Origin of the sequence: Halosimplex halophilum (assembly GCF_004698125.1) — an archaeon.
Lineage (GTDB): Archaea > Halobacteriota > Halobacteria > Halobacteriales > Haloarculaceae > Halosimplex > Halosimplex halophilum.
On sequence record NZ_SRHV01000005.1, the window covers coordinates 110,669 to 165,651 of the forward strand.

Genomic DNA, 54,983 nt, shown 5'->3' on the forward strand with positions numbered 1-54,983 from the left:
ATGCGTCCGTCGCGCTCGTTTCGAATCGACTTGACCGCACGTGACAGCAAGGGATGAAAGCCCTCGGCGCGCTCGCGGTCGCTGAGCGACATATCCGCGCTCTCGGCACCACCCGCGCGGATAGGGGTCGCTCAGGCGACTGAACTGCACGCGAGCGCGCCTCGCCCGTTCAGTCCACCAGGGACCGCGACCGCACGGTACGGCACCGCGACCGCCCGCACAGCACCGCAAAGGGCCATGACCCTCCCCAGCCGATTCGCGACCCGCGAGTCGCGAATCCACCGTCGGAGCAAGCTCCGACGAGCCTTCGTTCACACAGTTCACGAAGACCTCGCGCGGCTACGGTCGCGCGCATGAACGCGCGCTCCAGCGCGCGCCGACCGCACTTGCCCGGTCGCTGTCCGACGCCGACGGTTCCCCCGGATCAGACCCGCGGTGCGACTTCCTCGCCCAGGCGCTCGATACAGTCGACCATCGCGTCGGTACCGATGCCGGGGTAGTAGGTCCGCAGGATCACGTGTACGTCGTCGCCGAGCGCCTCGCGGTAGCGTTCCAGTTCCGCGACCACGTCGTCGGGCGTCCCGAAGACCGCATCGTCTCTCAGCTCCGCGCGGCGCTCGGCGGGGAGTTCGTCGATCGCTTCGCCCTCGTACCACTCGGCGTACCGGCGCTGGAGGTAGTAGTAGCCGTCGCGCATCGCCTCCCAGGCGGCCTCGCGGGAGTCGCCGACGAAGCCGTGGGCGAGGACGTACACCTGGAAGTCGCCGTCGAGGCCCTCCTCGTCGCGGACGCGGCGGATGTCCTCGACGCGCTTCTCGACGCCCTCCAGCGACAGCGAGGAGGGGGCACACCAGCCGTCGCCGATGCGGGCGGCGCGGCGGACCGCGGGTTTGGCGGCGCCGCCGAGGAATATCGGCGGGTCGCCGGCGGGGTCGGGGGTCACGGTCGTCTCCGGGTCGATGTCGTGGAACTCCGGGTCGACGCCGACCGGGCCCTCGGACCACGCGCCGCGCAGGAGGGCGACGGCCTCCTCGGTGCGGGGGACCCGTTCGTCCGTCGGGACGCCGAAGTTCTCGAACTCGGTGTCGCGGTAGCCGATGGAGAGCCCGAGGGCGAGCCGGCCGTTCGAGAGCAGGTCGACGGTGGCTGCGTCCTCGGCGAGCCGGACCGCGTCGTAGAGGGGAGCGAGGGCGATGCAGGTGCCGACGGTCGCGTCGTCGGTCGCGGCGGCGAGCGCGCCCAGCGCGGGCATCGTGCCCGACAGGTAGCCGTCGTCGGCGAAGTGGTGTTCGGAGACCCACGCCGAGGCGAGGCCGGCGTCGTCGATGGCGGCGCCGAGTTCGAGCAACTCGTCGTAGATCGCCTCGTACGACCGGTCGTCGTCCGGGCGGCGCTGGCAGGTGAACAGACCGGTGCCCAGATCCATACCCCCGAGTAGGGGCCGGCATGGGAAATAGTCACACGACGGGTGATGCTGCCGTCGGACGACTCGGCGACCGGACGGCGGTGGGGGGTCGACCGCGCGGTCGCCACGCGATCGTCGGTCCGGTCAGCAGTCGACGCGGGAGATCTCGGCGACGGGCCACTGACTCAGCACCTCGACGCCGTCGTCGCGGACGACGACCATCTCCTCGACGCGGACGCCCTGGCGGTCGGCCGGCGCCTGCGTCTCGACGGCCATCGTCATCCCGGCCTCGATCTCGATGGGGTGGTCCGGCGAGACGCCGCGCCAGACCAGCGGGACCTCGTAGAGCTGCAGCCCCAGCCCGTGGGCCCAGTGGTTGGTCGTCAGCTCCCAGTGTTCGTCGGCGCCGTACCAGTCGGCGTGTTCGCCTTCCATGTCGGGAAACGCCGCGGCGATCTCGTCGGTCGTGACGCCCGGCTCGATCCGGTCGAGGACGCGATAGAGGGTGTCGACCGCCGTCTCGTAGGCGTCCCGCTGGGCCTCGGTCGGCTCGCCGAGCGAGAACGTCCGGTAGTAACAGGAGCGATAGCCCAGATAGCCGACGTTGTAGAAGTCGGCGTAGACGAGGTCGCCGGGGCGCAGCGCCCGGTCGGTCGTGTTGGCCTGGTGTTTCGGCCAGGTGTTCGGCCCAGAGGTGAGGTAGCCGCCCCCCACCGTGGCGCCGTGGCGGTGCAGTTCCCGCACCGCCTCGCCCCACACCTCCGACTCGCGGGCGCCCGGGCGAGCGGCCTCTGTGATCCGCTGGAAGCCCGCCTCGCAGATCGCGGCGACCTGCCGGAGACACTCGATTTCGTCGCGGGTCTTGGTCTTCCGGGCGTCGTGCATGATATCGACCGCCCGGTCGACGCGAGTTTCGACCCCTCGATCGTCGAGCGCGTCGTGCAGCCGCCGGGCGCCCACATCGACTCCCAGCGGCAGGTCGTCCACGCCGTACTCGGCCATCGCCGCGGCGACGAGGTCGGCCATCTTTCCCGCCAGAAATGCGCGGGCGGAGTCGCTGCCCGAGGCGCGCGGGACGTTCCCCAGCCCCGGCGCGGCGTGGCGGACGTCGTCGAGCCACGGGCAGTTGTACCGCTGGTTGGCGGCGTGGTCGGCGGTGTCCCAGTGGACCACGTCGCCGTCCTCGGTCAGCAGCGTGTAGTGGTCGGCGCCGCTCCCGCCGGTCATCGCCAGCCCGGTCACGTACCTGATGTTCGGGTCCGAGACGAGCAACAGGGCACCCAGCGGCGAGTCCCCCAGGCGCTCCAGCGCCCGCTCGTAGCGTTCCCGGCGCATGCGCTGCACGTCGATGCGCTCCTCCCAGTCGACCGCCATCGTCCCCCGCGTTCCCGCCATGTACTCGCGGTCGTGCATACGCGAGCTTCGGCCGCCGAACCCATCAAGTTACGGCAAAAATTGCGAGCGTCCCCGGGCGTCACTCCGGCGATGGCGTCGGCGTGATCGGGCGCGTCTCGGTCGCGGTCGGCGTCTCCGAGGGCGTCGATCGGTCGGTTTCCCCGGCGGCGGTCGGCGGGTCGCCTCGCTCGGTCGTCGCGGGATCCCCTTCGGTCGTAGCGGTCGCTCCGACGCGGACGGTGCGGTCCATCGACCCGTCGCGCCAGTAGAGCCCGAACCGGAGGGTGTGGGGTTGTGACGGGCCTCGTTCGCTCACGGTGTGTTCGTGTTCCCACGTCGCGGTCTCGCCGGCGGGGACCGGCAGGCGAGCCGTGGCCTCGGGCGCGTACAGCGGCGCCGAGCGGTTGAGCGCCGCCACGAACGTCCCGTCGACGCTCGCGGTGTTCTCGACGGTCACCGACAGCTCGATCGGCTCGCCGGGGTCGGCCGTCTCGGGCGCCGCGAACGACCGCACCGCGAACGACGCGGGCGGCCGGGCGAGCGCGGCGACGGCTTCCCCGGTCAGCGCGCGCTCGCCGCCCGGCCAGGTTATCGTCGCGGCGTCGGCGTCGAGCGGGTTCGGGACCCGGAAGACGACCCACCCCTCGGGCTCGTCGACCGGCGAGTACGGCTCGCCGTAGTCGAACAGCGCCCACCACTGCCGCCCCACGTCGACCCGCGCGGCGTAGGAGTCGCCGCCGGCGACCAGTTCGATCTCCTCGACGGGTGGGTCCGTCCCGCCACGCGCGTCGAGCAGCGCGACCACGTACTGCTCGTCGCGCTCGCCGTAGACGCCGAACGAGTCCGGCGAATCCGGCGCGGCGAGTTCGGGGACGACGAACGCCTCGTCGACGAAGCCGCCTGCGGTGGTCGTTTCCGTTCCGGATCCGCTATCCGCGGGGGACGGCCTCGCGCCGCCGGTCGCAGTCGGTTCGGTCACGGTCGGCGTCTCGGTGGGCGTCGCCGACAGGGAGCCCTCGCCCGCCCCGTCCGAGTCGCCCAGACAGCCCGGGACGGCGACGGCGCCGGCCGCGAGCGCGGCGAGGAGGTCGCGTCGGTCCATACCCGGACGGTCGGGCGTCCCGGATAAGGGCCTTCAGGAGGGTACAGCGTGCGTTTGAACGACCGCGCCGGTTCGGGGCGATTCCGACCGAGCGGGTCGAGTACGGGCGCCGCGGTCAGGCGACTTCGAGCCCGTCGAGCGCGTCGGCCAGCGCCGCGCTCTCGACGACCCGGTCGGTCACGCGCAGCGGCGAGACGCTCACGTCGCCGTCGGCGAGCGCGCGCCGGTCGGTGTCGGTCTCGCCGGGCGGGAAATCCACGTCCCGATCCTTCCGCAGCGGGTCGTAACTCCGGTCCTCGATCCGCGCGGTCGTGCCGTCCTCGGAGACGGTCACGTCGAAGGCCTCGTTCGGCCGGGTGAGCCGGACCTGCGGGTCCGCGGCCCGTTCGGTGGGGACGTGGACGGTGAGGTAGTCGACGGCGTCGAACGCGCCCGACCCGGGGAGCCGCTCGGCCAGCCCGGCCGTGAACTCGACGGTGCGGGCGAACGACTCCGCGGTGGGGTCGTCGATCTCGCCGCCGACGGGGTCGTAGGCGGAGACGGCAATTGCGGGCGTCCCGAGGTGAGCGGCCTCGATGGCGGCGCCGACCGTCCCCGAGCGGCCGAGCCGGTGGAGCGCGATGTTCGGCCCCGGGTTCGGTCCCGACACCACCAGGTCCGGCTCGACCGCCAGCCCGCGCAGGCCGTAGGCGACGCAGTCGGCGGGCGTCCCCTCGACGACGCGCCCCCACTCGTGGTCGCGGACCTCGACCGCGTAGGAGTTCTTCCGGCCGAGCCCGCTGTGGTCCTCGGCGGGCGCGACGACCGTCACCGCGACCGATTCGGCCAGCCGCTCGTAGAGACACGCCAGCCCGAGACTGTCGATGCCGTCGTCGTTCGTCAGGAGGACGTGCGGCTCGTCCATCGGCGGGGGTTCGCCCGGTGGGGGCACGGAACTATCGGTCCACACGAAGGTTGCGACGGGCGGCAAGTATCGCCGGAAGGTACATCCGCCGGCCGACTCGTATGTGTGGTATGCACAAACACATCGCGCTGCTGAACCGGCGCGAGGGGGAGCGCCACGACGAGTTCCGCGAGCGGTGGCTGGAGGAACGGGCCCCCCTCGTTCGCGATATCGAGGGCGTCGTCCGCCACCACACGGTCGTCCCGACCGACCCCGACGCCGCCGAGTTCGACGGGATCGCCGAGCTGTACTTCGAGTCGCTGGCCGACCTGCAGGCCGCGGTGGGCACGGGCGAGGACGAGCAGCGGGGGGAGGGCGGCTTGCCCGCCGTCGGCGAGCGGTCGGCGTTCGTCGGCGAGGAGGTCCTCCAGCGGGACGAGACCGGGGGCGACACCGACGGGCTCTACAAGCACTCGGCGTTTCTGGTGCGGAAGGCGGGGATGAGCCACGGGGCCTTCCGCAACTACTGGGAGACCGAGCACACGCCGCTGGCCCGCGACATCGAGGGGGTCGTCCGCTACCACACGGTGTACCCCGTCGACCCCGACGGCGCCGCGTTCGACGGCGTCGCCGAGCTGTACTTCGAGTCGCTGGCGGATCTGTACGACGCGCTCGGCTCGCCCGGCTCGCGGGACTACGACCCGGGCAAGGAGGTGGCCGCGGCCGCCCGCGAGGACGTGGACAACTTCCTCGCCGTCGAGGAGCGGCCGCGACTCATCGGCCGCGAGACCGTCCGGTTCGACGCGACCGACCGCGAGGGGTACTGATGGGCGGCGACGACCGACGAACCGACGAGGGGGGCGACGATCCCGGTTCGACCCGAAACGATGGGGGCGAGTACGAGCGACAGGTCCGTGACGCCTTTCCCGAACTCGACGCCATCACCGACGAGGACCTGCGCGAGCGGGTGGTCGAGGCCTGGACGCTGGGGCTCCGACGCGGCGGCTGGCGCGACATCCACGAGATCCCCTACGCCTGGAACATCCACGAGGTCAGCAACGTCGAACACACCCGGGGGGTGACGGAGATCGCGGTCGAGGCCGCCGCGGTCCAGCGGAACCGCCACGGTGCGGCGGTCGACACCGACACCGTCGTCGCCGCCTGTCTGCTGCACGACGTGGGCAAGTGCTACGAGTACGTCGCGCACGTCGACGACGACCTGGTGGACCCCGACCCGCGCTACGCCGGCGAGGCGATCCCCCACTCGCTGTCGGGCTACGCGCTCGCCCACGAGGTCGGCTGCCCGCTCGCCGTCCAGCGGGCGATCCCGCACTTCCTCGGCGAGGTCCCCGAGCGCACGCTGGCGGCCGAACTCGTCAAGAGCGCCAACGCGGCCTCCTCGAACGCGATCACGCAGGCGACGATGGGGCTCTCCCTCGACGAGTGGGTCGAGCGGTACTCGCGGACGAGCGACTGACCGGACGCCTCGACACGAGCGGCGACGCACTCGACCGCGAACCGGGCGGCGACGTACCCGACTGCGAACCGGGGACCTACCGCCGGGTTGGCCGAGCGTACCCGGGATAGCGCGCGGATTACTATCCGGGGTCGGCCCGCCGACTCCCGCATGAACCGGAACCTGGCGGCGGTCGCGCTGACCGGAATCGTCCTGCTGAGCACGGTCGGGCTCGGGAGCGCCGCGCTCCTGGGGGGCGCCCAGGCGGGCAACCAGAGTTCGACCGTCTCCGTCTCGGCGACGGGGACCGTGACGGCCGAACCCGACAGGGCCGTCGTCGACCTGGCCGCGACGGCGGAGGCCGACAACGCCACGGCGGCGACGGAGCGCCTGGCTGAGGACACCTCGACGCTCCGCGACGCGCTCGACGACGGAAATCTCTCCGTCGAGTCGGTCGCCACGACGAGCTACTCGGTCTTCCAGCGGGTCGACAACGGGACGACGACCTACGTCGCCCGCCAGTCGTTCGCGGTGACGACGACGAACACCAGCGAGGCCGGTGCCGTCGTCGACACCGCCGTCGCCAACGGCGCCGCCGAGATCGACGGCGTCGCGTTCACGGTCTCCGACGAGCGCCGGCAGGAGGTCCGCGCCGACGCCATCGACGAGGCGGTCGACGACGCCCGCGTCCAGGCCGAAGCCGTCGCCGACAGCACCGACCTCGCGCTCGGGGAGGTCCGCTCCGTGTCGACGGGCGACGGGAGCGGCTTCCTCGTCGAACGGGCCGCCGACGCGGGGACGACCGTCGAACCCAGCCCCGTCAGCGTCTCCGCGACCGTCGAGATCACCTACAACGCGACCGCCGACTGAAGCCCGCTCGCCGCGTATTCGCCGTCAAACAGCGAATACGAACAGTCAGACAGGGTCGAGCCCCCGCTCCTCGCGGAGGACGGAGACGTACTCGGAGATACCCGCTTCGAGGCCGTACTCGGGTTCGTAGCCCAGGTCCTCGCGGGCCGGCGTGATGTCGAGCGTCTGCGTCCACGGGAGGTCGCCCTCGTCGGAGACGGAGATGTCGGCGCCGGGCACCACGGACCGGACCGCGTCGGCGGCCTCGCGGATCGTGGCGCACTCGCCGCGGACGTTGTAGATCCGCTGGGAGAGGGCGGACTCGTCGGCGAACGCGGCCTTGCGGAACGCCTGCGCGATGTCGCGGACGTACTGCCAGTCGATGACCTGGTCGCCGTACTCGACGGCGAACGACTCCCCGACGGCGGGTTTCTCGACCAGGTCCACGAGGAACGCCGAACCGCCGGTCTCGCGGTAGGGGCCGTACGCGACGGTCGGGCGGAGGCCGACGTGGGAGACGCCGAACTCCTCGGCGTAGACCCGCGCCTGGTGTTCGTTGTACTCCTTGGTCGCGCCGTAGAGGGTATCGGGGTAGACCAGGTCGTCCTCCGTGACCCAGGCCGTCCCGTCGCCGACCGGTTCGTCGACAACCGGCTGGCCGTCCGCCTCGCCGTCGCCGCCCCCGGCCGAGTAGTGCTCGGGCGGCGCGTACACCGCCGCCGACGACGCCCACGCGACGCGCTCGATCTGGTCCGGGAGCGCCCGGGCCGCCTCGAAGACGTTGTTCGTCCCCCCGCAGTTCACGTCGAGCGCCGCCCGCGGGTTCGCCTCGGCCGCGTCCGTCAGCAGCGCGGCGAGGTGGACCACGCGGGTCGCCCCCGTCTCCCGGACCGTCCGGACGACGGCCGTCGGGTCGGTCACGTCGCCGCGGACCACGTCTACGTCGTCGGCGACGCCCAGTTTCGCCAGCCGGGTCTCGTCGGTCGACAGGTCGAACGCGACCACGTCGTGGCCGTGGTCGACGAGGTCCGCGGCGACGTACGCCCCGATGAAGCCGGTCCCGCCGGTCACCAGTACCGTTGCCATACCGTCCGTTCGCCCACGAACTGGAAAAAGTTGCCGCAAGATTCGAGGCTGACATTTATCCCGGAGAGCGCGACCATCCCGGCTCGTGCTGTGAGAGCCACCGCGGAGCGGGTCGCGGTCGCGCGGCGCGCCGCTCCGCGGGTCGACTGCGCCGCCTGTTCGCCCTCACGTCGGGTCACCAGCAGCCGGTGTTCACTCGTGTAGCCCGCCGACCTCCTCGTAGAACGGCGACGCCAGCCGGTCGGCCATCGGTTCGTCGCGGTCGATGCGCACGTCGACGACGGTCGGGCGGTCGTCGGCGTTCGCGTCCACCAGCGTCGGTTCCAGGTCTTCGGGTTCCGTCACGCGGGCGCCGCGGGCCCCCATCGCCCGCGCCACCGCGACGAAGTCGGTGTCCGGGAACTCCGTCCCCGGCAGCTCGTCGTCCATCTGGCGGACCATCCCGAGCGAGGTGTCGTTGAGGACGACGAACGTCGGTGCGACGCCTCGCTGGACGGCCGTCTCGACGGCGGTCATCGTCATCGCGAAGCCGCCGTCACCGGCGACGGCGATCGCGTCGCGGTCGGTCACCAGCGCCGCGGCGACCGCCGCCGGCGCGGCCCACCCCATCGCCCCGACGCCGCCGCTCCCGAAGTACGTCCGACGGGCCGGCGTCTGGAGGTAGTTGAGCAGCCAGAAGCGGTTGTTGCCCGAGTCCGCAGTCACGACCGTCTCCGCGTCCACGACCGACTCGACCGCGGCGACGGCGCGCTGGGGCTTGATCGGCACCGCGTCCGAATCGCAGGCCGGCGCCGTGAAGTCCTTCCGCGCCGCGGCCGCGCGGTCCAGTGCCCAGCTGTCCCCGTCCGATTCGTCCGGTAGCCGGTCGGCCAGCGCCGCCAGCGTCGCTCGCGCGTCGCCGATCAGCCCCACGTCCGCGGGGTAGACCCACCCGGCGTTGCGCGAGTCCACGTCGGCGTGGAGGATCGTCTGCTCGTCCGGGCGGACGAACGACGCCGCGCCCCAGTTGGTGTCCATCGGGTTGAGCCGGCAGCCGACGACCAGCAGGGTGTCGGCCTCGCTGACGGCCCGATTGGCGCCCTCGTGGCCGAACGACCCGACGACCCCGACCGCCCGGTCGTGCGTCTCGGCGACGGTCGACTTCCCGAGGTAGGAGGTCGCGAGGGCGGCGTCGGCCGCCGCGGCGGCCGCCTCGAGTTCGTCGTAGGCGTTCGCCGCATGGACGCCGTTGCCCGCGAGTATCACGGGCCGCTCGGCCTCGTCGAGCGCTGCTGTCGCCTGTTCGAGGTCGCCGTCGACCGGCCGGGCGTCCCACGTCCGGGCCTGTGCCTCGTCGTCCCACAGCGGCGGCATCGGATCGTCGGGTACCTCCTCGGTCACGGCGTCGCCGTCGAGGACGACCGCGCACGGTCCCGGTCGGCCGGCGGTCGCGTGCTTGAACGCCAGCTGGAGGCTGCGGATCGTCTCGGTCGGCGTCCGGGGCTCCCAGTGCTCGGCGGTCACGCCGTCGAGGATCGACGGGAGGTCGAGGCCCCCGTAGTCGCCGCGGGCCCCCTGGTACGGCGCGAGCGTCGCGTACTCGCCGCGCTCGCTCGCCTCGGTGATCACGACCATCGGCGACGACCCCAGCCGCGCCTCCATCTGGCCGACGGCGCCGAGGCTCCCGATCCACGGGCCCTGTCCGGCGAGCACACCGGGCTCGCGTGTGATCCGACCGGCGGCCTCGGCCATGACGCTGGCCTCGCGTTCGTCGCGCGGCCGGACCACCTCGATGTCCGACTCCCCCAGCGCGTCGAACACCTCGATCACGCGCCCGCCGGGGTAGCCGAAGACGTACGCCACGTCGAGCGCTTCCAGCGTCGCGGCGATCCGCTCGGCCGTGTTCATGCCGTCGAGTACCACGGCGACGGCCTTGGTAGTTCCGCGCGGCGGGGCACTCCGGCTCTCCGGCGGTAGAGACTTCCCGGACGACGGCGTAGACGGCGCCGTGAGGGGCGACCCGAGCGTCGCGGGCGTGCTCCTGGCCGCGGGCGACAGCCACCGCTTCGGCGAGTGCGACAAACTGCTCGCGACGTTCGACGGCGAACCGCTGGTCCGTCACGCCGCACGGACGCTCGTCGAGGCCGACATCGGCTCGACCGCGGCCGTCGTCGACCCGGAGTCGCCGGCTGTCGCCGACGCGCTCGCCGGCGTCGACCTCGCGGTCGTCGAGAACCCCGACGCGGCCGCCGGCCAGGCCACGTCGGTCCGGTGCGGTGTCCGGTGGGCGCGCGACCGGGCCGACGCGGTCGTGTTCGCGCTCGGCGACATGCCGCGGGTCGACCCCGGGACCGTGGACCGGCTCGCCGAAGCCTACCGGGCGGGCCGCGGGTCCGCGCTCGCGGCGGGGTACGACGGCCAGCGGGGCAACCCGGTTCTGTTCGACGCCCGGCACTTCGACGCGCTCGCGGCTGTCGAGGGCGACCGTGGCGGCCGCGGCGTCTTCGAACGGGCCGACGACGCCGCGGTCGTCGAGACGGGCGACCCCGGCGTCCTCGCGGACGTGGACACCACCGCTGACCTCATCGCGCTCCGCCAGTGAGCGCTCAGAGCACGTCGGTATCGACCAGCGAGACGGTCTCGCCCACGTCGTGCTCGGCGGCGTACTCGTAGACGACGTGGCTGGCCGCCACGTCCTGGATGGCCAGACCCGTCGAGTCGAAGACGGTCACGCCGGTCTCTGGCGTGCGACCCGGTTTCTCGCCGACGACGACCTCGCCGAGTTCGCCGTGGATGTCGTCGTCGGAGAGGACGCCCTCGCTCCAGGGGACGTTGATCTCCCCCGAGTGGGTGCACTGCTCGTAGTCGTCGATGACCAGGAGGGAGTCGAGCAGGACCTCGTCGGCGATCTCGTGTTTCCCGGCGGCGTCGGCACCGATGGCGTTGACGTGGGTGTGGTCGCCGACACTGTGGACGATGGGCTCCTCGACCGGCGTCACCGTCGAGAGCACGTCACAGCGGGCGGCCTCCTCGATAGACCCGCCGCGCACGTCGAACCGGTCCTCGAAGGCCGCGACGAACTCCGCGACCTTCTCCTGGTCGCGGTCGGCGACGACGACCTCCTCGATGGGCCGGACGGTGGCGACCGCCTCCAGTTGCGTGTACGACTGGACGCCCGCGCCGACGATACCCATCGTCCGGGCGTGCTCGACGGCGAGGTGGTTCGTCGCTACGGCCGCGGCCGCGCCGGTGCGCTTGCGCGTGATCGTCGTCCCGTCGAGCAGCGCGAGCGGGAACGCGGTCTCGGGGTCGGAGTAGACGACGGTGCCCATCACCGTCGGGAGGTCGTGGTCGGCGGGGTTGTCGGGGTGGACGTTGACCCACTTGACCGCCGCGGCGTCCCACTCGCCGGCGTCCAGGTACGCCGGCATCGACCGGAAGTCGCCGTTGTACGCCGGCAGGTCGATGTAGGACTTGGCGGGCATCTGGGTGTCGCCGCGCGCGTCGGCGGCGAAGGCGTCCTCGACCGCGGAGACGACCGCCGACATCTCCGCGGCTTCCTCGACGGCATCGGGGTCCAGAAGCAGCGTCTGCATACCGGATATACCCCCGCCGCGCACTTAGAAGTTCGACCGGTTTCGAGACGATGTGCTCGTTGAGTGGGTGTTTCTGCTGGGTTTGTCGTGGAAGGAAGTCGTATCGGGGAGAGCGCAGTCAACCACAGGCGCTGAAAGCCCTCGGCGCGCTCGCGGTCGCTATCTCCGAAAATCTTCGATTTTCGGGATCTCGCAGGAGCGGAGCTCCTGCGGACCTCGCGAATCTCCGATTCGCTCAGTGACGAGAGAGCGGAGCTCTCTCGAACCAAGCGGGATATCCGCACTCTCGGCACCGCCCGCTCACGGCACAGCCGTTCGCTTCGAGGCGCCCAGCGCCTCGCACCGCGCGGATAGTGCCCGCTCAGACGACTACACGAGCGCGAGCGCGCCTCGCCCTTTCAGTCCGCCAGGCGCCGCACCGCAACCCCACCGCAGACAGCCACGACCCTCCCCAGCCGATTCGCGACACACGAGTCGCGAATCCCTCGCGCGGTTTCGTCGCGCGCATGAACGCGCGCTCCAGCACGCGCCGACCGCACCGCAACCGCTCACCGCAACCGCTACCGCCTGTAGTTAGCGTCCGGCGCCGAAGGCGCCGGTTCACCGGACGCGAGCGAACGCAGTGAGCGAGTCGTCCGGCCTTTTTCACCCATGTTTTTGGACCGGGGGTGCCCGCAGCGCCCTCTGGGCGCGAGGACACCCCCGGTCGAAAAAGATGGTGGCGGAACAGTTTTCCCGCTACTTGGTGTACGTTACCGTGGGTGACACACCCATGTACACAGTCCTGCTGCCGGTCGACATGGCGGAGTCGCGGGCGACGGCGCAGGTAGAGACGGCGATCGGGCTCCCGAACGCGGACGAGGACGTGGCGGTGAAGCTCCTGCACGTGTTCCGGGAGGCCGACCGGGCCGAGGAGGCGTCGCCGCTCCAGCTCAGGGCGGGCGAGCACGCCCACGAGCGGCTAGAGGAGGCGGGCCTCGACGTGGAGCCGATGACCCGGTACGGCGACCCTGCCGAAGGCATCCTGGCGGCCGCGGACGAGGTGGACGCGGACATGATCCTGCTCGGCGGGCGCAAGCGGTCGCCGCTCGGCTCGGTGCTGTTCGGCAGCGTCAGTCAGGAGGTCACGCTCGACGCCGAGCGGCCGGTGGTCGTCACCGGCGACCGCGAACAGCAGCACATCCCGAGCCACCGCTGCCAGAGCTGCGGCGAGGAGTACTACACCGACGACGACATGACGATCCCCTCGTGTCGCAACTGCGGCGGCACGAAGGTCGAGCGCGTCGGCGAGGAGTCCGAGGAACCGACGCCGACGGCGTAACGCGGCGCGAGAACGAAAGAAGGACAGTCAGCGAGCGGTGCGGCGGTCGGCGGGTAAGCATCCGCGCGCCGGAGGCGCGCGGTTCACCGGACGCGAGGGAGCGAAGCGACCGACGCGTCCGGCTTTTTTCCCCACGTTTTTCGAGCGGAGGGTTCCCGCAGCGCGTCCGGCGCGCGAGGAACTCCCCGCTCGAAAAAGTGGGCTCACATCATGCCGCCCATGCCGCCGCCCATACCGCCCATGCCGCCGGGGCCGCCGGGGCCGCCCTCGTCCTCGTCGCCCTCGGTGGAGAGATCGCCGGCGGCGATGATGTCGTCGATCTTCATGACGAGGTTGGCGGCCTCGGAGGCCGAGGAGACGGCCTGTTCCTTGGCGTGGGCCGGCTCGACGACGCCGGCCTCGAAGGTGTCGACCACGTCGCCGGAGTGGACGTTCAGGCCGGCGTGCTCGTCGCCGTCCTCGTGGGCGGCGCGCAGGTCGACCAGCGTGTCGATGGAGTCGAGCCCGGCGTTCTCGGCGAGCACGCGCGGGACGAGCTCCAGCGAGTCGGCGAACGCCTCGACGGCCAGCTGCTCGCGGCCGCTGACGGAGTCGGCGTAGTCGCGGACGCGGCCGGCGAGTTCGACCTCGGTGGCGCCGCCGCCCGCGAGGACGCGACCGTCGGCGACGGTGGAGGCGACCACGTCGAGCGCGTCGTTGATGCCGCGTTCGAGCTCGTCGACGACGTGGTCGGTGGAGCCGCGCAGGAGGAGGGTCGCGCCGTGACCCTCACCCTCGACGTAGAACAGTTCGTCGTCCTCGTCGCGGGTGACTTTGCCCTCGGTGATGTCGTCGGCGGTGACCGAATCGATGTCGGAGACGATGCGCGATTCGAGGACCTCGGAGACGAACTCGATGTCGGACTTCTTGACGCGGCGGACCGCCAGGATGCCCTCCTTGGCGAGGTAGTGCTGGGCCATGTCGTCGATGCCCTTCTGGCAGAAGACGACGTTGGCGCCCGCGTCCTTGATGGTCTGGACCATCTCCTTGAGCCGCTCCTCCTCCTGCTCGATGAAGTCCTGGAGCTGGTCGGGGCTGTCGAGGTTGAGCTGGGCGTCCGTCTCGGTCTCCTCGACCTCGATGGGCGTGTCCAGCAGGAGGACGTTGGCGTCCTCGACGGTCTCGGGCATGTCGCTGTGGACGGCGTCCTTGTCGATGATGCCGCCCTCCAGCAGGTCCGAGTCGGAGACCGCGCGGCCCGTCTGGGTCTGGATGTTGAGGAACTGCAGGTCCGGGACGTGGTCGCCGTTGTCGGCCTCGACGGTGACCGCCTGGATGGCCTCGACGACCAGGTCGACGAGCACGTCCTTGTTGAGCTCGGCGCCCTTGCCGGTCATGGAGGTCTCGGCGACCGACTTGAGGATCTCCTCGTCGCTGGGGTCGACCGAGGTGGCGATCTCGCCGATCTCCTCTTTGGCCTTCGTGGAGGCCATGTTGAACCCGCGGATGATCGAGGTGGGGTGGATGTCCTGCTCCAGCAGGTCCTCGGCGTTTTTCAGGAGCTCGCCCGCGATGGCGACCGCCGTCGTCGTGCCGTCGCCGGCCTCGTCCTCCTGGGCCTCGGCGACCTCGACGATCATCTCGGCGGTCGGGTTGTCGATGTCCATCTCGGTGAGGATGGTCACGCCGTCGTTGGTGACGGTCACGTCGCCGAGCGAGTCGACGAGCATCTTGTCCATCCCCTTCGGCCCGAGTGTCGACCGGACCGACTCGGCGACCGCACGCGCGGCGGAGATGTTGTGGCTCTGCGCGTCCTTGTCCTTCATCCGCTGGGAGTCCTCGCCCAGAATAATCATGGGCTGACCCTGCATTCGCTGCTGACTCATGTTCATCCCGGAGTATGAATGTGCTTCTATATAAATTTGGGTGTTCGAGGGCGTCGACTGTCCGCGCGATAGCCCCGCTGTATCTCCGGATAACCGGCATATCGCGTCCGCTACCCGCTTCCCGTGTGTGATACTGTACCAACGTCTGCGAGCAGGGAGTGGCGGGGTTTATATGTCGGCAGCGAAAGACGAGCGGCCGGCCGGGCGTGGCTGGGTCACAAACGGGGTCAGCCGACCGGGGGCGCCGGGCTGCGGGGTCAGTCGACCGGGGGCCGCCGCGGCGGATCAGTCGACCGGTTCCTTCCAGTGGACGACGACGACGCCGACGACGAACGCGTCGGTGGTGTCGGTGTCGCGCTCGACCCTGATGGTGTTCTCGCCCTCCGTGAGGTCGATGCCCGTGAGCGTGTCCATCCACTGCTGCCAGCCGTCGGCGGGCGGGATGTCGAACCCCGAGAGCGCGACGCCGTTGACCCGGATCTCGTGGCCGTACTCCTCGACGTCGTAGGCCTGGAGTTCGAGGTAGGCCTCGGTCGCGTCGTCGGTCGGTACCTCGAAGGTCAGCTCGTCGGTCTCGTCGCCGACGAACTCGGCCCACGGGACGGCGAGGCTCTCCTCGTTCTGCCCGAGGTGTTGCTGGAACGGGACGAGCGCGTAGTTGGGGCGGCGGTCTCCCATACCGGACAGTGGGCGTCAGCCGATTTATATGTCCGGTCCGGCGGTGCCGGGTGTCCGACTGCTGCCCGTAGGCGAATATGTTCGGCCGCAAGCCGACGAGTTCGGGGGCCGTACGGTCGGGCATGAGCGCGATCCCGGGCGAGGTCGACACCGACCGCCAGCCCCCGATGACGGTCCCGCTCCGGCACTTCCTCGTCGGGCTGGGGCTACTGGTCGCCGGCGGCGCCGTCGGCGTCCTCGACGCGGTGGGGACGCTGTCGGGTCTGTCGGGGCTGGCGCACGTCCACCTCCTGCTGGCGGGGTGGGTCTGCGTGACGATCATGGGCGCGATGGTGCAGTTCGTCCCCGTGTGGTCGAACGTCGCGCTGCACTCGCGGCGGCTCGCGACGGCCCAGCTGTGGCTCGTCGCCGCCGGCGTCGCCGGGATGGCCGCCTCCTTCGCGACCGGCGCCGTCGGCTGGGTCCACGCCTTCGGCGGCCTCGCCCTGCTGGGGTTCTGGACGTTCGTCTACAACGTCGGCCGGACCCTGCTCGGCGCCCGGCCCTGGGACGTGACCGAGCGCCACTTCGCGCTCGCGCTCGCCTTCTTCGCCGTCGTCCCCGCGATGGGGTTCGCCCTCGCGATGGATTACTCGGTCCTCTTTCTCGCCGACTCGCCGGTCAGCCGCGTCCGGTTGACCGCCGCCCACGCGACGCTTGCGGTCTTCGGTGCCGTCCTCACAACGGTACTGGGCGCGCTCTACCAGCTCGCCACGATGTTCACCCAGACCGAGCTACACGGTGTCGACACCCACCTCCAGCGGTTCGAGGAGGTCGGCTACCCGGCCGGCGTCCTCGCGCTCGCGACCGGGCGGCTGCTCGGGTCGGCGCCGCTGGCCCGCGTCGGCGGTCTCCTCGTCGCCGTCGCCCTCGGCGGGTTCGCCGTCGTCCTCGCGCGCAGGCTCGTCGAGACCTCCGTCGAGCGGACGCCGATGCTCTCGCGCTACGCCGTGGCCGCCGTCGCGATGGCCGCCTGGGCCGTCCTCACCGGCCGCGCCTGGCTCGCCGACCCGCTGGCCCCGTCGGCGCTGTTCGGCGGCGGGCCGGTCCACCTGCTCGTCTTCGGCGTCGTCGGCTTCGTCGTCCTCGGCACCCTCTATCACGTCGTCCCGTTCATCGTCTGGGTCCACCGCTACAGCGACCTGCTGGGGTACGAACAGGTCCCGATGATCGACGACCTCTACGACGACCGCCTCGCCGCCGCCGACTTCGCCTGCATCGCCCTCGGGACGGCCGGTCTCCTCGCGGCGAGCGCCCTCGATCTCCCCGCGACCGTCACGGCCGGCTCGGGCGCCCTCGCGACGGTCGGGTTCGCTCTGTTCGCCGCGAACCTGCTCGTGGTCGTCCGCGAGCACAGCCCTCGTCCCCTCCGCGGCGTGCTCGTCTCCCGACTCGGTGAGGGCGGCGCCGTGACGGACGACCCCGACGACGCGCCCGCGACCACCGAGGACACCGCGCCCTGAGAAGCGCGGGATTCTCGTCACCGGCGCGCGCTGGCGCGAGTCTCGCCTCGCGACCGTAGCCGCGCGAGGTCTGCGAGCGACCAGGGCGTCGTCTGCACACCCGAGGAACCGCCGGTCCCTCGCCGTCTTCGCGAGCGGTGCTCTCGCCCGATCCCGGAATTCTCCGATTTTCCGAGACACCGACCGCGAGCGGGCCGAGGGCGTCCAGCACCTGCTGTCGACTGCGGTCGCCGTCGCTCAACGCTTCACGGGACATCCAGCAGAAACACCCGCTCGACTCGCACGCCGAGCAGTCCCCGCTCGACGGACACACCGACCCACGGTCCTCAGTACGCGAACTCCGCCTCGACGGACTGGGCCGCCCGCACGAGTTCGGTGACGGCCTCGCGGTTCGAGAGCAGTTGCATCTCCGACCCCTCGAACTCCAGCGAGCCGCCCATCACGGCCTCCGTGACGTCGATGTCGTCCGCCAGGAGGTCGACCCAGACGGCGTAGGGGCCGGCCAGCCCGAAGTCGTAGTCGGCGTCGGGGTCGTTGCCGCGGGCGGCCACGCAGGCGCCGTCGGCGACGACGACGGTGAGCGTGACGGGGTCGCCGTCGTAGCGGTCGTCCGGCAGGATGACGAACCGGAAGGTCGCGTCGAAGCCCGCGGCCGCCTCCGCGAACGCCTCGCGGTCGTTGAGTCGCGCCTGGAGCCGGTCGGCCCACTCGTCGGCCTCGCCCGGCAGCGTCGGTGTCATTGGTCCGGTGTGGCTCGCTCGGCGGCTTTGGTGTTTCGGGTTCCGGCGGCGAGCGGCGCCGCCCCCTCGACAGTGCACACGGCCGGGGAACGAGCGGCGAGCGCCCCGCTACAGCTCCAGCCCGCGGATCGCGACGGACCCCTCGCCGTCTTCGACGCGGCCGACGATCCGGCCGTCCTCGGTGGCGTTGACGACTTCTTCGGCGTCGGCCTCGGGCATCGCGGCGACGAACCCGGTGCCCATGTTGAACGTGCGGTGCATCTCCTCGTCGGTCACGTCGCCCTCCTGCTGCACGAACGCGAAGACCGGCTGGGCGTCGAAGGGGTCGGTGATCTCGTAGTGGCGATCGCCCATCCGGGTGAGGTTCGTCCACCCGCCGCCGGTGACGTGGGCGGCGGCGTGGGTGTCGACCTCCCGGAGCGGGCCGAGCAGGTCGCTGTAGATGCGCGTGGGTTCGAGCAGTTCCTCGCCGATGGAGCGGTCGGGCTCGGGCGGGAACGGGTCGGTGTACCCGTGGTCGCGCGTGACGGCCTCGCGGGCGAGCGTCAGGCCGTTCGAGTGGATCCCCGAGGAGGGCCACCCCACGACCACGTCGCCGGCCTGGGCCTCGCCGGGGAAGACCCCGTCCTTGGGGGCGAGGCCGGCGCAGGTCCCGGCGATGTCCAGGCCCTTGATCACGTCGGGCATCACGGCCGTCTCGCCGCCGACCAGCGCGACGCCGGCCCGTTCGGCGCCCTCGTCGAGTCCCTCGCCGATCTGCTCGGCCGTCTCGTCGTCGGGCTCCTCGACGGCGAGGTAGTCGACGAAGGCGACTGGGTCGACGCCCGCCGCCACGAGGTCGTTGGCGTTCATCGCGATGCAGTCGATGCCGATGGTCGAGTAGTCGTCGAGCGCCTCGGCCACCAGGAGTTTCGTGCCGACGCCGTCGGCCGCCAGCGCGAGGTAGCGGTCGCCGATGTCCAGCAGGCCGGCGAAGTCGCCCTCGAAGTCGCCGGTGGCGCCGACCAGCGCCGCCGTCGCGGCCTCCTGGCCGGCGATGTCGACGCCCGCCTCGGCGTAGGTCAGTCCCTCGCCGTCCTCGTTCGTGTCGCTCCCGTTCGCCGCGTCGTCGGCGTCCCCGTCGGTCATGTGGGATACCCCGCGGAGCGCGAGCAAAAGGCCACCGTTTCGGGTGGAACGGGGCGGCCAGCGGTGGCCGCCGCGCGAGCGGGCTACCCCTCGAAGGGCGGCTCGTAGTCGTTGCGGATGTAGTAGCGCACCCAGTTGCCGTAGGTGCGGTCGGCGGGGGTGTCGGAGACCTGTTCGTAGCGGACGGTGCCGCTCTCGTCGATCACGTAGGTCGCGGCGAGGCCGGTCAGGCCGTGGCTCGTCTCCTCGGTGCCGCTGTAGCGGTCGCAGACCTCGCCGTCGGGGTCGGCGAGCAACTGGATCTGCAGGTCGTAACGGTCGCGCATCTCCGTGACCTCGGGGAGCGGGTCGGGGACGACGGGGACGACGCTCACGTCGTCGTGGAACCACATGTCGTAGGACACTTCGCTGAACGTCTGGAGCTGCTCGGCACAGAAGGAACACCAGACGCCGCGGTTGATCAGGACGACCGCCGGCCCCTCCTCGAGTTCGTCGCTCAGCGAGACGGTGTCCCCGGCCGTGCTCGGCAGTTCGAACTCGGGAGCGGATTCGCCTTCGAGACTCATACCTCCCGGGAGGGACGCGAGCGTGGTAAGTCGCCGGCCGGCAGTGTGCGGGTCGCGCCCAGGCGCGACGGCGCGTTCGGCGCGAGCGTCAACTGGCCGCGGAACCCTCGTCCTCGACGCTCTCGTCGATGGCCATCCCGGTCGTCATGACCGCCTGCATCCCCTCCTCGACGGACAGGTCCACGTCGAAGATCCGGTCCTCGGGGAGGTTGACGAGGTGGCCGCCCATCACGGGGTTGGGGGCCATCGGGACGAAGACGGTCTCCATCTCGCCGTGGTCGGCGGCCTCCTCGATCGTCGGCGGCGCGCTCGCGGTGAGGAAGGCCAGCGCGAAGCAGTCCTCGCGGGGGAACTCGACGATCTTCACCTCGCGGAAGCTCTCGGTGTCGCCCTCGACCATCACGTCGCTCATGCGCTCGACGCTGGTGTAGATCGAGCCGATCCCCGGCAGGTCCTCCATGAGCACGTCGAACCGGCGGGCGATGTGCGTCTCCGGGCCGTGCTGGGCGGCGAAGCCGACGGCGAACACGAACCCCACCACGAGGGTCCCGGCCAGCAGCTGGACGACCCAGGTGCTCATCTCCCCGCCGGGGCCGACGGCGACGATCACGTCGGCCAGCGGCGACAGCAGACCGGCGACGAACCCCAGCGCCCAGACGAGCACCAGCACCGTGATCAGGAACGGGACCGTCAGCGCCAGCCCCGACAGCAGCGTCTGTCTGAGGTCCCGGCGCACCTCCCTGCTCTCCTCGGCCGCGATCTCGGCGATGTCGTCGACGTTCGGTCCGGACATACGACCGGTTGGAGCCCGAGGCCGAAGTGCCTTGTTCGGACCGGGGGCTCACCGGTTTTCCACCGGCCCCGGCCTCTCAGAAGAACGTCCGCAGGTACACCCGCTCTGACGGGAACAGCGCCGCGAGCGCGTCGGCGACCGACTCCTCGGCCACGGAGAGCCCGCCGACGCGGCGGGCGGTCGCGGCGTCGTGGTAGCCGACCACGAGCTGCGAGAGCGTCCCCACGTCGAGTGTCGCGTCCGCCTCGCCCGCCGGCTCGTCGACCGCCGCGCACTCGGCGTCGCCGCCCTCGACGGTCAGCCGGAAGTGCCCGTCGTTCCAGTCGGCCGTCCCGTCGGCCACGGCGAGCGCGAGGTCGGCGCTCGCGTCGTCGGGGTAGGGACAGGCCGCCAGCGCGTCCGTCACGTCGACGACGCGGACCATCGGCCCAGTCCGCACCTCGCAGTCGACCGCGTCGGGGTCGGGAACGAGATCGAGGAGATCCGCTCGACCCTCGCGCTCGAAGTGTACCTCGGTCGCCTGGGAGTCGTGGTCGGCGAGGAATCCGAGGAGGTCGAGCCACGCCTCGTGGTCGACGGCGGCCGCGTCGTCGACGGTGAGCCGGCGCTCGTCGAACCCCTCGCCGGCGTCCGCGAAACTGTAGACGAGATAGCCCACGGGCTCGCCGGCCCGCTCCCAGACGTACGCCCACGGGCGGTCGTCGCTCCCTTCCGCCAGCACGCGCTCGCGCCACCACGTCTCAGAGCGCCGCCGGAGCGCGAGCGTCGTCGCCTCGGCGGCCGCCTCGTGGACCGACTGGAGCGTGCGCCACTCGTCGAGGTCGACCGGGCGCGCGCGGCCGTCGGCTTCCCCGCGGGCGAACGCCAGCTGGGCCGGCGGGCAGGTGTACTCGCTGTACGTGTTGGCCGTCGCCCAGCCGAACTGCTCGTAGTACGACCGCGAGAACGGCCACAGCGCCGAGAGGGGGTACTCGCCGCGCCACCGCGCCAGGGCGTCGTCGACCAGCGCGCGGACGTGCCCCGCCCGCCGGTGTTCCGGCGGCGTGGCGACGGCGGCCAGGCCGGCGAGCGGGACCCACTCGCCGCGCAGGGTCGCCCGGAAGTCGTAGTGGCCGCAGACGGCGCGGAGTTCGTCGCCGGCGACGACCCCGTACCGGTCGGCGATCCGCTCGGGCTCGTCGTCGTAGGTCTGTGGCCCGTCCCCCGGCGAGAAGGCGTAGTCGACGATCCGCCGGAACTCGGCGAAGCGGTCGGCCGACAGCGGTCGCACCGCGACGCCCGCGTCGTCGGTGTCGTCGCCGTCGCCCGTCATACTCCCCCGTTCTCGAACTCCAGGACGACGGGGCGGTGGTCGGAGACCTGCACGTCGATCACGTCGCAGCGGGTGGGCTCGATGTCGGGGGAGGCGAGGAAGAAATCGAGGGTGCGCGTCTCGGAGACCAGGGTGTCGAGCGGGCGCTTGGGCACCGTCTCGCCGGGGTCGTGGAGGACCAGCCCCGTCTCCTCGAGGGCGGTCTCGACCTCCTCCAGGCCGTCGTAGGCGTTGAAGTCGCCGGCGACGACGACGCGCTCGCGTTCGGCGACGATGGCGGCGATCTCGTCGAGCTGCTTGCGGCGGCCGCGGCCGCTCATCGCGAGGTGGACCGCGAAGATAGAGAGGTCGCCGATGCGGACCTCGGTGACGAGCCGCTTGGGGCCGGTCTCGAGGTAGTGGGCCTCGATGGTGGCGTCGATGTCGTCGCGGACGAGCAGGCCGTTCGAGAGGTGCGAGAGCACGGGCAGGCGGCCGAGGACGTTGCCGTCGCCGTACTTGGCGTCGGCGCGGGCGTGGTAGGCCAGCCCGCGGTCGGTCAGCGCCTCCGCGAGGCGGGTGACCTGCCCCTCGGTCATGGTGCGGGCCGACCCCTGGTCGACCTCCAGCAGGCAGACCACGTCGGGCCGCTCGTCGGCGATCACGTCGACGAGGCGCTCGGTGGCGCGCTGTTCGGCGGCGTCGTCGCCGAGCATCGCCCGGTGGGGTTTCAGCGCGTACTCGCGCAGCGATCCATCGTAGTCGAGCAGGTAACCGGCGTTACACGAGAGTATCTTCACACGTTCTCCGTCGCCTGTGGGGCGACCGACCGTCCGTTGGAGGGACTGAGCCGGGACGAGGGTATAAAACCGACGGTGACCTGTCGGCGGAGGAGGGCGTCGGCGTCCGCCGGACGGCGGCTCGGCGGAGCGGCGGCGACCGTACAGCGGCGCGGAGACGCGACTGGCGAGAAGCGAAACGCGAGGGGCCGCGACCCGCGGGGAGCGCCCGCGGCGGGCCCGAACCGTGCGGCGTGGGCCGACGCGGTGTCGGAGTCAGAAGGTCTCGAGGTAGCGGTCGAGCTCCCAGTCGGAGACGTCGACGCGGTAGTCGTCGAACTCCTGGGTCTTCGCCTCGACGAAGTTCTCGTAGACGTGCTCGCCGAGGGCGTCGGCGACGACCTCGTCGTTCTCGAGGGCGTCGAGGGCCTCGCCGAGGTTCGTCGGTAGCGTGTCGATGCCGTACTCCTCGCGCTTCTGTTCGTCGAACTCGTAGATGTTCTCGCGGACCGGGTCGTCGCAGTCGAGGCCGCGCTCGATGCCGTCGAGGCCGGCGTGGATGAGCGCGGCGAAGGCGAGGTAGGGGTTACACGACGGGTCCGGGAAGCGCGCCTCGATGCGGGAGGCGGCCGGGACGCGCGCGGCGGGCTTGCGGATGAGCGCCGAGCGGTTCCGGTCGGACCAGGCGACGTAGACGGGCGCCTCGTAGCCCGGGACCAGGCGCTTGTAGGAGTTGACGGTCGGGTTCGTGACCGCCGCGATGGCGGGCGCGTGTTCGAGGATGCCGGCGGTGAACTGCTTGGCCGTCTCGCTCAGGTCGAACTCGTCGTCGCCGTCGTGGAAGGCGTTCTCGCCGTCCTCCGTGAACAGCGAGAGGTGGGTGTGCATGCCCGACCCGTTGATGCGCGGGATCGGCTTGGGCATGAAGGTGGCGTGGAGGTCGTGTTCGGCCGCGATGGCGCGGACCACGGCGCGGAAAGTGGCGACGTTGTCGGCCGTCGACAGCGCGTCGTCGTAGGTGAAGTTGATCTCGTGTTGGCCCTGGGCGACCTCGTGGTGGGAGGCCTCGATGTCGAAGCCCATGTCCTCCAGGCCGAAGATGATGTCCCGTCGCACGTCCTGGGCGAGGTCCTTCGGCGCGAGGTCGAAGTAGCCGCCGGCGTCGTTGGTCTTCGTCGTCGCGCGACCCTCCTCGTCCTCCTCGAAGAGGAAGAACTCGGGCTCGGGCGCGGCGTTGACGGTGTAGCCCATGTCCTCGGCGCGCTGGATGGCGCGCTTGAGCACCCCGCGCGGGTCGCCGGAGAACGGCTGGCCGCTGGAGGTGTCGATGACGTCACAGATGAGCCGGCCGGCGGCGCTGTCGTCGTCGTTGCGCCACGGCAGGACGGCGAACGTCGACGGGTCCGGGTCCAGGCGCATGTCCGACTCCTGGATGCGGACGAAGCCGTTGATCGACGACCCGTCGAAGTAGATACCCTCGGTGAACGCCTTCTCGGCCTGGTCGGCCGGGACCGAGACGTTCTTGACCGTCCCCAGAATGTCCGTGAACTGCAGCCGCAGGAAGTCGACGTTCTGCTCCTCGATCTCGTCGAGTACGTCCTGTGCCTCGGCGGAGAGACCCCCGTCCGGTTTCGCGTTTTCGCTTGTCATTGTTATCGACACCTGAAGGGTATACCCATAGTATTAAAATCCTACCCATCTGCGCAAATCTTCCCCTTCGGGAGACGGAATTGTATATTCGTAAAATTCTAATGCCCCGGTGTCGTCTGTGGACGTAATGACGTACGAAAATCTGGACCGCAAGTTGGTAAATGCGCTGCTGGGCGACGGGCGTGCGAGCCTGCGCAGCCTCGGCGAGGACCTCGACGTGTCGGTGACCACGGTGTCGAACCACCTCTCGGACCTGGAGGAGGACGGCATCATCGAGGGGTACACCCCCAAGGTCGACTACGACAAACTCGGCTACGACGTGACCGCCATCCTCCAGCTGAAGATCGAGGGCAGCTCCCTCCCGGAGGTCACCGAGTCGCTGCGCGAGCACGACCAGATGATCTCCGTCTACGAGGTGACCGGCGACTACGACATCATCGCCATCGGCAAGTTCACCGACACCGACGGCATGAACGAGCACATCAAGGAGCTGCTCGTCGACCCCGAGATCAAGGAGTCGAACACGAGCGTCGTGCTCAACGCCGCCTCCGAGCACGAGCAGTTCGAGCTCGACACCGAGTAGCCCGGCAAGTCGACGCCGCGCAGCGGACAGTCGCGCCCGCGCCGGACGGCGTGTACCCACCGGGTGTGGGTGGCGCGATTACCACCGGTTTTCCACTCTCGTAGCGACCGCCAGCGTCCCGTAGAGTGCTCTCCCGGGTTCTCGTGCAAACGAACGGATGGCCCGGTGCGACACGCGACCGTAGCGGTCGCTGGCCGGTCGAAAACGGAGAATCGCGGACTGCGGTCGGTTCGGGAGCCGCAGCGGTCGGCGGGCGGTTCGAGGGTCGGCGGGTAAGCGTCCGCGCGCCGAAGGCGCGCGGTTCACCGGACGCGAGGGAGCGGAGCGACCGACGCGTCCGGCTTTTTCCCCAAGTTTTTGCGACGGAGGATTCCCGCAGGCGCGCGAAGCGCGCCGAGGAACTCTCCGTCGCAAAAAGCGGGCCTACATCATGCCGCCCATGCCGCCGCCCATACCGCCCATGCCGCCGCCCATGCCGCCGGGCGCGCCGCCGGGGCCGCCGGGCGCACCGCCTTCGTCGTCGTCGTCGGTGCCGCCGCCCTTCAGGTCGCCCGCGGCGATCACGTCGTCGATGCGGAGGATCATGACCGCGGCCTCCGTGGCGCTCTCGACGGCCTGGGTCTTGACGCGGAGCGGCTCGACGACGCCGTCCTCGACCATGTCGACCACGTCGCCGGAGTAGGCGTCGAGGCCGACCGTGGTCTCGCCGCCGTCGTGCCGGGAGCGCAGGTCGACCAGCGAGTCGATGGGGTCGAGGCCGGCGTTCTCGGCGAGCGTGCGCGGGACGACGTCGATGGCGTCGGCGAACGCCTCGACGGCCAGCTGCTCGCGGCCGCCGACGGAGTCGGCGAAGTCACGGAGTTCCAGCGCGAGGTGGGCCTCCGGGGCGCCGCCGCCCGGGAGGACCTGCCCGTCTTCGAGAGTCACGGAGACGACGCCCAGCGAGTCCTCGATGGCGCGCTCGACCTCGTCGGCGACGTGCTCGGTGCCGCCGCGGAGGATCATCGTGACGGCCTTGGCGTCCTCGACGTCCTCGACGAAGATGCGCTCGTCGCCGGCGACGTCCTTCTGGGCGACCGAGCCCGCGAAGCCCAGATCGTCGGCGGTGATGTCGTCGATGTTGGAGACGATGCGGGCGCCCGTCGACCGGGAGAGCGCCTTCATGTCGGACTTCTTCGCGCGGCGCACTGCCAGAATACCCTCCTGGGCGAGGTAGTGCTGGGCCATGTCGTCGATGCCCTTCTGGCAGATGACGACGTCGGCGCCGGCGTCTTTGAGCTTGTCGACGTACTCGCGGAGCTGTTCTTCCTCCTGGTCGAGGAACTGCTGGAGCTGGTCGGGGTCGGTGACGTTGACCTCGGTGTCGAGCTCGGTCTCGGGCACCTCGATGGCGGTGTCGAGCAGCGCCACGTCGGCGTCCTCGACGGCGTAGGGCATGTTCTCGTGGACGCGCTCCTTGTCGATGATGACGCCCTCGACGAGCTCGGACTCGTCGATGGAGCCGCCGACGACGGTCTCGAGCTGGATGTTGTCCGTGTCGACGCCCTCCTCGTCGGCGACCGACTGGACGGCGTCGACGACGAGCGCGGAGAGGGTGTCCTTGGCGTTCTCGGCGCCCTTGCCGGTCATGGCGGTGGCGGCGATGGACTCGAGGATCTCGGTGTCGTCGGCGTCGACCTCGATGGCGATGTCCTCGAGGGCCTCCTTGGCCTTCTCGGCGGCCTGGCGGTAGCCCTGCGCGAGGATGGTGGCGTGGATGTCCTGGTCGAGGAGGTCCTCGGCCTTGCCCAGCAGTTCGCCGGAGATGACGACGGCCGTGGTCGTGCCGTCGCCGACCTCGTCCTCCTGGGTCTGGGCGACCTCGACGATCATGTTGGCCGCCGGGTGCTCGATGTCCATCTCCTCGAGGATGGTGACGCCGTCGTTGGTGACGACGACCCCGCCGGAGTCGTCGACGAGCATCTTGTCCATCCCCTTCGGACCCAGTGTGGTCCGTACGGACTCCGCGACGGCCTTCCCGGCCGTGATGTTCATGGACTGTGCGTCCTTGCCCGAGGTCCGCTGGGAGTCCTCGGACATGATGATGAGGGGCTGGTTACCCATCTGCTGAGACATAATCAAGAGAGAGGTTGATTGCGATTCTATATAAAAGTACCGGAGGATACCGGCGTTCGGTTCGCTGCGTGCCCGAGCGGAGTGTGCGAACTCGTATCAAGGGACTATTTATATAGAGTCGACCGCCGGAACCGGCGCCGGAGGGGGCGGCTCGGCGGATCCCCTTTGACCGGCGGGCCCGTACGGGGGGTATGGCAGAGACACCGACGGTCGGACCGGAGCGCAGCGGTCGCCGAACCATCGGAACGGTGGTCGCGGGCGTCCTCCTCGTCAACCTCGCCGGCGCGGCGCCGGCGGTGCTGTCGGGCCCCGGGTCGCCGTGGTTCCAGGGGCTCGCGAAACCCGCTATCTACCCGCCGCCGTGGCTGTTCGGCGTCGTCTGGACGCTCCTGTTCACCCTGATGGGCGTCGCCGTCGCGCTCGTGTGGCTGGCCGGTGAGAGCGACCCGGTCGGAGGGGGACGCGACGGCTGGACCGCCCGCCGGGTCGCGCTGGCGGCGTTCGTCGGCCAGATGGTCCTCAACGTCGCCTGGACACCAGCCTTCTTCGCCGCGGAGAACCTGCTCGCCGGGCTCGTCGTGATCGTCGCACTGTGGCCCGCCGTGGTCGCGACCATCTGGGCGTTCGACCGCGTCGACCGTCGTGCTGCGGCGCTGCTCGTGCCGTATCTCGCCTGGGTCACCTTCGCCGCGGTGTTGAACTACCGGTTCCTGGCGCTGAACTGAGAGTCCAGTGGCCGATGTCGAATCGAACGGCCGCTCAGAGCGGCTTCGGCCGGACGTACGCGTCGACGTTCGCACCGTCGAGGTCTTCGAGCGTGTCGACGAACCGGTCTTCCCCGCCGTCGGTCAGCGCTTCGAGGCCGCTGTCGTCGTCGCCGCCACCGCAGCCTCCGGACCGCTGGTGAGGCTACAGTTTGTCCAGTCGAAGAGAACGTCCCAGCAGGTCAAAATAGACCAGAGTCGGTTCTGGACCTTCAGTTCAGAGCAGATTCTGCCGGATGTACGTATCGACGTTCTCTCCGTCCAGTTCGTCGAGCGTGTCTAGGGCATCCTCGATCGAGTCGAGGTCATCGTCGGTGAAATCGTCCTGCTGGGCGACTCGCCCCAGCGAGATCAGCAGATCATGTTTACTCACGTCGGTGTCCAAGTTCATCACTTTCGTTACGACGTTCTCGTCGTCGGGACCGTCCAGACGGACGAACGACGGTGGGATCGCCTCGTGCAGCAACGCCGACGCGTGTTCGTCGGTGTGTGGCTCCCGGGGAATCTCCGCCAGCATCGCCTGGATCAGGTCGAGCTGGTCGTCGTGTTTTTTGTCGACGACGTTCCGGACGAACGCGTCGTCGTCGACTCGCCGGAGGTTCCGCTCGTCGTCGACGCGGACGCGGCGGAGCCGAAGCGCGTCGTTCGTGAACTCGCCAGAGATGTCGTCCGGTTCGACGCCCACGTCCGCGCCGTACTCGCCAGCGTCGAGGTTGGCGAACGGGTCGGAGAGACCGACCGCTTGGCCGGAGTCCTCACGGTCGACAAACTCCGCGTGGTCGAGGTACTCGGCTTCGGTCGGGGGCTGCCACGGCCCACCCAGCCAGTCCGACGGTGCATCGGCGACGACGAATTTGTCCCCCGCGAGCGTTGCCGTATACCACGGATCGGGGTCGAACATGGAATCGACTCCCCCGAATTCGTCTACGAGTTCTCCAGAGTAGACTCCAAGTCGAGGAAATTCCTCGATCCCGTCGATGAAAGGCCTGTCGTGTGCGATGGAGTTCCGACTCTCTGGATTGAACAGAGCTGCATAGTCGACATCGAGTGCCACCGCGCCCCGGCAAAGTAGTTCGAAGAGACCATCCATCAACTCTCGGTAGGCGGACGATGAATCTGCCTCTGACGGATAGATGGTATCCCCGCAGTCGACTCTGAGCAGTGGTTGGCCCGGTTCTCGGTCGTCCTCGGATGCAAAGACGAAACTGAAATTCCACTGGTCGTAATCGACGTTCAGGTAGGTCGCCTCGCCGGCCGCATGGGGATTCTCTTCGACGTTCTCGATGTCGAACCCGGCCAGCCCAGCCTGTTCGAGCGCGTCTTCCACGGCCCCATCCACCGGACGGGACGTGTACCACTCCATGACTGCGATACCACTAGGCATTCTCAGGCACCTACGCCGTCGTAAGTGGTTATCCTAACGGTCGGGTCGGCGCTCACACCGTTGTTGCTCAGCCTGCGTTCCACCTTGTCCGGTATCGCGTCGAGTTCATCGCCGAATCTAGTTTTGAACTCGTCGGGGACGACGAGAACAATCTCGTCTTCACCCGCTGCTGCTTGTGCGGCGAACTTCGCACTCACCCGCTCAGTCCAGACTTGCTCAATGAACGACTCGGAATACGGGCCGGGATTCAGGTTCTTCGATTCGATCGCAGGCGAATCGACGGTGTCACCGTCGATAGTAATCTCGGACTTCACGTCAACGTCAATCTCCGAACTGTCCTTCGTGAGACTGTCCGGCACCTCACTTCTCGGAATGTCGTTTGATAGTTCGACATCGCCACTGCTCACTGTGGCTTGCTCCAGTGCGTCGTCCGCGATACGGGTTTCACCGGCGATCCTCTTGTACCCGGTCTTACCCGCTGAGACGCCACGCATGGACCGAACGACACCGTCGACATTCTCGCCGTCAAGGTCGTCAATCCGCTGCTGGACGGTCGCCGAGCCACGACTGCCCGGTCCGATCGACACCTCATCTGCCTCTGCGTACGCGTTCAGCAGATCCTTGGCCTCGTCGTTATCCAACCCATCGGCATCTTTCGTATACTGGTAGACCGACCGGATCGTCGACTCACAGGGGCTGTTACAGACATCGCGGTCGAGCAGTTCACGCCACGTCCGGTCGGAACTCCCACGGCGGAACTGCGCCAGCGTCCGCCCGGAGATCGCCCGGTCGTTCAGTGCTTCCCGGAACTCCGCGCGCCCGCCGTCGGTCAGCACTTCCAGCCCCGTGTCACTGCCGCCACGAGTCCCGCGAATCCCGCGGTAGTACGCCCGCAGTTGCGACCGGCCCCGGTCGCTCAGGCCGCGCAACACGTCGCTCGGCGTAGTCCCGAGCCGTCGCGACAGCGACCACGACCGCCCGACCGTCTCGATGCCCGCCATGGTCTCGCGGACGGTCCCGGGCGCGTCTACGTCGACGCGGTCGACCACCCGACGGGTCACCTTCGACCCGAGCCGACTGACCGGTGCGCTGACGAACCGGGTCCGCGCCGATCGATAGTAGCGCACTGCCCGCGTCGCTCTGGCCCTGTCGGCCAGGTCCTGCACCTTGTCGACGTTCTTGACCTGCCCGCCGGCCGCCGACAGCGCGACCTCGAAGACGACCAGCCCCGAGTAATACCCTCGCCGGAAGTCGTCGTACAGCTGCTCGTTGGCGACCTCACCCTGTCGGTAGTAGGGGTTCGCGGTCCGCTGCTGGCGCTGGTACTGCTGGACCAGCAGCCCGGGGATGTCGTCGGCGTTCTCGATGAGCCGTTCGTACCGCGAGAGGTCGCTGAAGCGGTCGAGGGTCTCCCCCGGTTCGGTGACGACGCTCTGGACGGTCCCCGTCAACTGTCCGGCGCCACCGGATATCCCGGTCCCCGTGCCGAGCGTGAACGCTTCCGTCTCCGAGAGGCTGCCCAGCGCCCCGCTCTGCTTGACCGCCTCGACGAGGCCGTTCGAGCGGGCCGCGGCGAGGGTCGTCCGGCTGTTGCCGTACTCGTCGGTCGCGCGGACCTTCAGCTTCGTCGTCTCCAGCCCCTCCTCGATGGTGCCGATGAACCCGGCGTCGATTTCGCGGTCGATGAACTCCGGATCGTCGACCTCGTACTCTTCGCCGTCGATGATGATCGTCGGGTGGGTGATACCGAACGGCGACGGGTCGTGCCCTTCCCGGAGGGGTGAATCTCGTATCGTTCGACCGAACTACGTTGGTCAGCTGCTGTCTCCAGACGACACAGAAACGTCGAACGGTCGGAATCAGTCCCCGGCGCCGTCGTTCAGGTGGCCGACGAGGGCGTCGTTGACGCGTTCGGGTTCCTCGTCGTGGACCCAGTGGGAGGCCCAGGGGACCCGTTCGAGGCGGCCGTCGGTGCAGTGGCCGACGCTCTCGGCGGCCATCGAGGGGAGCAGCGCCACGTCCTCGTCGCCCCAGACAACCAGCGTCGGCGCCTCGACGGTCTCGCGGGGCGGGTCGTCCCGGCGGCGGAGTAGCGCGCGGTACCAGTTGACCGCTCCCCGGATCGCCCCCTGGCGGCGCCAGGCGTCGCGGTAGTGGGCGAGTTCCTCGTCGGTGAACGCGCCGGGGTTGGCGCTGCCCTCCAGCACGTCGAGGACGCCGCGGGCGTCGCCGCGTCCGAGGACGAGTTCCGGGACGACCGGCAGCTGGAAGAAGAACATGTACCAGCTCCGGGCGAGCTGGCGTGGATTCCGCTTGAGCGTCCGGCGCATCACCGACGGGTGCGGGACGTTGATGATCCCGAGGCGGTCGACCCGGTCGGGGCGGCGCAGCGCCAGGTCCCACGCGACCGCCGCGCCCCAGTCGTGGCCGATCACGTGGGCGTCGTCGCGGCCCTCGGCGTCGATCAGGTCGGCGACATCGCGGGAGAGTTCGCCCATCCGGTAGGCGTCCAGATCGCGGGGTTTCTCGCTGAGGTTGTAGCCGCGCTGGTCCGGCGCGACGACGTAGTAGCCGGCGTCGACCAGGGCGGGGATCTGGTGGCGCCAGCCGTACCAGAAGTCCGGGAACCCGTGCAGCAGGACGACCAGCGGGTCCGAGGGGTCGCCGGCCGTGACGACGTGTAGGTCGACGCCGTTGACGGTGTGGCGCGTCGACTCGGCGGAGGACAGGTCGAGCAGGCTCGCGTCGGTGGCGGTCATGTTCGAGCCTGGGGCCGGCAGACCCCTGTAGATTCTGGTGAGGTGACGGTTCGGCGCTGCACGGCAGCGGCCGGCGGGCGATTTATTCCCGGCCGTCGCGTGCGCTCGGATATGGCCTACACCTGCCAGTGCGGGGCGACCCTGGAGTACAAGCAGGACCTGCTGAAAGAACAGGGGGAGGTGTATCCGACCTGGAAGTGCCGGGAGTGTCTCAGCGAGGTGCCCGGCGTCCACGCCGAACGCATCAAGCATCGGCACCCGTCGTGAACCGGAAGCCGTCTCGGGCCGAGGAGTTCCTTCGGCGAGAAAGACCTATCGTCCCATCCCGAACCGACGGTGGCGGAGTTCGGGCGTGATCTGGATGCGGTCGATCTCCTGGCCGGTGCGGTACCAGACGAACGCGGCCCGGGTGAACAGTTCACGACACTCGATGCGGACCTCGCGGGGGATCCCCTCGGACCGCTCGTGTACGTCGCGGATCGCGGCCTCGGTGAACAGCTCGACGCCCTGGTCCTCGTAGGGTTCGTCGCGGAAGTAAGCGAACGAGCGGGCGATGTACTCGGCGATGTCCTCGGGGTCGAACGGCTCGATGCCCTCGTAGTAGCGCAGCCGCGAGTCCAGGGTCCCCCTGAGATCCGCGACGCGCTCCTTCCCTTCGGGGGTGCCCATCAGGAACAGGCGGACGCCCATGTCGCCGGCGACCTGCAGCGTCGAGAGGATCTCGGCGGGCAGCACCTCGATCTCGTCGACGACGAGCAGGAGGGTCTTGCCGTCGGCGCGCACGTCCTCGACGAGCTCGCGGGCGGCCTCCTTGGCGTCCTCGGTGGCCCACGGGACGCCGTCGCGGGTCTGCCAGTAGTCCCGGTCCTCGACCTCGTAGCCCGCCGCTTCCGCCGTGGTCTGGATCGTCGCGTAGAGTTTCCGAGGTGTCGTCTCGCGGGGGTTGTCGAGTACGGCGACGACGAAGTCGTCGTGTTCGCCCAGGTCGCGGCGGACGATCTCCCGGAAGGCGGTCTTGCCGGTGCCGTAGTGGCTGACGAGGCCGATGTGCTGTTCCTGGAGCAGCCAGCCGGTCACCTGGTTGAGCATCTCGGTGTCGTGGCGGACGTAGAGCGGTTCGGGCATGCGGTCGGTGCCCGCCTCCTCGGTAAAGGGCAGGTCCGCCACGGTGTCGGGGTCGCCGCCGAGCGCCCGGCCGAACGCAAGCAGGCGGTTCTCGACCTCCGCGAGCTGGTCTAAGAGCACCCCCTGGCTGCGCTCGCTGTCGTCGTCCAGCGCCCGGATCTTCTCGACGAGGTCGCCGACGGTCTCTGTCTCGCCCGCGCGGCCCTCGGCGGTCGGCCGGTCCGTGTCGTCTGTCATGCTGTTCGGTCGATCACCGGTGGATTTCGTGTCCAGCCGGATAGCTCTTCTGACGGCTCACCCCGAGACGGTGAAGATGCCCACCTGCTCGTCGCTCTCCGCGAAGCCGTACCGGACCGCCTTCGCGCGCACCGCCGTCTCGCCCTCGGGCAACTCGACCGGCCCGGTGTAGAGTTCCCACTGGGGGTCGGACCCGTCGTTTTTCACCGGGTCGTCGGCGAACGCGTAGGCCATCGACGCGCCCTGGGTGGCGCAGTACAGCGAGAGCGTGGCCGGCCGTTCGAGCTCCAGCCCGGCGGTCCTGGCCGTCCGCTCGTCGTGGTTCGGGCTGTTGACGACGAACCGGGGCGCGGCGGTCTCGGGCTGGTCCGTCCCGCCGTAGCGGTCGCGGACCGTCTCGGCCTCGGCGGTGTCGCCCGCGTCGTCCACGCGGTCGCGCCAGTCGTCTAACGCCGCCCGCATCCGCGCCAGCGTGTCGGCGTACTCGGGGTCCTCGGCGAGGTTGTCGATCTCGTAGGGGTCGCTTCGCAGGTCGTACAGCTCCTCGGCGGGCCGGTTCGCGTCGAACCACCGCTGGGCGCCCGCCAGCTCGCCCTCGCGGGCGCGCTCCAGAAGCTCCCGCATGACTGGGTGGCGGTTCCGGAAGGGGATCCACTGGCGGTACGGCGTTCCCGGCCGGTAGTGTCTGATGTACTTGAATCGGTGGTCGCGAACGGCCCGGACCATGTCGTACGACTCGTCGTAGCGGTCCCGCGCCGCGAAGACGTACTCGCGGTCGTCGGCGGCCGGCCCGAAGAACCGCCGGCCGCCCATGTACTGCGGCACGTCCAGTCCGCAGGCGTCGAGCATCGTCGGCCCGAGGTCCATCATGCTGACGAGGCGGTCGTCGACGCTCCCCGCCTCCAGCTGCCCGGGCCAGCGGACGATCAGGGGCACATGTATCCCGCCGTCGTAGGGCCAGCGCTTGCTGCGGGGCAGCCCCTCGCCGTGGTCGCTCCAGAGGACGACGATAGTGTCCTCGGCCAGTCCGTCCGCTTCCAGGCGGTCGAGCACGTCGCCCACCCACGCGTCCGAGCGCGCGACGTTGTCGTACTGGCGGGCGATGGCCGCCCGCGTCGTCTCGGTGTCGGGGAGGTACGGCGGCACCTCGACCGCGTCGGGGTCGGTGTCGGGGTCGGCGACCGCCCCGCCGAACTGGTCGTCGGTGCCGGGCTCTGTGGGGTCCCACTGGCCGCTCTCGTGGGTGACGCCGTTGGTGACCATCGCGAAGAACGGCTGGTCGGACTCGCGGGCGTCGTCGCGCCAGTCCGCACCGTCGCCGTGGTGGTCCCACATCGAGAAGGGCGTCCCGAACTGGTAGTCGGCCTTCGAGTCGAGCGTGCAGTAGTAGCCCGCCCGCCGGAACAGCTCGGGCACCGCCGTCACGTAGTGCGGCGGGACGGCCTCGTAGGGCGTCGGGAGTTCGGGCGCGTCGTCGTTCGTGTGGGTCGTTCGCATCTGGTGGGTGCCGATGGCGTTCCCGTGGCACCCGGTCATCACCGCCGAGCGGCTCGGGGCACAGACCGGCGCGGTCGAGAAGGCGCTGGAGTAGCGCCGTCCCTCGGCCGCGAGCCCGTCGATCGCGGGGGTCCGGGCGAGGTCGTCGCCGTAACACCCCAGGCGGGGCGTCGTGTCTTCCATCGCGATCCAGAGGACGTTCGGCCGGTCGGCCCCGGGCATACCCCACGGGCGGCCGCCGGCGCCCTAAGTGTTGTTGCGGGGTCGTCCGGGAGCGGCGCTGTCCGGGCGGACCCGCGGTGTCGCCCGCCGAACGACCGCGAACCCGTGACTACTGGCCGTACTCCTCGCGCGCGGCGGCGACGAGTTCGGTCACGTCGACGGTCTCGCCGGCCTCGCGGGCGCGGTAGGCCGCCTCGGTCAGCGCGGTGACCCGCAGCCCGAACTCCGGGGGGACGGGGTTGTCGCGGTTCCCTTCGACGGCGTCGAGGAAGGCGACGACCTTCTTCGTCGTCTGCTCGGCGTAGGTGCCGGCGTCGAAGGTCCGGTGGTCGGGCTCGCCGCCCGAGCCGTCGAAGACGGTGAGTCCACCGTGACCGAACTGGAGGTGGCCGTCGGTCCCCCAGAGGACGAGCGACTCCTCGAAGCCGGTGCCGTCGCCGCTGACGCCGATGCTCGCGGTGATCGGGCCGCCGGGGCCGTCCAGCGTCGCCGAGAGCGCGGCGTTGATGTCGACGGCGTGGTCGCGGTCGTCCATCACGGCGGCGACCTCGCGGGCGCGCGAGTCGGTCGTCCACAGCAGCGCGTCCAGCAGGTGCGACCCGGAGTCGCTGAGCTGGCCGCCGCCCGACAGCTCGGGGTCGACGCGCCAGGTGCCCTGCGTCCCGCTGATCCAGTCCTGGGCGAGGTAGCAGGCGGCCATGTGCACGTCGCCGATCTCGCCGCCGAGGACGGTTTCGCGGACGGCCCGGTAGCCGGGGTGGAGGTGTCGCTGGTAGCCGATCTGGAGGAGAGCGTCGCTCTCGCGGGCGCGGTTCACGAGGTCGACGGCGTGGCCGGTGTCGGCCACCATCGGCTTCTCCAGGAGCACGTCCAGCCCCCGCTCCAGGCAGGCGACGGTCTGCTCGTAGTGGAGCGTGTGGGGCGTGACGACGGTGACGGCGTCGATCGCCTCGGAGTCGAGCATCGCCTCGTAGTCGGCGTAGGCGGGCGCGTCGTACTCGGCGGCGAACGATTCGCGGGCGTCGGCGGCCACGTCGGCGCCGGCGACGACCGTCACGTCCGCGTCGGGGTGGTCGGTCACGCCGTCGAGTTGCATCCGCCCGAGGTCGCCGAGGCCGATCGCCGCGAGTCGTACGGTCATGGGGTGTGTCACCGCGTGTCGAGTCAAGAAGCTACCGAACGCGGAAGCGCGGGCGGCCACGCGGGGGAGCGGGCGCCCGGAACGAACGCGTTCGGTCCCGCGGCGGGCGCGAACGCGGGAACGTCGGCGCACCTCGGTACGCATTTGGGCGACGAGTGAGAAGCGGGGGATATGAACCACGACCGGTCACGGGACCTCTACGATCGCGCGCTGTCGGTCATGCCCGGCGGCGTCAACTCGTCGGTGCGGGCCGCCATCGAGCCGTACCCCTTCTTCGTCGAGCGCGGCGACGGCGGCCACGTCATCGACGCCGACGGCAACCGCTACATCGACTGGGTGATGGGCCTCGGGCCCCTGCTGTACGGCCACGACCTGCCCCAGCCCGTCGAGTCCGCGGTGCAGTCGAAGGTCAGCGAGGGACCGATGTTCGGCGCGCCCACGGAGATCGAGGTCGAACACGCCGAGTTCGTCGCCCGCCACGTCCCGAGCGTCGAGATGATCCGGTTCGTCAACTCCGGGACCGAGGCGACGGTCTCGGCCTGCCGGCTGGCCCGCGCGGCGACCGGCCGCGACAAGATCGTCGTCATGCAGGGCGGCTACCACGGCGCCCAGGAGACCACCCTCGTCGAGGGGGAGTACGACGACGTGGAGCCCTCCAGTCCGGGCATCCCCGACGAGTTCGCCGAGCACACGCTCGCGGTGCCGTTCAACGACGAGGCGGCCGCCCACCGGGTCTTCGAGGACCACGGCGAGGACATCGCGGCCGTCCTCGTCGAACCCATTCTCGCGAACATGGGCGTCGTCCACCCCGTCGACGGCTACCACGAGACGCTGCGCGACCTCACCGAGGACAACGGCGCCCTGCTCATCTTCGACGAGGTGATCACGGGCTTCCGCGTCGGCGGCCTCCAGTGCGCCCAGGGCAAGTTCGGCATCGACCCCGACATCACGACCTTCGGCAAGCTCATCGGCGGCGGCTTCCCCGTCGGCGCCATCGGCGGCCGCTCGGAGCTCATCGAGCAGTTCACCCCCTCCGGCGAGGTGTTCCAGGCCGGCACCTTCTCGGGCCACCCGGTCACGATGGCCGCCGGCCTCGAATCGCTGCGCTACGCCGCCGAGCACGACGTGCACGAGCACATCAACGACCTCGGCGAGCAGTTGCGGGGCGGCCTCCAGGACATCGTCGAGGACCAGGCGCCGGAGTACACCGTCGCCGGCACCGAGGGGATCTTCAAGGTGCTGTTCACCCGCGAGGCCCCCGAGACCTTCGAGAACCACTGCGAGGCCGGCTGTTCCCAGCGGCCCGACTGCCCGCGCTACGACATCTGTCCGAAGTCGGCCGCCGACGTGGCCGCCGGCCAGACCGACCGCTGGCGGCGCGTCTTCTGGCAGGAGATGAAAGAGCAGGGCGTGTTCCTCTCGCAGAACCAGTTCGAGGCGCAGTTCGTCACCTACGCCCACACCGACGACGACGTCGAGGAGACGCTCGAGGCGTACAAGGACGCGCTGTAGGGAGATCGCCGACGGGCGTCGGCGGGCGTCGGGAGCCGTCAGGAGCATCGGCAGACGCCGGGGACATCGGCAGACGCCGGCAGTTCCGAGCTCTGATATTCGAGAGACGGGGACGGGCCGCAGGACCGGGGCCCGGCGGGTCGCGGCGGTATCGCTACGCGAAACGTCACGCAACGGTTTATGGCGGTGCCGGCCCCGGGGAGACATACGATGGCGGTTCCGACGGCGTCGCCGGTCGTGCTGGACGCGCTGGCCGACGCGACGCGGCGGGCGGTGCTCGCCGAGCTGGTCGACAGCGACGCGACCGCGACCGTCGAGGAGCTGGTCGCGGCGCTCGCGGACCGCCCGGCCGCGGCGGGGTCCGACGCGACGGCCGACCGGACGGACCTGCGGACCGCGCTCCACCACGTCCACCTGCCGACGCTGGCGGAGGCCGGCGGCGTCACCTTCGACCCCGAGACGGGGCTGGTCGCGGCCCCCTCTGAGCGTCCCTTCGACCGCGAGTGGGTCGCCCGCCTGGTCACCGACCACCCCGACCCGGCCTACGACGCGACGCTCGCCGCGCTGGGGAGCGGCCGCCGGCAGGTCGTCCTCCGCGAACTCCTCGTCGCGGGACCGGCGACCGACCGCGAACTGGCCGTCGCCGTGGCCGCCCACGAGCGGGGCGTCGACCGGGCGACCGTCCCCGGCTCCGTCGCGGAGGTGGTCGAACTCTCGCTGGCGCACACCCACCTCCCGATGCTGGCCGACGCCGGGTTCGTCACCCGCGAGGGCGCGACCGTCGTCGCCGAGTCGATGCCATGGCGGTCCGACCCCTGGGTCGCGGCCAGCCCGATCGCCGAGTGGGCGGCCGCCGAGTGAGTCGACGGGACTTCCCCACCGGGGCGAGCGACGCAGTCCGCCGTCCACGGACGCCTCACCCGTTCGCTTCCAGGATCCCGACGTAGTCGCCGCCCGCCGGGTCCAGTCCCTCCTCCGGCTCAAGCGTGTCGACGAGTTCCCACGGCGTCCCGCTCGCGAGGTCGGCCATCGTGTCGGGCGCGGCCATCAGATAGTCGAACCACGGCGTCGCGAGCCGCTCGTGGCGGACGCGCATCCGGAGCGCGCCCGGGAGCCGGCCGCGTTCGCGATTCTTCTCGTGGTACGCGAGGTGGTGCTCGTCGTCGGTCGCGACCGGGTCCCGGCTCTGTGCGACCAGCGTCGCGTCGTCGGTCGCCACCGTCGCGAGGTCCCGGAGGCGGTCGGGCGCGGTCTCGGCCGTCCCGACGAGCCCGAAGTTGTTGCCCAGCATGAGCACCGTGTCGAAGGTGTCGGGCTCGAACGCGTCGGCCACCTCCGCGATATCGACGGCGCGGGCGTCCGCCACGCCGCGGTCGCGGGCCACCTCGACGGCCCCCTCGGACACGTCGATAGCGGTCACGTCGTGGCCCCGCTCCTGCAGGTACAGCGCCGCCCGGCCCGCGCCACAGCCCACGTCGAGGACGCGCCCCTCGACGCGGTCCACCGCGCGACGGTCGGGCTCGGGCCACTCGTCGTAGTCGGCGAAGTAGAACTCGCCGCCGGCGCTGACGCCGATCCACCCGTCGTCGCGTTCGATGACCTCCCGTCCCTCTCCCGTCTCGGCGTACGCCCGGAGCATCGCGCCGACGGCGTCGCCCGTCTCCGGGGTCGCCGCGCCGGTCGGCTCGTCGATCCCGTCGTCCATACGCCCACGGTCGACCCGGTGGCGGATGAGTCCCGGGGGTTCCGTGTCACTCACCCGCACGCGCCCGCGGCGAGGGAAACAGTAACGGCGGGGCAGTCCTCGGGATGGGACATGTACCTCGGAGACCGGACCTGGCCGGAGCTGGGCGAGTACTTCGCCGAGGAGTCGCTGGCCCTGGTGCCGCTGGGGTCGACCGAACAGCACGGCCCGCACCTCCCCGAATCGACTGACCACCGCATCGCCGAGGCGCTCGCCCGCGAGGCCGCCGAGCGGACGGGCTACCTCTGTACCCCCACCGTCAACGTCGGCGTCAGCCCCCACCACCGCCAGTTCAACGGGACGATGTGGGTCGAGCCCGGCGTCTTCCGCGACTACGTCGAGTCGCTCACGAGGAATCTCACCTACCACGGGATCGACCGCGTGGTCTTCGTCAACGCCCACGGCGGCAACGTCGCCCACCTCCGCGAAGTGGGCCGGCGCCTCCGCGACGACGAGGCCGCCTACGCCGTCGAGTGGATGTGGGACGAGTCGATCCCCGACCTCGTCGACGACCTGTTCGAGCACAACGGCCCCCACGGCGGCCCCAAGGAGACCGCCATGATGCTCCACATCGACGACGACCTCGTCCGCGAGGACCAGTTCGAGCGCGCCCGCGACGAGGGGGTCCGCGACGTGGCGGACTACGACGGCCTCCGGAAACACGGCGCCCGCACCTTCTACGACGCCATCGACAACACCGAGAGCGGGGTGCTGGGCGACCAGACCGACGCGACGCGGGAGAAAGGGGCAGAGCTGTTCGCGGCCGCCAGCGACCAGCTCGTCCGGCTGGCCGAGTGGCTCGACGACCAGCCCTTCGAGGACCTGATGCCCCGCGACCACGTCTGAGTCGCAAGAGACAGGTGTGATGACCCGGAACCGTCGGGTATGAGCGACGACGACTTCGAGACGGAACTGGCAGCGGCCTTCGAAGACGAGTTCGGCGCCGACGCCGAGACCGCGGCGACGGCCGCCGAGAACGCCGCCGCCTTCCGCGACGAGTACGACGAGGAGCTATCGGTCGAGGACGTGCTCGACCGGATCGAGAGTCATAGCGGTGACTTCGCGCACCGCTTCGACTACGCCGTCGGCGACCTCGCCGCGGCCAACGACGACTGCACCGACTCCCGCGAGTACCGCATCGCCGGGTACGGCGACCTCGCGGCCGACCCGAACCAGGGCTTCTGAGCGGTCGGATTACGTTTTCACTGCCGTCGACGGTGACCGTCCGAATCGACTCCTTTGTGTAGTGCCGACACAATCATGTCGGTTTATCCGACTTCGGGGCGCTGCCGATCTGGCCGCTGGACCACATGGCCACGATGTCGCCGAGGCCGCGGGCCAGCTCGATGACGGTCGTGTCGTACTGGCCGCAGTTCGGCTTTTTCCCCAAGTTTTTGCGGCGGAGGATTCCCGCAGCGCGCTCCCGGCGCGCGAGGAACTCACCGCCGCAAAAAGTGGCACGGGCACGGTGGGACCCTGGAATTACGGGATATGCTGCGGACGGTTTGCGGATCATGATTGTCAGATGTCCGGAAGGTGGTTGCTGCGCTGTTCGGCCTGCTCGCGGTCGGACCGGCGGTCGTAGTGCCGATCCAGAATGTCCTCGCTCGCGTTCAGGCGGTCCTTGACGATCCGGCGGGGAACGTCCTCACGACGGTAGTAGGTCACGCGACCGCTACGAACGTCGTGAGGGGAGCGCGCAGAAGGGCATTTGCTGGCGTGGTGAAGGTCGGTCGCCTCGCAGTCCTCGATGTCGCGGTCGTGTGGGCACTCCTCGCCGCGCCAGCAGGGGCGGGTGATGCGGTAGAGTGTCCGCCGGTAGGTGTTCCCGGACGGCCGGCCGTACTCCGTGGCGATCAGCGGCTCCCGGCCGTTGTCGTCGGTGACATCCGGCCGGTGATACTCGATGTAGTCCTCGATGTACCGGGCGGCCTTCTCGCTGATCCGGTTCCACCGGCTCCCCTTCTCCTGATTCTTGAGGGGAGTTCCTTCGTCGGGTCGGTGGACGAAGTGAACCGCTGGACCCGAAAAGCGGGGGTGTGATCCGTCGAGGTCTACGTCCTGGAGGTCGAGGCCGCGGATCGCGCCGGTTCGCGCGCCCGTCTCCCACAGCAGGAGGAGGACGATGTGGTTCATCGAGCCGGGTTCCGCGTTTTCGAGGTAGTCCAGAATCTCGATAGCGCGCTCGGGGTCGAGCGTGGTTTCGGAGACGGCTTCCCCGTTCTTCATCGCCGGGAGGGAAATCTGCTCGTACAGCTCCGGCGGGACCGCATCGATGTTCGCGCAGAATCGGAGGAACCGGCGGAGAGTCGCCAGTTGGCCTTTCAGCGTCACCAGTTTGACCGGGCCGCGGCCGTCGCCCTGACCCTCGCGCCGCCAGATACGGAACTTGAACAGGTGACGGCCGGTGAGGTCATTCAGGTTCTCAATCCCTTCGTCCTCGCAGAACTCGATGAACGCATTCAGGCGGTACTCTTCGGCGTCGCGTGTCGACTGGGCGTGTTCATCCTGCATCGCATCGATGAACATATCGACCGCTTCCCTCGGGCCGATCGGGTCGAGGTCCGTCACCTCTGACCACTCCCGGTCGAGACGGCCATCATCCGGTTGCAGTTCGGGCAGGGCTTCGAGGTCTGGAGGGACGCCGCTGCGGCGTGGCTGGTGCAGTGGTCCGTGTGTCCGCAGTCGGGGCAACGCAGTCGATAGTCGCCTTCCAGTCGAACGGCGTTCTTTTCACTGGCCGATGCCTCTGAAGACGTGTGGGGCGAATGCCCCACGCTGGTTCCGTCTTGCATGGATGCGCGTGCGGAGCCACCTTCTGGGCCGTGTTCCAGCACGGCCCGATTCCGACGATCGGGAGCCATCGGTACGGGCGGCCCACGACCACACTGGAGACGGCTGACAACATAAATGTAACGACAACCCTACTACGTGATTTAAGCACTCTTTAATTGATAGAGTATGAAATAGGTTCCACACGGTGGAAATGAGAGCAAGATGCGTCGATCTGGTTCGTGGATGAGTGTCTGGGACGACCGGATTCTCGAATGGATGCGGGAGAACGAGGGGTCCGGGACTCCCAAGCAGCTCAACGATAGCGGATTAATCCGCGTTTCACAGACTCACATTGCCCGACGGTGCAAGACACTGGCAGAGAACGGCCTACTCCGGCACGTCGGAAACGGAGCCTACGTAATCACGGAAAAGGGTGAAGCCTATCTCGAAGAGGAATACGACGCGGAAGAAGAAGCTTATATCGACGACGGAAATTCGACCGCTAATGGACCATCGGCGTCGGAACAGGGAACCAACGGCGTGTGAGGACCCTCCAGCATGACGATACGAAGAACTGCTCAATGGCAACGCAGCATCGACGAACGGATACTGGAATACCTTCGGGATGAATCGTGGTCGACGCCCCGCTACATGGCGAAGATTCCGGGGATTCACGCGACGAGAGCGCAGGTTAGGGAGCGGTGTTATGTCTTGGCCGATGCTGAATTAGTGGCGTTTCTCACCGAGGACGCCGAGCTCGTAGAAATCACCACAGCGGGAAAGCAGTACCTCGATGGAGAGATAGACATGGAACTGCATCCGACACCCCGACATCCTCAGTCGATTAGCAACTAACTGGGCAAGAACATATTACAATTCGATCTCATTTCCGATTTCGTATAATGAGATATTAAATATAAATTGTAAATATGAGTGAGATATAAGACAGGGATGCAAGGTTCAGACGAGATCGAATCCTATTCTAAAGATGACGGTCTTGGATTATAGTCAGAAATATCAGTAGTCGTAATCAAAAGAACGGAATATGAGTGAAGATAACATCAATAGATTTGATAGATTACTCAGCGTATTAGCGGGCTTCTTTGCGGTGGCCACGATAACATCTGTTGCTATTGCAGTAGATGCTTCCACTTCAGAAGTACCATTGTATTCAAATTATGCCAGACCGTTCACTCTTGCAGCAGCAGGTATCGGAACAGGACATTATCTTGGGAAATCAATAAAGAATAGGCAAAAATATCAGACTCATTTTGCGCTTGGGTTCTTCTTTGGCATATTTATTCAATCGATTTACTATACACTGGATGAGGTTGTAGGAAGTATCCCCTATCCTGCAATTGTGATCATTTCAGCACTCTTCGCGCTTATAATGCATATCTCGCCACTGCTTGAACACAGTAGAGATATGGCTAGTATTATGGAGATATTTGGTGGCTGGATCACGTCAATATTCCTGATATATATGAGTGTGACAAAATTCTTCTTATCACTTGACCCTTGGAATGGATTTAAAATTGGATACGGGATACTCTCAGCGGTGATCTTGCTTATTGCATTTATTATCTGGGCTGAAGAACCAGATGAGAGGCAGTAATGACGGAAACGCCCGATCTGCTCGGCCCCCCATTGAGGGGGGCGCTCGCGGGCTCGCTCAACATATTAGAATCCAATGAATGGCTATAAAAATACTTATATTAGTTTTGTTATTGATCTGGTGAAATGGAACGTTGGAAACACTCCTGAAACTGGCTTGTCGGACGTCCTTATCATATATGATTAATCTCTCTGAATAAATCGCCCAAGCCCCTCTCAGGAAGTTACTAAGATTCCGTTTCAATTAACCTTTTTATGATTCAGACATAATTGCCATTCGTATGGGAAAGATATACAATGCCCTCAGCGATGCCTTCATCAAGGCGGCAACGTCGGGCTCCGGGTCGGACGACTTCTATTGTGACGATCACAACTGGACCACTACTGGGTCCTCAAAAAGAGTCCACATAAAAGACACTGATTATCGTACAAAAAAGAAGTACAAGTGTCGGAACTGTGGGAAGACAAAGTGGAGCTTTAATCGGCCTTAGTAGGCAATAATCGGTCAATATAGGATAGCTATAATTTAATCAGATATATTGAACTTCGCTTGCTCGTCAGGTTCGTACGTGCCGGCAATCGGCGGTACCGGATCGAGCGTATACACGAGGTCGTCGGGTTCGCCGTCGGCGAGATCACGGTAGAACTCCGCGGAGTATTCAGTCTCGTCCAGGCCCACGTCCTCAGCGCGTTGGACGATGATGTGATCGGCGTGTTCTCGAATCGGCGGCGCGATGTCGTAGCCGTCCTCGCGGTGACCGATGACGAACAGCCGCAGACCGAGTTTAGATTTGAACGTCACCAGCGGGTAGAACTCGCTGTTCACCTCGTAGCTCTGAGTCTGAGCGTTCGCCTGGGTACTCATCTCATCGAGGACGGCCACCACGTCGGGGTACTCGTGGCACAACTGCTCCAGGTCGGATTTGGACTCGACGGTGTAGGTCCGTTCGTTCAGCTCGGCCTCTTCCCACTCCAGGGTGGTCACGTTCGTAGCGAGGATCGCGTCGGGTTCGTCGCGGAGGTGTAGCCCGGCACCGACCAGGGCGGAGTTCGTCTTTCCACCGTCGGTCATGCCGAGGAACACACCGAGGTAGCCCGGTCGCCGGAGGTCCTGGACCAGCTGGGAGAACACCTGGGCGCTGGAGAAGTCCGACTCTCGACGAGTCAACCCGGACAGCCAGGAGAGCACCGCGAGGTTCCCGTTTCGGACTGCCGCAGCTGCGACTGGCGAACCGTGGGCGGCGATAAGGTTCCGACAGTACTGGGTCTGTTCGAACGTCGCCGGGAGATCGGCGTCGTGGTCCTCGTTGATGTTCAGAATCTCATCATACCGACGCTTGTAGTGGACGTAGCGACGGAGTGCACGGCCGTCGAGGAACGGCGCGAGCGGATAGACGCGGTTGTTCTCGGTCAGTCGGCCCTCGGCCACTTCGCGGAACTCCGCAGCGCCGATGCCGAGCGAACTGCCGTCGTAGTCACTCATGGTTCACCTCGCTGCCGGGGTGTTGGCCGTTGCTGCCCGGCGAGCCGTCGGACTGGGCGCGCTCTTCCAGCGGGTCGGTCGACTCCTGAATGTCAGCTGACCCAGGCCGGTCGGCGGCCGCGCGTTCCTCCTGGTCGTCGGCTTCCTCGCGGCTGGGGATCAGCCCGTCGAGCGTTTCGTCGAGATCGACATCGAGGTCGAAGTCCATCGGGTTCAGCCCGTCGGCGAGGAAGGAGTCATCTTCTGCGCCAAGCAGCAGCGAGTGCGCCAGTTTGTCCGTGTTTTCGAGGACCTTCATGTCCGCACCGGCGCGGGCTTTCAGGCCCTCGAACGCCAGCGGGACGAGTTTCTTCCGCTGCTGTTTCAGCGCGGTCTTCTTCTCCATGAACTTCTGGTGGGAGATCTCGCCTTCCCACGTCGAGGTGAGCACGCGCCGCGGGACGGTCTCTTTCTCGCCGGTCTCCGGGTCGACCTCTTCGCGCTGCTCGATGCGGTGGCCTTCGGCGAAGTAGATGGTCTCGCCGGTCGCGCGACCGTGGCGGGTGGCGAGTCGGTCGCCTTCGATTTCGGCTTGCCCGAACTCGTCGGGGTGGAGGTACTTCAGGCCCCACTCTTGGCCGTCGGGGTCCAGGAGGACGACCGGCACGTCGAGGCGCTTCTGGTAGATGTACGCGAAGAGGAACGCGTAGACCACGATGAACGGCCCGGCGATCAGCACGGAGAGCAGCACGATGGAGATCGGCCGGGCGGGCAAGCCGTACCACCAGATGAGGGCGAGTCCGGTCAGGCAGAGCAGCCCGAACATCAGCGGGATGCCGGTCGCTTTCAGCACTTCCAGCATCAGCCGCTTGTTCGATGGAGACGGCGGAGCCTGCGGGTTCGGCGGGTCGTTAGTGTTGGTCATGCTCGGTTCCTCGCAGTTTGCGGTTAGCGTAGAACGCGCCGGGCAGCGCGACGGCGAACAGCACGAACACGGTCGAGCCGGCCAGCCAGGTGTCCTCGGGCGACGGGCCACCCGGCACGAAGTCGTTCGAACCGATCTTGATGGGGTGACCGTAGAGCGTCTCTTGCGTCGATATCGACACACCGACGAATCCGTTACTCTCAGTCACCGCAAACTCCACTTTCGTCTTCCCGTCCATCACCTCGGTACGTCGGTTGATCTCACCTTCCTGCATGAACGCACCAGCGTCAGCCAGGGTGACTGATGTAGGCCGCTCGGAGCGGAAGACGAGCGTGACTGTACCAGCGTCGGAGTTGTACGACGACGACAGCAACACCAGGCCGTCCTGTATCTGCGTTCCGGACTGCTGGGGCATCTGGACACCGGAACCGCTCTGCGTCCCGTTTGCGGACTGTGCGACAGCCACAGCAGGGACGAGAGAGACACCGATGACGAGAGCCAGCATAACGACTAATCGTTTCATGGTTTCGATAAATTGGGTAGGGGGTGGGGTTCTTAGCTCTACGTCGCCATCAACACCGGACCGAGTACCGAGTACAGCGTCAGCAGCAGGATCACGACGATCACAGCTCCGACGACGAACGCGGCGACTCCGCCGGCGAGGAAGCCACCACCGAAGTCACCGACGTTCGGGAGCCAGCCGACACCAGCACCAGACTGTCTCATCCGCTCCTGGCGAGCGTTGATCTGCGCGGTCGTCTCTTGCAGCTGTTCGAGGGTACTCTTGTACTCCTCGATGCTGGTCGTCTCGTAGTTGATGCTACTGTACTCTACCGACGTGATGTTCTTCTCCGTACCGTTGGGGTGGTGTACGGCGGTCACGGTGAAGTTACCAGTTAGCTCGGTCGACTCGCCTTGGTCGTCGACGACGAACTGGTAACCCTGCAGCTCCTTCGCATCGTACCGAGTGCCGATCTCGAAGCTGCCTGACTGCGGGAGACCGTCCGACATCAGCACACCGGTCAGCTGCTGGCCGGTACTGTGGTCGGTCACGTTCATCGTGCCGGTCGTCGACATGTTCGCAGGCGGCTGAACACCCATGGACGTGAGACTGCGGATCGCCCAGGTGTTGTAGTCAGCCTCAGGCGAGTACTGGCGCGCACCGAGGTACGGGTCTACGAGGTCCTCCTCAGTGATTTCTCCAGCCTGGTACTGGTCGTACGTGTTGGTGACGAACGTGTCCATCTCGTCCTGTACCTGGCTGTTCTGGTTCTCGATTTCGGACCACAGCGTAGTGTACTCCGAAATCACCAGGTACGACTCGGCATCGTAACCCTGGATATCTTCACCGTTTTGCTCCGGCGGGAACGCAGCCAGGGACTCGACCTCAAGGTTGTCACCGATGAGGCCGAAGTAGCCAGCACTACCACCGTTCGAGTACTGCTGGTAGTGATACGGGTCAGGGGACAGCGGAGCGGCACCGGACGCCGGCTCATTCGTGTTGTCCCACATCACTTCAGCAGTATCGAACTCGCGAACCGTACCGTTGACCAGCACGGTCTCGTTCGTCGCACCGTAGGAGACGTTCGTGACAACGCTGTTGTCGCTGTTCACGTCGTCCCAGGTGTAGTTAAGCTGAACCGTCTTCGGGTCAGCATTCGACGTTCGCAGCTGTTCTTTCAGGGTCTCCGTGTACGTCATGGACACGGACCACGTACGGAGCAGCTGGACCTGCTTCGCAGCGTAGTAGTCCGACACGGCGTCTTTAGCCTCCTGACGGGCCTCAGCTTCCGCAGTACCGTTGTTCAGGGCTCGGATGTAGGCGTTCTTGCCTACCATCTTCGCCACGGTCTCCGTGTCCTGAAGATAGTTGTTGTAACTATCTTCGAGGATCTGGTTGTTCTGACCCTGGGTTATAGCACCCTGATAGACGTTTTTCTCGGCTTCCAGGGCATCAGCAGCTTCCAACTCGGTCGCGTTCGCAGTGTCACCGAAGAACACCTCTGCGATAGTCGATCCGATCGCGACACCTGGAAGGCCAGCGCCCAGGGCGGCACCGGTCTGAGCACCGGACTCACCGATCGGGTTGATGTCGTCGAGCTCGTCGACGCCGCCGACGCCGATCGTCACAGCTCCGGCGAGTGACGAGGCCACCAGCAGCACGGCCGCGGCGAACGCGGCCACCTGTTGAGTCGCCTGTCTCATCGTCCTACTTCCCGAGGATCGCACCGGTCACGACCATCAGGATCATCACCACGATGGACGCGAACGGATCGAGGTTACTCACGAGGTTCTGCACCTCGACGAACGCGGCATGGGCGATCATCACGATCGACGTGACGGCGATAGTCAGCAACTCGACAACGTGGTAGTTGTCGGGGTTGCGAGTGTCCGAAGACGCGAAGATCACCGCGAATGCCGCGAACGACACGGCCAGCGTCAGGAACTTGTACTGCGTCAGCAGCTCCACGATGTCGAGCATGAGTCCGGTTTGCACCAAGCCGACGACGGCGAAGCCCATCAGGGCCAGCGCGGTCACGATGTTCAGCTCGCGGTAGGCGTCGAGCGCGCTACCCCTGCGACGACGGCTACTCATCGGCGGAACCTCGCTTCTTTGGGGTTGTAGGTCACCTCCTCGCCGTCGTCGTCCTCGAAGGACTCCTCCTCCTCCGAGACGCGGAGGGCCATCTGCGCTCCCTCGACCAGCTCGGCGATAAGTTGACGGCGGATGCCCGCGGTGATGTACGTGGGTCGGCCGTCGAGTTCCACGACACCGTTCCGGCCGGCGTTCGGGTTGAAGCTCGTGATGCGGCCGGTCACTTCGTCGCCCGGTTCGAGGTCGATCCAATCGGAATCACCGTCGTCGTTCGAGGTCTCCGGCTCAGGGAAGTCCTCGAACGACGAGGTTTCGTCATTAGTAGCCATGCTACACTCGGAACATCTAGCGCCACTAGTAAAAAACGGGATTCGACCCCGGTGAAAGTGAAATTAGCGGATACTACCATCAAAGCCCTGAGAATCTACTGAAACAGTTCCGATACCATCTGACACCGGAACGCGTTGAGCAGAAACAACCGAATCGACCACTTCAGGGTGTTTGATTCCGTGTTTCAGAAGGTATCCGGCCATCGACTCACCACCGAACATCGCCGTACCAGTTCGTTCGCAGCGCCAAAGAATCGAATCGGAATTCTCACAGCCGAGTTTCGTATTCCGAAGTAGTCTATCGATGTAGTCGACGGTTTCAACCATTTCGACGCCTGTACCGGCTGATGCAGGATATTCCTCTTCACCAACGGTGACGCTCTTGACCTGCCACTCGGGCGGACGGTCGAACGAGACTGGTTCGGACGGGTCGACGCCATGGTCAACCTCTTCGATTAGCTGTCGAGCATCGGGTGGCAACCCGAGCGCACCTATGATTTGAGTCGGTGTCGCGTCGGGGTAGCGTTCTAAGTACTGTTCGATTTGTTCCCGCTGACGCTTCTCCGTGGGTGTTTGCCCGACGGATGCAGCAGCACGAGCCGACGGCCATCGGTCGCGCAGTTCACCCTCGCGGTCGAGGCCGCCGTCGGCAGCTGCGGGAGACTGATCACCGATTCGGGCAGCGGTCAGCGTTTGGTCCTGGTCGATTCCGTGGGGACTCCCGCACTTCGCGCATTCGAGGTCGACGCCGCGAGTAGACGACCGAACGACGCTCTCGCCGTGGTCGACGGACTGGTCAGACTGGTCAGACTCGTACCGCTGTTTGCAGGCGTCGGCGGTCGAAGCCCAACCGGCAGCGTCCGACCGGCTCTGTGTCTTCGCGTTCGCGGCGGTGACCGCCGCGGCCCACATGATGTATTCCTCCGACCGTTCGTGAAGGTCGAGCGGGTCGATAGATGCGTAATCCGCGACGTATTGGGCAGTACTCTCCAGTTCCTCGGGTTCCTTGATTTCGACCGTGTCCACGTCGTCGGCGTTCGCGTCCCAGTCCTGAATGTCGAGATCGTGGGCATCGGCTCCAGCCCACTCGCACTCTTCGACGTGTTTCTCGATCACCGGCCGGAGGTCGTTCGGCGTGACCGGGCCGTCGACGACCAGGACGATATGGTCGTGGCCGTAGCAGCGGTTGATTCCGTACTCGCCGCGTTTGCCCGTATGCGGCTCCGAACGACGTTCATACTGCCAATCGTAACCGAGCGACCGCATGGTATTCCGTAGAGTATCGTAACAACTGTTCCAGCTACTCCGACGGACGGAGATGTGATCGACGGGTGCGACTCGTTCGCCGTCCGGCATCGAAGACGCGCTCGTCGTGAGGAGACAGATATGCGGATCATCGTAGTTAGCTGTGGACGTACCACCAGAGGGCCGCTCACCGCCGGTTAGTTCACGAAGCCAGCCTTCCATCTGAGCGTAGTACTTCATCTGATAGGAGGCGAACCAGCGGGTGACAGCTTCGACAGAGAACTCGGCGTATTCGGGGTCGCTGGGGCGTCCTTTTTCGAGATTTATTGTAGTTCGGCGGGTGTCTTCGTGGTCTTCGAGCATCTTTTCGACGGCTTCGCCCCAGTCGAAGGGAGTTCGGGCCACCAATTGCTGGCCGGTCACGTCGTCGTCGATCTCCCGAATCGCTTCACTGTGGAAGGGCTCGTAGTGTTCGCGGGTGTAGTCGCGGCGGAGGGATACGCCGTCGCGCTCGGTCAGCGGCAGCTGGGTCCGGTCGGGGTACTTCGCGTAGGACTCTGAGACCCTTTCGGCAGTCGTCGGTAACTCGCGCTCAGAATCGGCCGAGTTACCGGGTTGAGCCGGGGTTACAGAGTCTTTCGAGTTGGTTTGCCGAGAACCGCCGGTGTCGGTTGGGTCCTCCGTCGCCATCTACAGTGAGTCAGAATCGAGAGCGAGCCAGTCGTCGTCGAGACCGCTACCGCACCGCGACCGCACCGCATCACGATTCGCGCGCCTCCGGCGCGCGGTGCGCTGCGGGTCCTCGCTCGGGCCCCCATGGGAGGGGGCCGCTCTCTGCGGGTCCTTGCTTGTGGTGGGAGGGTCGTCAAGTAATGGAACGGAATGACAGGAACGGCATTCACGAGCCTGTGTCGGGGAGTCACCGATCCGGTTGATACAGGGTTCGCCGCAGATCCGGCAGGTGTACCACCGGAACGATTCCCAGTCGGTCATCGCGGATCACCGTCCTGGACCTGACCGATTTGCTGCTGAAAGCCGGTGCTGAGGGCATTGACTGCCCGGCTGAGCCAGATGTAGGGGAATAGAACGAGGACAAGACAGCCGACCAAGAAGTAGCACGTCAGGGTGAACGCGAGTCGGCGGAGAAAGGAGGCAGTCACGACTGACCACCTCGGACTGAAGAGTCGGTATCGACCGACTCGATAGCCTCACGAACTTCCCGGTCTGTCGCGCCGTCCTCGACGAGCCACGACGCGGGGATAAATTCGTTCGGAGGGTACGGCCATTCTTCAGCTGAGGGACCGCGACGATCTCCCGTCACGGAAGCGCACCCCCGTTCAGGTGATAGTCCGCGTGCGGCTCCGGTTCGCGGGCTTCGAGGTTACCGGGGCGGTTGTTCCAGCGGTCGTGATCCGTGTGATGGACCTCCAGGTGTGACCAGAGGTCGTCGATCTCGCCGTGGGCGTAGGCGGTCAGCCGGTGGAGGTAGAGATAGCGGTCGTGGCCGGCCTCCGAATCCCACACTCGGATGCGCGGGTAGTGGTCGACGGCAAACTCGACGCGGGGGCCGACGATCATGCCGACCACCTCTCGACAATGAGATTCGCCAGACAGCGGAGGGGGCCACACGTGATGTGTGTGGAATCCGAATTCCGAGTTTCGGGAGAGAATAGCGTACCGCTAGAATACGGTTCAGAGCGCGCTTCTACGGAATACTCAGCTAGAAGTCCTAAACGTGCAGTATTCGCACGGGCACGGTGGGATTTGAACCCACGGCCGTCGGATTAGAAGTCCGACGCTCTTTCCGGACTGAGCTACGTGCCCCGTGTCTCGGGTTGGACGGCCGCGCGTAAAAAGCGGCCCGGGTTCAGTTGCGGGGGCCAAACGGACCCCTGACCGGGTTAGCGGCCAGTCACCGGTTCAGCGTGTGGATCGCTTCGCCGAGCGCGTTGGCGCAGGCCTCGCCGACGGCCTCGGAGAGGGTGGGGTGGGTGTGGATGGTCGCGGCCACGTCCGCCAGTTGCGCGCCCATCTCGACGGCCAGCGCGAGTTCGGCGACGAGTTCGGAGGCCTCGGGGGCGACGACCTGGGCACCGAGGAGGAAGCCGCTGTCGCCGTCGCCGACGACGCGGACGAACCCCTCGTCCTCGCCGAGCGTGAGCGCGCGGCCGTTCGCCCGGAGCGGGAACTGCCCGACGACGGGGTCGAAGCCGGCCTCCTCGGCCTCCGCCTCGGTCATCCCGACGGTGCCGATCTCGGGGTCGGTGAACACGGCGGCGGGGATCGCCTGGTGGTCCAGTGCGGCGGGTTCGCCGGCGATGACTCCTGCGGCGACCTCCCCCTCGGCGCTGGCCTTGTGGGCGAGCATCGGCTCGCCGGCCACGTCGCCGACGGCGAAGACGTGGTCCACGTCCGTCCGGGCCTCGTGGTCGGTTTCGAGGAAGCCGTCCTCGTTGGGTTCCAGTCCCACGGCGTCCAGATTGAGGGTGTCCGTGACGGGCTGGCGGCCGACGGCGACGAGACACTTCTCTGCGCCGAACTCCGCGATCTCGCCGTCCTCGTTCTCGGTGCGGACGGTGATGCCGTCGCCGGCTTCCTCCCAGCTATCGGCGGCCTGGCCGAAGTGGAAGTCGACGCCGAGGTCCGCGGCGCGCTCGCGGACGACGCGGGCCACGTCGTCCTCGTAGCCCGGCAGGGCGTCGTCCAGCATCTCCACGACGGTCACGTCACAGCCCAGTTTCTGGTAGACCGTCGAGAGCTCCATGCCGATGTAGCCGGCGCCGACGACGACCATGCTTTCGGGGACGGCGTCCAGATCGAGCGCCGCGCGCGAGGAGAGGATATGCTCGCCGTCGAACTCGAACCCCGGCACCTCGATGGGTCGCGACCCCGTGGCGACGATGGCGTGCTCGAACTCGATGGTCTCGGCGCCCTGGCCCTCGCCGCCGTGGACGATGCGGGCGCGGTCCTCGCCGGCGAACTCCGCGCGGCCGGAGACGAGGTTGACGCCCGCGGCCTTGCAGAGCTTCTCGACGCCGCCGGTCAACTGGTCGACGACGCCGTCCTTCCACTCGACCATCCCCTGCAGGTCCACCGCGGGGTCGGCGTAGATGCCCATGTGCTCGGCGTCGCCCGCGTCGTGGGCGATGTCCGTCGCGGAGATCATCGCCTTCGAGGGGATACAGCCGTAGTTCAGGCAGGTGCCGCCGTAGGCGTCCTTCTCGACGAGGGTCACGTCCAGGTCGAGCTGCCCGGCGCGGATGGCGGCGACGTAGCCGCCCGGTCCCCCGCCGATGACCAGTACGTCAGTTCCGGTTGTCACGTCTCCGACGACCATTGTCGGAGGGTGGAGTGCCCGGCTAAAAAGAGGCGGGTGTGCGCGCCGGCCCCGCCCCGTTCCGACCGCGCGCCGGCCCGCGCGACCCCGGGCTCGACCGGCGGCGGTTGCAGTCGCAGGCCCGCGACGGATGTCGGGTTCGGAGCCGACGGCCGGCCGCGGTCCCGGCGCGATCCCCCCGGAACGGACCGGTCGGTAGCGCGACGCTCGCCGGCGATTATTGCCATCGAGGCTCGCAACGCAAGGGTCTTATACCGGAATCGTGGACCGGGAGATAGACGAGGTTCGCATGAGCGGAAACTCGACGGACGGATCGGACGACCCGCCCGAGGACCCCATCCTCCAGCGGGTGCTGAGCGACTCGGCGTACGACCGGGTCCGGATCGAACGGTTCTCACACTTCAAACAGCCGGTCCCGCAGAAGCTGCTGGTCCAGTCGCTTCTGGTGAGCGCGCTTGCGCTGGCGCTCCCGCTGTACCTGCTGTACCCGGCGAGCGCGGCGTCGTACCTGCCGACGGCCGACCCCGCGGTGGCCTCCCCGGTCGTCCTCGTGGTCGGGCTGTTCGCGCTCGTCCTCGAACTCGGAACGGCGGCGCTTTTGGTCGGCGTCGTCGTCTCGCGGGCGCGCAACGAACCGCTGACCGAACGGAAGGCCGAGCGGCTGTTCACGGCCGAGACGTTCGCCACCTACGTCGGCTTCGGCACCGGCGGGCTGGCGACGCTCGCGACCGTCGGCCTCCTCGCGCTCGGGCTCGGCGGCGAACCGATGCTCGCGTCGTACGTCGAGACGGCCAGCGAGGGCCCGTTCCGCCGGAGCGGCCTCGGTGTCTCCGTCCGGACGTTCGCGACGGCGGCCGTCCTCGGCGCCGTCGCCGTCACCCTCGCCCACCGGTACACCGAGTCGCTGCTCGCGGACCTCTGAACTACTCCAGGAGCAGCAGCGTCGGGTCTTCGAGGTACTCCTTGAGCGTGTTGACGAACCGCGCGGCGTCGGCGCCGTCGATCACCCGGTGGTCGACCGACAGCGAGAGGGTCAGCACGTCCCGCGCCACGACCTCGCCGTCGACCGCCATCGGTCGTTCCTCGATGGCGCCGAGTCCGAGGATCGCCGTCTCGGGGTAGTTGATGATCGGCGTGGCGTACTCGCCGCCGATGGCCCCGAAGTTGGTGATCGTGAACGTGCCGCCCTGCATCTCCTCGCGGCTGACCGACCGCTCACGACACTTCGCGACGAGTTCGTTCGCCTCCGAGGCGAGCTGTAGCAGGCTCTTCCCGTCGACGTCGTCGACGACCGGAACCATCAGGCCCGCGTCGGTGGCGGTCGCCACGCCGATATTCCGGTCGCCCCTGAAGACGATCTCCTCGTTGTCCTCGTCGAGTTGCGAGTTGAGCACCGGGTGCTCGTCCAGCGCGGCGGCGACGGCCTTCATCACGAACGGGACGTAGGTGAGCTTCACGCCCCGCTCCTCGGCCCGTTCCTTGAGCTTCTCCCGCGTCTCCACGAGCGCGGTGGCGTCGACCTTGTCGTGGTGGGTGACGTGGGGCGCGGTGAA

General features: G+C 68.0%; 54 protein-coding genes and 1 tRNA gene (1 of these 55 cut by a window edge). 18 read left to right on the forward strand and 37 right to left on the reverse strand.

Annotation, left to right across the window (positions count from 1 at the left end; translation table 11 throughout):
* Positions 1-424: 424 nt before the first annotated feature.
* From E3328_RS17050 to surE, 4 genes are all read right to left on the reverse strand, one after another.
* A complete protein-coding gene (locus E3328_RS17050; protein ID WP_135365848.1) occupies positions 425-1,426 on the reverse strand; it encodes an LLM class flavin-dependent oxidoreductase in 1,002 nt (333 codons plus the stop codon).
* A 123-nt stretch (positions 1,427-1,549) separates the two neighbouring features.
* On the reverse strand, positions 1,550-2,818 hold the full coding sequence (locus tag E3328_RS17055; RefSeq protein WP_135365849.1) for a M24 family metallopeptidase: 1,269 nt from the start codon (positions 2,816-2,818) through the stop codon (positions 1,550-1,552).
* A 61-nt stretch (positions 2,819-2,879) separates the two neighbouring features.
* Positions 2,880-3,902: a hypothetical protein gene (locus tag E3328_RS17060; protein ID WP_135365850.1), complete on the reverse strand. Its 1,023-nt coding sequence runs from the start codon at positions 3,900-3,902 to the stop codon at positions 2,880-2,882.
* Between the two features lie 115 nt (positions 3,903-4,017).
* Complete coding sequence (surE, locus tag E3328_RS17065) at positions 4,018-4,806, reverse strand: 5'/3'-nucleotidase SurE (RefSeq protein WP_135365851.1); 789 nt, start codon at positions 4,804-4,806, stop codon at positions 4,018-4,020.
* Between the two features lie 110 nt (positions 4,807-4,916).
* On the opposite strand from surE, the gene E3328_RS17070 reads away from it, so the two are divergent.
* From E3328_RS17070 to E3328_RS17080, 3 genes are all read left to right on the forward strand, one after another.
* Entirely contained in the window at positions 4,917-5,612 is a 696-nt protein-coding gene (locus E3328_RS17070) for an EthD domain-containing protein (RefSeq protein WP_135365852.1), read from the forward strand.
* Positions 5,612-6,262, forward strand: coding sequence for an HD domain-containing protein (locus E3328_RS17075; RefSeq protein WP_135365853.1), 651 nt, complete (start codon positions 5,612-5,614; stop codon positions 6,260-6,262). The genes E3328_RS17070 and E3328_RS17075 overlap by 1 nt, the downstream gene beginning before the upstream one ends.
* Before the next feature lie 150 nt (positions 6,263-6,412).
* Positions 6,413-7,111 (forward strand): SIMPL domain-containing protein, encoded by a 699-nt coding sequence (locus tag E3328_RS17080; RefSeq protein WP_135365854.1) that lies wholly within the window; start codon positions 6,413-6,415, stop codon positions 7,109-7,111.
* Positions 7,112-7,156: 45 nt separating this feature from the next.
* Here the strand turns inward: E3328_RS17080 and E3328_RS17085 are convergent, their stop codons facing one another.
* Complete coding sequence (locus E3328_RS17085) at positions 7,157-8,176, reverse strand: NAD-dependent epimerase/dehydratase family protein (RefSeq protein ID WP_135365855.1); 1,020 nt, start codon at positions 8,174-8,176, stop codon at positions 7,157-7,159.
* 192 nt (positions 8,177-8,368) lie between these two features.
* Positions 8,369-10,063, reverse strand: coding sequence for a thiamine pyrophosphate-binding protein (locus E3328_RS17090; protein WP_135365856.1), 1,695 nt, complete (start codon positions 10,061-10,063; stop codon positions 8,369-8,371).
* Between the two features lie 100 nt (positions 10,064-10,163).
* Here E3328_RS17090 and E3328_RS17095 point away from each other — a divergent pair, with 100 nt between their 5' ends.
* Positions 10,164-10,757, forward strand: a complete 594-nt coding sequence (locus E3328_RS17095; RefSeq protein WP_135365857.1) for a nucleotidyltransferase family protein — start codon at positions 10,164-10,166, stop codon at positions 10,755-10,757.
* A 4-nt stretch (positions 10,758-10,761) separates the two neighbouring features.
* Here E3328_RS17095 and E3328_RS17100 read toward each other — a convergent pair whose 3' ends face one another.
* Positions 10,762-11,751 carry an ornithine cyclodeaminase family protein gene (locus E3328_RS17100; RefSeq protein WP_135365858.1) on the reverse strand — a complete coding sequence of 330 codons (990 nt, stop codon included), beginning with the start codon at positions 11,749-11,751 and terminating at the stop codon, positions 10,762-10,764.
* 772 nt (positions 11,752-12,523) lie between these two features.
* Between E3328_RS17100 and E3328_RS17105 the strand changes: the two genes are divergently transcribed.
* A complete protein-coding gene (locus tag E3328_RS17105) occupies positions 12,524-13,072 on the forward strand; it encodes a universal stress protein (protein ID WP_135366440.1) in 549 nt (182 codons plus the stop codon).
* 203 nt (positions 13,073-13,275) lie between these two features.
* On the opposite strand, the gene thsB is transcribed toward E3328_RS17105, so the two are convergent.
* Entirely contained in the window at positions 13,276-14,937 is a 1,662-nt protein-coding gene (gene thsB, locus E3328_RS17110; protein ID WP_135365859.1) for a thermosome subunit beta, read from the reverse strand.
* Positions 14,938-15,222: 285 nt separating this feature from the next.
* Complete coding sequence (locus E3328_RS17115; RefSeq protein WP_135365860.1) at positions 15,223-15,615, reverse strand: DUF7383 domain-containing protein; 393 nt, start codon at positions 15,613-15,615, stop codon at positions 15,223-15,225.
* A gap of 122 nt (positions 15,616-15,737) precedes the next feature.
* Between E3328_RS17115 and E3328_RS17120 the strand changes: the two genes are divergently transcribed.
* Positions 15,738-17,117: a hypothetical protein gene (locus tag E3328_RS17120; RefSeq protein ID WP_246023042.1), complete on the forward strand. Its 1,380-nt coding sequence runs from the start codon at positions 15,738-15,740 to the stop codon at positions 17,115-17,117.
* Positions 17,118-17,443: 326 nt separating this feature from the next.
* Here the strand turns inward: E3328_RS17120 and E3328_RS17125 are convergent, their stop codons facing one another.
* From E3328_RS17125 to glnA, 7 genes are all read right to left on the reverse strand, one after another.
* Positions 17,444-17,857 (reverse strand): SCP2 sterol-binding domain-containing protein, encoded by a 414-nt coding sequence (locus E3328_RS17125; RefSeq protein ID WP_135365862.1) that lies wholly within the window; start codon positions 17,855-17,857, stop codon positions 17,444-17,446.
* 108 nt (positions 17,858-17,965) lie between these two features.
* Positions 17,966-18,985, reverse strand: a complete 1,020-nt coding sequence (gene purM / locus E3328_RS17130; RefSeq protein WP_135365863.1) for a phosphoribosylformylglycinamidine cyclo-ligase — start codon at positions 18,983-18,985, stop codon at positions 17,966-17,968.
* Positions 18,986-19,068: 83 nt separating this feature from the next.
* Positions 19,069-19,551 carry a peroxiredoxin family protein gene (locus E3328_RS17135; protein ID WP_135365864.1) on the reverse strand — a complete coding sequence of 161 codons (483 nt, stop codon included), beginning with the start codon at positions 19,549-19,551 and terminating at the stop codon, positions 19,069-19,071.
* An 88-nt stretch (positions 19,552-19,639) separates the two neighbouring features.
* Entirely contained in the window at positions 19,640-20,344 is a 705-nt protein-coding gene (locus E3328_RS17140) for a DUF502 domain-containing protein (protein WP_135365865.1), read from the reverse strand.
* Between the two features lie 76 nt (positions 20,345-20,420).
* Positions 20,421-21,656, reverse strand: a complete 1,236-nt coding sequence (locus E3328_RS17145) for a GNAT family N-acetyltransferase (protein WP_135365866.1) — start codon at positions 21,654-21,656, stop codon at positions 20,421-20,423.
* Positions 21,653-22,435, reverse strand: coding sequence for an endonuclease/exonuclease/phosphatase family protein (locus E3328_RS17150; protein ID WP_135365867.1), 783 nt, complete (start codon positions 22,433-22,435; stop codon positions 21,653-21,655). Before E3328_RS17150 ends, E3328_RS17145 begins: the two co-directional genes overlap by 4 nt.
* Before the next feature lie 255 nt (positions 22,436-22,690).
* A complete protein-coding gene (glnA, locus tag E3328_RS17155; RefSeq protein WP_135365868.1) occupies positions 22,691-24,064 on the reverse strand; it encodes a type I glutamate--ammonia ligase in 1,374 nt (457 codons plus the stop codon).
* Between the two features lie 127 nt (positions 24,065-24,191).
* On the opposite strand from glnA, the gene lrp reads away from it, so the two are divergent.
* A complete protein-coding gene (gene lrp / locus E3328_RS17160) occupies positions 24,192-24,647 on the forward strand; it encodes an HTH-type transcriptional regulator Lrp (protein WP_135365869.1) in 456 nt (151 codons plus the stop codon).
* Positions 24,648-25,070: 423 nt separating this feature from the next.
* Here the strand turns inward: lrp and thsA are convergent, their stop codons facing one another.
* Positions 25,071-26,750: a thermosome subunit alpha gene (gene thsA, locus E3328_RS17165; RefSeq protein ID WP_135366441.1), complete on the reverse strand. Its 1,680-nt coding sequence runs from the start codon at positions 26,748-26,750 to the stop codon at positions 25,071-25,073.
* A gap of 203 nt (positions 26,751-26,953) precedes the next feature.
* Between thsA and E3328_RS17170 the strand changes: the two genes are divergently transcribed.
* On the forward strand, positions 26,954-27,487 hold the full coding sequence (locus tag E3328_RS17170) for a TspO/MBR family protein (protein WP_135365870.1): 534 nt from the start codon (positions 26,954-26,956) through the stop codon (positions 27,485-27,487).
* A gap of 7 nt (positions 27,488-27,494) precedes the next feature.
* On the forward strand, positions 27,495-27,809 hold the full coding sequence (locus E3328_RS17175) for a hypothetical protein (protein ID WP_135365871.1): 315 nt from the start codon (positions 27,495-27,497) through the stop codon (positions 27,807-27,809).
* Here E3328_RS17175 and E3328_RS22380 read toward each other — a convergent pair.
* From E3328_RS22380 to E3328_RS17190, 3 genes are all read right to left on the reverse strand, one after another.
* Positions 27,744-28,853, reverse strand: a complete 1,110-nt coding sequence (locus E3328_RS22380; protein WP_209452231.1) for a hypothetical protein — start codon at positions 28,851-28,853, stop codon at positions 27,744-27,746. The two genes, E3328_RS17175 and E3328_RS22380, sit on opposite strands and share 66 nt — an antisense overlap.
* A 59-nt stretch (positions 28,854-28,912) precedes the next feature.
* Entirely contained in the window at positions 28,913-30,361 is a 1,449-nt protein-coding gene (locus tag E3328_RS17185; protein ID WP_135365872.1) for a hypothetical protein, read from the reverse strand.
* A 408-nt stretch (positions 30,362-30,769) separates the two neighbouring features.
* Positions 30,770-31,669, reverse strand: a complete 900-nt coding sequence (locus E3328_RS17190) for an alpha/beta fold hydrolase (protein WP_135365873.1) — start codon at positions 31,667-31,669, stop codon at positions 30,770-30,772.
* Positions 31,670-31,780: 111 nt separating this feature from the next.
* Between E3328_RS17190 and E3328_RS22160 the strand changes: the two genes are divergently transcribed.
* On the forward strand, positions 31,781-31,936 hold the full coding sequence (locus tag E3328_RS22160; protein WP_167837448.1) for a hypothetical protein: 156 nt from the start codon (positions 31,781-31,783) through the stop codon (positions 31,934-31,936).
* 45 nt (positions 31,937-31,981) lie between these two features.
* On the opposite strand, the gene E3328_RS17195 is transcribed toward E3328_RS22160, so the two are convergent.
* From E3328_RS17195 to E3328_RS17205, 3 genes are all read right to left on the reverse strand, one after another.
* Positions 31,982-33,031 carry an ATP-binding protein gene (locus tag E3328_RS17195; RefSeq protein ID WP_246023043.1) on the reverse strand — a complete coding sequence of 350 codons (1,050 nt, stop codon included), beginning with the start codon at positions 33,029-33,031 and terminating at the stop codon, positions 31,982-31,984.
* Between the two features lie 57 nt (positions 33,032-33,088).
* Complete coding sequence (locus tag E3328_RS17200; protein WP_135365874.1) at positions 33,089-34,750, reverse strand: sulfatase family protein; 1,662 nt, start codon at positions 34,748-34,750, stop codon at positions 33,089-33,091.
* 109 nt (positions 34,751-34,859) lie between these two features.
* On the reverse strand, positions 34,860-35,891 hold the full coding sequence (locus E3328_RS17205) for a Gfo/Idh/MocA family protein (RefSeq protein WP_135365875.1): 1,032 nt from the start codon (positions 35,889-35,891) through the stop codon (positions 34,860-34,862).
* Positions 35,892-36,062: 171 nt separating this feature from the next.
* On the opposite strand from E3328_RS17205, the gene hemL reads away from it, so the two are divergent.
* On the forward strand, positions 36,063-37,403 hold the full coding sequence (hemL, locus tag E3328_RS17210) for a glutamate-1-semialdehyde 2,1-aminomutase (protein WP_135365876.1): 1,341 nt from the start codon (positions 36,063-36,065) through the stop codon (positions 37,401-37,403).
* 210 nt (positions 37,404-37,613) lie between these two features.
* Entirely contained in the window at positions 37,614-38,264 is a 651-nt protein-coding gene (locus tag E3328_RS17215; protein ID WP_135365877.1) for a DUF7344 domain-containing protein, read from the forward strand.
* A 55-nt stretch (positions 38,265-38,319) separates the two neighbouring features.
* On the opposite strand, the gene E3328_RS17220 is transcribed toward E3328_RS17215, so the two are convergent.
* Positions 38,320-39,108, reverse strand: coding sequence for a class I SAM-dependent methyltransferase (locus E3328_RS17220; protein WP_135365878.1), 789 nt, complete (start codon positions 39,106-39,108; stop codon positions 38,320-38,322).
* Between the two features lie 111 nt (positions 39,109-39,219).
* Between E3328_RS17220 and E3328_RS17225 the strand changes: the two genes are divergently transcribed.
* Together E3328_RS17225 and E3328_RS17230 are read left to right on the forward strand one after the other, a co-directional pair.
* Positions 39,220-39,993, forward strand: a complete 774-nt coding sequence (locus tag E3328_RS17225) for a creatininase family protein (protein WP_135365879.1) — start codon at positions 39,220-39,222, stop codon at positions 39,991-39,993.
* Positions 39,994-40,032: 39 nt separating this feature from the next.
* On the forward strand, positions 40,033-40,332 hold the full coding sequence (locus E3328_RS17230; RefSeq protein WP_135365880.1) for a hypothetical protein: 300 nt from the start codon (positions 40,033-40,035) through the stop codon (positions 40,330-40,332).
* Between the two features lie 73 nt (positions 40,333-40,405).
* On the opposite strand, the gene E3328_RS17235 is transcribed toward E3328_RS17230, so the two are convergent.
* On the reverse strand, positions 40,406-40,663 hold the full coding sequence (locus E3328_RS17235) for a hypothetical protein (RefSeq protein ID WP_135365881.1): 258 nt from the start codon (positions 40,661-40,663) through the stop codon (positions 40,406-40,408).
* A gap of 5 nt (positions 40,664-40,668) precedes the next feature.
* A complete protein-coding gene (locus E3328_RS17240) occupies positions 40,669-41,676 on the reverse strand; it encodes a tyrosine-type recombinase/integrase (protein WP_135366443.1) in 1,008 nt (335 codons plus the stop codon).
* Between the two features lie 489 nt (positions 41,677-42,165).
* Between E3328_RS17240 and E3328_RS17245 the strand changes: the two genes are divergently transcribed.
* The 3 genes from E3328_RS17245 (at position 42,166) to E3328_RS17255 (ending at position 43,537) form a co-directional block, all read left to right on the forward strand.
* Positions 42,166-42,468 carry an ArsR family transcriptional regulator gene (locus E3328_RS17245; RefSeq protein WP_246023045.1) on the forward strand — a complete coding sequence of 101 codons (303 nt, stop codon included), beginning with the start codon at positions 42,166-42,168 and terminating at the stop codon, positions 42,466-42,468.
* A gap of 12 nt (positions 42,469-42,480) precedes the next feature.
* The gene (locus tag E3328_RS17250; protein ID WP_135365883.1) at positions 42,481-42,777 is read left to right on the forward strand and encodes a hypothetical protein; all 297 of its coding nucleotides are present in this window, start codon (positions 42,481-42,483) and stop codon (positions 42,775-42,777) included.
* Positions 42,778-42,967: 190 nt separating this feature from the next.
* Positions 42,968-43,537, forward strand: coding sequence for a hypothetical protein (locus E3328_RS17255; RefSeq protein ID WP_135365884.1), 570 nt, complete (start codon positions 42,968-42,970; stop codon positions 43,535-43,537).
* Between the two features lie 525 nt (positions 43,538-44,062).
* Here the strand turns inward: E3328_RS17255 and E3328_RS17260 are convergent.
* The 10 genes from E3328_RS17260 to lpdA form a co-directional block, all read right to left on the reverse strand.
* Positions 44,063-45,019, reverse strand: coding sequence for a hypothetical protein (locus E3328_RS17260; protein WP_135365885.1), 957 nt, complete (start codon positions 45,017-45,019; stop codon positions 44,063-44,065).
* Positions 45,012-45,923, reverse strand: coding sequence for a hypothetical protein (locus E3328_RS17265; RefSeq protein ID WP_135365886.1), 912 nt, complete (start codon positions 45,921-45,923; stop codon positions 45,012-45,014). The genes E3328_RS17260 and E3328_RS17265 overlap by 8 nt, the downstream gene beginning before the upstream one ends.
* The gene (locus E3328_RS17270; RefSeq protein ID WP_135365887.1) at positions 45,910-46,428 is read right to left on the reverse strand and encodes a DUF8063 family protein; all 519 of its coding nucleotides are present in this window, start codon (positions 46,426-46,428) and stop codon (positions 45,910-45,912) included. Before E3328_RS17270 ends, E3328_RS17265 begins: the two co-directional genes overlap by 14 nt.
* A 56-nt stretch (positions 46,429-46,484) precedes the next feature.
* Positions 46,485-48,128 carry an Env/VP5 family phage fusion protein gene (locus E3328_RS17275; protein ID WP_135365888.1) on the reverse strand — a complete coding sequence of 548 codons (1,644 nt, stop codon included), beginning with the start codon at positions 48,126-48,128 and terminating at the stop codon, positions 46,485-46,487.
* A 4-nt stretch (positions 48,129-48,132) separates the two neighbouring features.
* The gene (locus E3328_RS17280) at positions 48,133-48,519 is read right to left on the reverse strand and encodes a DUF8023 family protein (RefSeq protein ID WP_135365889.1); all 387 of its coding nucleotides are present in this window, start codon (positions 48,517-48,519) and stop codon (positions 48,133-48,135) included.
* A complete protein-coding gene (locus tag E3328_RS17285; RefSeq protein ID WP_135365890.1) occupies positions 48,516-48,848 on the reverse strand; it encodes a hypothetical protein in 333 nt (110 codons plus the stop codon). The genes E3328_RS17280 and E3328_RS17285 overlap by 4 nt, the downstream gene beginning before the upstream one ends.
* A 63-nt stretch (positions 48,849-48,911) precedes the next feature.
* Positions 48,912-50,783, reverse strand: coding sequence for a hypothetical protein (locus tag E3328_RS17290; RefSeq protein ID WP_135365891.1), 1,872 nt, complete (start codon positions 50,781-50,783; stop codon positions 48,912-48,914).
* Positions 50,784-51,410: 627 nt separating this feature from the next.
* Positions 51,411-51,671, reverse strand: coding sequence for an HNH endonuclease (locus E3328_RS17295; RefSeq protein WP_135365892.1), 261 nt, complete (start codon positions 51,669-51,671; stop codon positions 51,411-51,413).
* Between the two features lie 171 nt (positions 51,672-51,842).
* Positions 51,843-51,917: transfer RNA gene (locus E3328_RS17300), tRNA-Arg, on the reverse strand.
* A gap of 88 nt (positions 51,918-52,005) precedes the next feature.
* Entirely contained in the window at positions 52,006-53,430 is a 1,425-nt protein-coding gene (lpdA, locus tag E3328_RS17305) for a dihydrolipoyl dehydrogenase (protein WP_135365893.1), read from the reverse strand.
* A gap of 289 nt (positions 53,431-53,719) precedes the next feature.
* Between lpdA and E3328_RS17310 the strand changes: the two genes are divergently transcribed.
* A complete protein-coding gene (locus tag E3328_RS17310) occupies positions 53,720-54,352 on the forward strand; it encodes a hypothetical protein (RefSeq protein WP_135365894.1) in 633 nt (210 codons plus the stop codon).
* Between the two features lies 1 nt (position 54,353).
* Here E3328_RS17310 and E3328_RS17315 read toward each other — a convergent pair whose 3' ends face one another.
* On the reverse strand, positions 54,354-54,983 hold the 3' end of the coding sequence (locus tag E3328_RS17315; protein WP_135365895.1) for a dihydrolipoamide acetyltransferase family protein. It continues 1,077 nt past the right edge of the window; the window shows 630 of its 1,707 coding nt (coding positions 1,078-1,707); the start codon falls outside the window, past its right edge — the gene reads right to left on this strand; it ends in the stop codon at positions 54,354-54,356.

Excerpts from the sequence above, each read along its gene's own strand:
- E3328_RS17050 (WP_135365848.1), bottom strand. The coding sequence starts at position 1,426 with ATGGATCTGGGCACCGGTCTGTTCACCTGCCAGCGCCGCCCGGACGAC.
- E3328_RS17055 (WP_135365849.1), bottom strand. The coding sequence starts at position 2,818 with ATGCACGACCGCGAGTACATGGCGGGAACGCGGGGGACGATGGCGGTC.
- E3328_RS17060 (WP_135365850.1), bottom strand. The coding sequence starts at position 3,902 with ATGGACCGACGCGACCTCCTCGCCGCGCTCGCGGCCGGCGCCGTCGCC.
- surE (WP_135365851.1), bottom strand. The coding sequence starts at position 4,806 with ATGGACGAGCCGCACGTCCTCCTGACGAACGACGACGGCATCGACAGT.
- E3328_RS17070 (WP_135365852.1), top strand. The coding sequence starts at position 4,917 with ATGCACAAACACATCGCGCTGCTGAACCGGCGCGAGGGGGAGCGCCAC.
- E3328_RS17075 (WP_135365853.1), top strand. The coding sequence starts at position 5,612 with ATGGGCGGCGACGACCGACGAACCGACGAGGGGGGCGACGATCCCGGT.
- E3328_RS17080 (WP_135365854.1), top strand. The coding sequence starts at position 6,413 with ATGAACCGGAACCTGGCGGCGGTCGCGCTGACCGGAATCGTCCTGCTG.
- E3328_RS17085 (WP_135365855.1), bottom strand. The coding sequence starts at position 8,176 with ATGGCAACGGTACTGGTGACCGGCGGGACCGGCTTCATCGGGGCGTAC.
- E3328_RS17090 (WP_135365856.1), bottom strand. The coding sequence starts at position 10,063 with ATGAACACGGCCGAGCGGATCGCCGCGACGCTGGAAGCGCTCGACGTG.
- E3328_RS17100 (WP_135365858.1), bottom strand. The coding sequence starts at position 11,751 with ATGCAGACGCTGCTTCTGGACCCCGATGCCGTCGAGGAAGCCGCGGAG.
- E3328_RS17105 (WP_135366440.1), top strand. The coding sequence starts at position 12,524 with ATGTACACAGTCCTGCTGCCGGTCGACATGGCGGAGTCGCGGGCGACG.
- thsB (WP_135365859.1), bottom strand. The coding sequence starts at position 14,937 with ATGAGTCAGCAGCGAATGCAGGGTCAGCCCATGATTATTCTGGGCGAG.
- E3328_RS17115 (WP_135365860.1), bottom strand. The coding sequence starts at position 15,615 with ATGGGAGACCGCCGCCCCAACTACGCGCTCGTCCCGTTCCAGCAACAC.
- E3328_RS17120 (WP_246023042.1), top strand. The coding sequence starts at position 15,738 with ATGAGCGCGATCCCGGGCGAGGTCGACACCGACCGCCAGCCCCCGATG.
- E3328_RS17125 (WP_135365862.1), bottom strand. The coding sequence starts at position 17,857 with ATGACACCGACGCTGCCGGGCGAGGCCGACGAGTGGGCCGACCGGCTC.
- purM (WP_135365863.1), bottom strand. The coding sequence starts at position 18,985 with ATGACCGACGGGGACGCCGACGACGCGGCGAACGGGAGCGACACGAAC.
- E3328_RS17135 (WP_135365864.1), bottom strand. The coding sequence starts at position 19,551 with ATGAGTCTCGAAGGCGAATCCGCTCCCGAGTTCGAACTGCCGAGCACG.
- E3328_RS17140 (WP_135365865.1), bottom strand. The coding sequence starts at position 20,344 with ATGTCCGGACCGAACGTCGACGACATCGCCGAGATCGCGGCCGAGGAG.
- E3328_RS17145 (WP_135365866.1), bottom strand. The coding sequence starts at position 21,656 with ATGACGGGCGACGGCGACGACACCGACGACGCGGGCGTCGCGGTGCGA.
- glnA (WP_135365868.1), bottom strand. The coding sequence starts at position 24,064 with ATGACAAGCGAAAACGCGAAACCGGACGGGGGTCTCTCCGCCGAGGCA.
- lrp (WP_135365869.1), top strand. The coding sequence starts at position 24,192 with ATGACGTACGAAAATCTGGACCGCAAGTTGGTAAATGCGCTGCTGGGC.
- thsA (WP_135366441.1), bottom strand. The coding sequence starts at position 26,750 with ATGGGTAACCAGCCCCTCATCATCATGTCCGAGGACTCCCAGCGGACC.
- E3328_RS17170 (WP_135365870.1), top strand. The coding sequence starts at position 26,954 with ATGGCAGAGACACCGACGGTCGGACCGGAGCGCAGCGGTCGCCGAACC.
- E3328_RS17190 (WP_135365873.1), bottom strand. The coding sequence starts at position 31,669 with ATGACCGCCACCGACGCGAGCCTGCTCGACCTGTCCTCCGCCGAGTCG.
- E3328_RS22160 (WP_167837448.1), top strand. The coding sequence starts at position 31,781 with ATGGCCTACACCTGCCAGTGCGGGGCGACCCTGGAGTACAAGCAGGAC.
- E3328_RS17195 (WP_246023043.1), bottom strand. The coding sequence starts at position 33,031 with ATGACAGACGACACGGACCGGCCGACCGCCGAGGGCCGCGCGGGCGAG.
- E3328_RS17200 (WP_135365874.1), bottom strand. The coding sequence starts at position 34,750 with ATGCCCGGGGCCGACCGGCCGAACGTCCTCTGGATCGCGATGGAAGAC.
- E3328_RS17205 (WP_135365875.1), bottom strand. The coding sequence starts at position 35,891 with ATGACCGTACGACTCGCGGCGATCGGCCTCGGCGACCTCGGGCGGATG.
- hemL (WP_135365876.1), top strand. The coding sequence starts at position 36,063 with ATGAACCACGACCGGTCACGGGACCTCTACGATCGCGCGCTGTCGGTC.
- E3328_RS17215 (WP_135365877.1), top strand. The coding sequence starts at position 37,614 with ATGGCGGTTCCGACGGCGTCGCCGGTCGTGCTGGACGCGCTGGCCGAC.
- E3328_RS17220 (WP_135365878.1), bottom strand. The coding sequence starts at position 39,108 with ATGGACGACGGGATCGACGAGCCGACCGGCGCGGCGACCCCGGAGACG.
- E3328_RS17225 (WP_135365879.1), top strand. The coding sequence starts at position 39,220 with ATGTACCTCGGAGACCGGACCTGGCCGGAGCTGGGCGAGTACTTCGCC.
- E3328_RS17230 (WP_135365880.1), top strand. The coding sequence starts at position 40,033 with ATGAGCGACGACGACTTCGAGACGGAACTGGCAGCGGCCTTCGAAGAC.
- E3328_RS17235 (WP_135365881.1), bottom strand. The coding sequence starts at position 40,663 with ATGATCCGCAAACCGTCCGCAGCATATCCCGTAATTCCAGGGTCCCAC.
- E3328_RS17240 (WP_135366443.1), bottom strand. The coding sequence starts at position 41,676 with ATGTTCATCGATGCGATGCAGGATGAACACGCCCAGTCGACACGCGAC.
- E3328_RS17245 (WP_246023045.1), top strand. The coding sequence starts at position 42,166 with ATGAGTGTCTGGGACGACCGGATTCTCGAATGGATGCGGGAGAACGAG.
- E3328_RS17250 (WP_135365883.1), top strand. The coding sequence starts at position 42,481 with ATGACGATACGAAGAACTGCTCAATGGCAACGCAGCATCGACGAACGG.
- E3328_RS17255 (WP_135365884.1), top strand. The coding sequence starts at position 42,968 with ATGAGTGAAGATAACATCAATAGATTTGATAGATTACTCAGCGTATTA.
- E3328_RS17260 (WP_135365885.1), bottom strand. The coding sequence starts at position 45,019 with ATGAGTGACTACGACGGCAGTTCGCTCGGCATCGGCGCTGCGGAGTTC.
- E3328_RS17265 (WP_135365886.1), bottom strand. The coding sequence starts at position 45,923 with ATGACCAACACTAACGACCCGCCGAACCCGCAGGCTCCGCCGTCTCCA.
- E3328_RS17270 (WP_135365887.1), bottom strand. The coding sequence starts at position 46,428 with ATGCTGGCTCTCGTCATCGGTGTCTCTCTCGTCCCTGCTGTGGCTGTC.
- E3328_RS17275 (WP_135365888.1), bottom strand. The coding sequence starts at position 48,128 with ATGAGACAGGCGACTCAACAGGTGGCCGCGTTCGCCGCGGCCGTGCTG.
- E3328_RS17280 (WP_135365889.1), bottom strand. The coding sequence starts at position 48,519 with ATGAGTAGCCGTCGTCGCAGGGGTAGCGCGCTCGACGCCTACCGCGAG.
- E3328_RS17285 (WP_135365890.1), bottom strand. The coding sequence starts at position 48,848 with ATGGCTACTAATGACGAAACCTCGTCGTTCGAGGACTTCCCTGAGCCG.
- E3328_RS17290 (WP_135365891.1), bottom strand. The coding sequence starts at position 50,783 with ATGGCGACGGAGGACCCAACCGACACCGGCGGTTCTCGGCAAACCAAC.
- E3328_RS17295 (WP_135365892.1), bottom strand. The coding sequence starts at position 51,671 with ATGATCGTCGGCCCCCGCGTCGAGTTTGCCGTCGACCACTACCCGCGC.
- lpdA (WP_135365893.1), bottom strand. The coding sequence starts at position 53,430 with ATGGTCGTCGGAGACGTGACAACCGGAACTGACGTACTGGTCATCGGC.
- E3328_RS17310 (WP_135365894.1), top strand. The coding sequence starts at position 53,720 with ATGAGCGGAAACTCGACGGACGGATCGGACGACCCGCCCGAGGACCCC.